This window comes from Streptomyces sp. NPDC055013, from assembly GCF_053608645.1.
In genome coordinates this window covers 570,068-623,588 of the sequence record NZ_JBSGVW010000001.1, presented here as the reverse complement: position 1 = coordinate 623,588, position 53,521 = coordinate 570,068, and the positions used below count along the sequence as shown (strand labels likewise).

The 53,521-nt window shown below is 70.7% G+C and carries 46 protein-coding genes and 1 pseudogene; 15 read left to right on the top strand and 32 right to left on the bottom strand.

The features are described 5' to 3' along the window. Nucleotides 1–50: 50 nt before the first annotated feature. The 8 genes from ACWGDB_RS02710 to ACWGDB_RS02675 all read right to left on the bottom strand — a co-directional run bounded on the left by ACWGDB_RS02710 (nt 51) and on the right by ACWGDB_RS02675 (nt 8,038). Nucleotides 51–833, bottom strand: a complete 783-nt coding sequence (locus ACWGDB_RS02710; RefSeq protein ID WP_453820725.1) for an SDR family oxidoreductase — start codon at nt 831–833, stop codon at nt 51–53. A gap of 1 nt (nt 834) precedes the next feature. Beyond that, nucleotides 835–2,064, bottom strand: coding sequence for an acyl-CoA dehydrogenase family protein (locus tag ACWGDB_RS02705; protein WP_451173990.1), 1,230 nt, complete (start codon nt 2,062–2,064; stop codon nt 835–837). After that, nucleotides 2,051–2,863, bottom strand: coding sequence for an enoyl-CoA hydratase-related protein (locus ACWGDB_RS02700; protein ID WP_453820724.1), 813 nt, complete (start codon nt 2,861–2,863; stop codon nt 2,051–2,053). The genes ACWGDB_RS02705 and ACWGDB_RS02700 overlap by 14 nt, the downstream gene beginning before the upstream one ends. After that, nucleotides 2,860–3,678: an SDR family oxidoreductase gene (locus ACWGDB_RS02695; protein WP_453820723.1), complete on the bottom strand. Its 819-nt coding sequence runs from the start codon at nt 3,676–3,678 to the stop codon at nt 2,860–2,862. The genes ACWGDB_RS02700 and ACWGDB_RS02695 overlap by 4 nt, the downstream gene beginning before the upstream one ends. Before the next feature lie 225 nt (nt 3,679–3,903). Then, nucleotides 3,904–4,596 carry a TetR/AcrR family transcriptional regulator gene (locus ACWGDB_RS02690; RefSeq protein ID WP_427845679.1) on the bottom strand — a complete coding sequence of 231 codons (693 nt, stop codon included), beginning with the start codon at nt 4,594–4,596 and terminating at the stop codon, nt 3,904–3,906. A gap of 56 nt (nt 4,597–4,652) precedes the next feature. Beyond that, on the bottom strand, nt 4,653–6,176 hold the full coding sequence (locus tag ACWGDB_RS02685; protein WP_453820722.1) for a class I adenylate-forming enzyme family protein: 1,524 nt from the start codon (nt 6,174–6,176) through the stop codon (nt 4,653–4,655). A gap of 22 nt (nt 6,177–6,198) precedes the next feature. Beyond that, on the bottom strand, nt 6,199–6,828 hold the full coding sequence (locus ACWGDB_RS02680; RefSeq protein WP_453820721.1) for an HAD family hydrolase: 630 nt from the start codon (nt 6,826–6,828) through the stop codon (nt 6,199–6,201). Nucleotides 6,829–6,838: 10 nt separating this feature from the next. Further along, on the bottom strand, nt 6,839–8,038 hold the full coding sequence (locus ACWGDB_RS02675) for an acetyl-CoA C-acyltransferase (RefSeq protein WP_453820720.1): 1,200 nt from the start codon (nt 8,036–8,038) through the stop codon (nt 6,839–6,841). 227 nt (nt 8,039–8,265) lie between these two features. Between ACWGDB_RS02675 and ACWGDB_RS02670 the strand changes: the two genes are divergently transcribed. Continuing rightward, nucleotides 8,266–9,105 carry an alpha/beta fold hydrolase gene (locus ACWGDB_RS02670; RefSeq protein ID WP_453820719.1) on the top strand — a complete coding sequence of 280 codons (840 nt, stop codon included), beginning with the start codon at nt 8,266–8,268 and terminating at the stop codon, nt 9,103–9,105. A gap of 45 nt (nt 9,106–9,150) precedes the next feature. Next, nucleotides 9,151–9,972, top strand: coding sequence for an SCO6745 family protein (locus ACWGDB_RS02665; RefSeq protein WP_453820718.1), 822 nt, complete (start codon nt 9,151–9,153; stop codon nt 9,970–9,972). Nucleotides 9,973–10,042: 70 nt separating this feature from the next. Here the strand turns inward: ACWGDB_RS02665 and ACWGDB_RS02660 are convergent, their stop codons facing one another. Next, a complete protein-coding gene (locus tag ACWGDB_RS02660; RefSeq protein WP_453820717.1) occupies nt 10,043–10,813 on the bottom strand; it encodes a hypothetical protein in 771 nt (256 codons plus the stop codon). Between the two features lie 75 nt (nt 10,814–10,888). Next, entirely contained in the window at nt 10,889–11,290 is a 402-nt protein-coding gene (locus ACWGDB_RS02655) for a hypothetical protein (protein ID WP_453820716.1), read from the bottom strand. Between the two features lie 628 nt (nt 11,291–11,918). On the opposite strand from ACWGDB_RS02655, the gene ACWGDB_RS02650 reads away from it, so the two are divergent. Continuing rightward, entirely contained in the window at nt 11,919–12,878 is a 960-nt protein-coding gene (locus ACWGDB_RS02650) for an SDR family oxidoreductase (protein WP_453820715.1), read from the top strand. A gap of 2 nt (nt 12,879–12,880) precedes the next feature. Here ACWGDB_RS02650 and ACWGDB_RS02645 read toward each other — a convergent pair whose 3' ends face one another. Beyond that, nucleotides 12,881–14,092, bottom strand: coding sequence for an erythromycin esterase family protein (locus ACWGDB_RS02645; protein WP_453820714.1), 1,212 nt, complete (start codon nt 14,090–14,092; stop codon nt 12,881–12,883). 58 nt (nt 14,093–14,150) lie between these two features. Here ACWGDB_RS02645 and ACWGDB_RS02640 point away from each other — a divergent pair, with 58 nt between their 5' ends. Further along, on the top strand, nt 14,151–14,900 hold the full coding sequence (locus tag ACWGDB_RS02640) for a TioE family transcriptional regulator (RefSeq protein ID WP_453820713.1): 750 nt from the start codon (nt 14,151–14,153) through the stop codon (nt 14,898–14,900). Nucleotides 14,901–14,922: 22 nt separating this feature from the next. Here the strand turns inward: ACWGDB_RS02640 and ACWGDB_RS02635 are convergent, their stop codons facing one another. From ACWGDB_RS02635 to ACWGDB_RS02625, 3 genes are all read right to left on the bottom strand, one after another. Beyond that, nucleotides 14,923–15,531 carry a transcriptional regulator gene (locus tag ACWGDB_RS02635; RefSeq protein ID WP_453820712.1) on the bottom strand — a complete coding sequence of 203 codons (609 nt, stop codon included), beginning with the start codon at nt 15,529–15,531 and terminating at the stop codon, nt 14,923–14,925. Nucleotides 15,532–15,658: 127 nt separating this feature from the next. Beyond that, nucleotides 15,659–15,925: a tyrosine-protein phosphatase gene (locus tag ACWGDB_RS02630; protein WP_453820711.1), complete on the bottom strand. Its 267-nt coding sequence runs from the start codon at nt 15,923–15,925 to the stop codon at nt 15,659–15,661. A gap of 69 nt (nt 15,926–15,994) precedes the next feature. Then, nucleotides 15,995–16,453: an SRPBCC family protein gene (locus ACWGDB_RS02625; protein ID WP_453820710.1), complete on the bottom strand. Its 459-nt coding sequence runs from the start codon at nt 16,451–16,453 to the stop codon at nt 15,995–15,997. Between the two features lie 188 nt (nt 16,454–16,641). On the opposite strand from ACWGDB_RS02625, the gene ACWGDB_RS02620 reads away from it, so the two are divergent. Continuing rightward, the gene (locus tag ACWGDB_RS02620; RefSeq protein ID WP_453820709.1) at nt 16,642–17,133 is read left to right on the top strand and encodes a flavin reductase family protein; all 492 of its coding nucleotides are present in this window, start codon (nt 16,642–16,644) and stop codon (nt 17,131–17,133) included. Between the two features lie 19 nt (nt 17,134–17,152). Here the strand turns inward: ACWGDB_RS02620 and ACWGDB_RS02615 are convergent, their stop codons facing one another. Beyond that, entirely contained in the window at nt 17,153–17,785 is a 633-nt protein-coding gene (locus tag ACWGDB_RS02615; protein WP_453820708.1) for a TetR/AcrR family transcriptional regulator, read from the bottom strand. Nucleotides 17,786–17,979: 194 nt separating this feature from the next. Between ACWGDB_RS02615 and ACWGDB_RS02610 the strand changes: the two genes are divergently transcribed. Next, entirely contained in the window at nt 17,980–19,386 is a 1,407-nt protein-coding gene (locus ACWGDB_RS02610; RefSeq protein ID WP_453820707.1) for an MFS transporter, read from the top strand. After that, nucleotides 19,383–20,630, top strand: coding sequence for an FAD-dependent monooxygenase (locus ACWGDB_RS02605; RefSeq protein WP_453820706.1), 1,248 nt, complete (start codon nt 19,383–19,385; stop codon nt 20,628–20,630). The genes ACWGDB_RS02610 and ACWGDB_RS02605 overlap by 4 nt, the downstream gene beginning before the upstream one ends. A gap of 217 nt (nt 20,631–20,847) precedes the next feature. Here the strand turns inward: ACWGDB_RS02605 and ACWGDB_RS02600 are convergent, their stop codons facing one another. Both ACWGDB_RS02600 and ACWGDB_RS02595 read right to left on the bottom strand, forming a co-directional pair. Then, nucleotides 20,848–21,069, bottom strand: coding sequence for a ferredoxin (locus ACWGDB_RS02600; RefSeq protein WP_383627774.1), 222 nt, complete (start codon nt 21,067–21,069; stop codon nt 20,848–20,850). Continuing rightward, complete coding sequence (locus ACWGDB_RS02595) at nt 21,066–22,268, bottom strand: cytochrome P450 (RefSeq protein WP_453820705.1); 1,203 nt, start codon at nt 22,266–22,268, stop codon at nt 21,066–21,068. Before ACWGDB_RS02595 ends, ACWGDB_RS02600 begins: the two co-directional genes overlap by 4 nt. Before the next feature lie 558 nt (nt 22,269–22,826). Between ACWGDB_RS02595 and ACWGDB_RS02590 the strand changes: the two genes are divergently transcribed. Continuing rightward, nucleotides 22,827–23,567, top strand: a complete 741-nt coding sequence (locus ACWGDB_RS02590; protein ID WP_453820704.1) for a serine hydrolase — start codon at nt 22,827–22,829, stop codon at nt 23,565–23,567. Between the two features lie 397 nt (nt 23,568–23,964). Further along, on the top strand, nt 23,965–24,297 hold the full coding sequence (locus ACWGDB_RS02585; protein WP_453820703.1) for a hypothetical protein: 333 nt from the start codon (nt 23,965–23,967) through the stop codon (nt 24,295–24,297). Between the two features lie 595 nt (nt 24,298–24,892). Here the strand turns inward: ACWGDB_RS02585 and ACWGDB_RS02580 are convergent. The 3 genes from ACWGDB_RS02580 to ACWGDB_RS02570 all read right to left on the bottom strand — a co-directional run bounded on the left by ACWGDB_RS02580 (nt 24,893) and on the right by ACWGDB_RS02570 (nt 26,540). Further along, nucleotides 24,893–25,054: a hypothetical protein gene (locus ACWGDB_RS02580; protein ID WP_453820702.1), complete on the bottom strand. Its 162-nt coding sequence runs from the start codon at nt 25,052–25,054 to the stop codon at nt 24,893–24,895. Between the two features lie 84 nt (nt 25,055–25,138). Next, nucleotides 25,139–25,384: a DUF5133 domain-containing protein gene (locus tag ACWGDB_RS02575; protein ID WP_453820701.1), complete on the bottom strand. Its 246-nt coding sequence runs from the start codon at nt 25,382–25,384 to the stop codon at nt 25,139–25,141. A gap of 190 nt (nt 25,385–25,574) precedes the next feature. Then, on the bottom strand, nt 25,575–26,540 hold the full coding sequence (locus tag ACWGDB_RS02570) for a YihY/virulence factor BrkB family protein (RefSeq protein WP_453820700.1): 966 nt from the start codon (nt 26,538–26,540) through the stop codon (nt 25,575–25,577). Nucleotides 26,541–26,756: 216 nt separating this feature from the next. On the opposite strand from ACWGDB_RS02570, the gene ACWGDB_RS02565 reads away from it, so the two are divergent. The 4 genes and pseudogenes from ACWGDB_RS02565 to ACWGDB_RS02550 form a co-directional block, all read left to right on the top strand. Further along, the gene (locus ACWGDB_RS02565; RefSeq protein WP_453820699.1) at nt 26,757–27,764 is read left to right on the top strand and encodes an NADP-dependent oxidoreductase; all 1,008 of its coding nucleotides are present in this window, start codon (nt 26,757–26,759) and stop codon (nt 27,762–27,764) included. Between the two features lie 24 nt (nt 27,765–27,788). Continuing rightward, nucleotides 27,789–28,841, top strand: coding sequence for an alcohol dehydrogenase catalytic domain-containing protein (locus tag ACWGDB_RS02560; protein WP_453820698.1), 1,053 nt, complete (start codon nt 27,789–27,791; stop codon nt 28,839–28,841). 135 nt (nt 28,842–28,976) lie between these two features. Continuing rightward, nucleotides 28,977–31,949, top strand: a complete 2,973-nt coding sequence (locus ACWGDB_RS02555; RefSeq protein WP_453820697.1) for a hypothetical protein — start codon at nt 28,977–28,979, stop codon at nt 31,947–31,949. Nucleotides 31,950–32,190: 241 nt separating this feature from the next. Then, nucleotides 32,191–32,694, top strand: a pseudogene (locus ACWGDB_RS02550) (GNAT family N-acetyltransferase); the annotation flags it as partial. Between the two features lie 141 nt (nt 32,695–32,835). On the opposite strand, the gene ACWGDB_RS02545 reads toward ACWGDB_RS02550, so the two are convergent. The 8 genes from ACWGDB_RS02545 to ACWGDB_RS02510 form a co-directional block, all read right to left on the bottom strand. Next, nucleotides 32,836–33,498: a spherulation-specific family 4 protein gene (locus ACWGDB_RS02545; RefSeq protein ID WP_453820696.1), complete on the bottom strand. Its 663-nt coding sequence runs from the start codon at nt 33,496–33,498 to the stop codon at nt 32,836–32,838. Continuing rightward, complete coding sequence (locus tag ACWGDB_RS02540) at nt 33,495–34,421, bottom strand: NAD-dependent epimerase/dehydratase family protein (protein WP_453820695.1); 927 nt, start codon at nt 34,419–34,421, stop codon at nt 33,495–33,497. The genes ACWGDB_RS02545 and ACWGDB_RS02540 overlap by 4 nt, the downstream gene beginning before the upstream one ends. A 6-nt stretch (nt 34,422–34,427) precedes the next feature. Then, nucleotides 34,428–35,141 carry a nucleotidyltransferase family protein gene (locus ACWGDB_RS02535; protein ID WP_383602317.1) on the bottom strand — a complete coding sequence of 238 codons (714 nt, stop codon included), beginning with the start codon at nt 35,139–35,141 and terminating at the stop codon, nt 34,428–34,430. A 32-nt stretch (nt 35,142–35,173) separates the two neighbouring features. Then, nucleotides 35,174–36,175: a GDP-mannose 4,6-dehydratase gene (locus ACWGDB_RS02530; protein WP_453820694.1), complete on the bottom strand. Its 1,002-nt coding sequence runs from the start codon at nt 36,173–36,175 to the stop codon at nt 35,174–35,176. Between the two features lie 88 nt (nt 36,176–36,263). Continuing rightward, the gene (locus ACWGDB_RS02525; protein WP_453820693.1) at nt 36,264–37,676 is read right to left on the bottom strand and encodes a hypothetical protein; all 1,413 of its coding nucleotides are present in this window, start codon (nt 37,674–37,676) and stop codon (nt 36,264–36,266) included. Further along, complete coding sequence (pelF, locus tag ACWGDB_RS02520) at nt 37,673–39,184, bottom strand: GT4 family glycosyltransferase PelF (RefSeq protein ID WP_453820692.1); 1,512 nt, start codon at nt 39,182–39,184, stop codon at nt 37,673–37,675. Before pelF ends, ACWGDB_RS02525 begins: the two co-directional genes overlap by 4 nt. Nucleotides 39,185–39,270: 86 nt before the next feature. Continuing rightward, nucleotides 39,271–41,397, bottom strand: a complete 2,127-nt coding sequence (locus ACWGDB_RS02515) for a hypothetical protein (RefSeq protein ID WP_453820691.1) — start codon at nt 41,395–41,397, stop codon at nt 39,271–39,273. A 382-nt stretch (nt 41,398–41,779) separates the two neighbouring features. Continuing rightward, entirely contained in the window at nt 41,780–42,316 is a 537-nt protein-coding gene (locus ACWGDB_RS02510; RefSeq protein WP_453820690.1) for a hypothetical protein, read from the bottom strand. A 246-nt stretch (nt 42,317–42,562) separates the two neighbouring features. Between ACWGDB_RS02510 and ACWGDB_RS02505 the strand changes: the two genes are divergently transcribed. Beyond that, the gene (locus ACWGDB_RS02505) at nt 42,563–43,030 is read left to right on the top strand and encodes a hypothetical protein (protein ID WP_453820689.1); all 468 of its coding nucleotides are present in this window, start codon (nt 42,563–42,565) and stop codon (nt 43,028–43,030) included. 115 nt (nt 43,031–43,145) lie between these two features. Further along, entirely contained in the window at nt 43,146–51,200 is an 8,055-nt protein-coding gene (locus ACWGDB_RS02500) for an SDR family NAD(P)-dependent oxidoreductase (protein ID WP_453820688.1), read from the top strand. Between the two features lie 25 nt (nt 51,201–51,225). Here ACWGDB_RS02500 and ACWGDB_RS02495 read toward each other — a convergent pair whose 3' ends face one another. The 4 genes from ACWGDB_RS02495 to ACWGDB_RS02480 all read right to left on the bottom strand — a co-directional run bounded on the left by ACWGDB_RS02495 (nt 51,226) and on the right by ACWGDB_RS02480 (nt 53,466). Continuing rightward, complete coding sequence (locus ACWGDB_RS02495) at nt 51,226–51,768, bottom strand: AAA family ATPase (RefSeq protein WP_453820757.1); 543 nt, start codon at nt 51,766–51,768, stop codon at nt 51,226–51,228. Between the two features lie 48 nt (nt 51,769–51,816). After that, nucleotides 51,817–52,290 carry an Imm49 family immunity protein gene (locus tag ACWGDB_RS02490; RefSeq protein ID WP_453820687.1) on the bottom strand — a complete coding sequence of 158 codons (474 nt, stop codon included), beginning with the start codon at nt 52,288–52,290 and terminating at the stop codon, nt 51,817–51,819. Next, nucleotides 52,272–52,577 carry a hypothetical protein gene (locus ACWGDB_RS02485; RefSeq protein WP_453820686.1) on the bottom strand — a complete coding sequence of 102 codons (306 nt, stop codon included), beginning with the start codon at nt 52,575–52,577 and terminating at the stop codon, nt 52,272–52,274. The genes ACWGDB_RS02490 and ACWGDB_RS02485 overlap by 19 nt, the downstream gene beginning before the upstream one ends. Before the next feature lie 79 nt (nt 52,578–52,656). Beyond that, nucleotides 52,657–53,466 carry an alpha/beta fold hydrolase gene (locus ACWGDB_RS02480; protein ID WP_453820685.1) on the bottom strand — a complete coding sequence of 270 codons (810 nt, stop codon included), beginning with the start codon at nt 53,464–53,466 and terminating at the stop codon, nt 52,657–52,659. Nucleotides 53,467–53,521 lie beyond the last annotated feature (55 nt).

Below are 53,521 nucleotides of genomic sequence, written 5' to 3'. Positions count from 1 at the left end.
GCGGTGAGCCTCAGCTCACCGCCCCGGCGTCGAGTCCGCCGCTGTCCGCGCTAGACACCGATGCCGGCGCCTTGTCTGAACGGCCGTGCGTCACCGAGCAGTTGACCCCCGTCGATCACCATGGTCTCGCCGGTGATCCAACTCGCGGCGTCCGAGACGAGGAAGGCGACCGCGGAGGCGATGTCGGCAGGCTCCCCTATGCGGCCCAGCGCCACCGAGGCGGACACCTCCTGCTCGTGCTCCTTCCACAGGGCCTCGGCCAGCTTCGTGCGCACCACACCCGGTGCCACCGCGTTGACGCGGACCTTCGGCGAGAGCTCCAGGGCCAGTTGCCCGGTGAGATGGATCAGTGCGGCCTTCGACGCGTTGTACAACCCGATGTTCGCCTCGGAGGCCATGCCGCCCACCGACGCGGTGTTGACGACCGCCCCGCCGTGCTCGCCCATCCAGGCCCGCGTGGCCAGTCCCGTCCACAGAACGGGCGCCCACAGGTTCACGTCGAAGGTCTTCGCGAACCGACCGTGGTCCTGGTCGATGACCGGTCCGAAGGCCGGGTTGGTTCCGGCGTTGTTGACGAGGATGTCCAGGCTGCCGAAGCGCTCGAGCGTCAGATCCACACAGCGCTGGGCCGCCTCTTCGTCGACCGCATGCGCTCCTACGCCGACCGCCGTGCCCTTGACCTGGGCAGCGGCGGCGTCCGCCGCCTCCTGGGACCGGGAGGTGAGGACGACGTTCGCGCCGGCCTCGGCGATGGCCTGGGCGATCGCCAGCCCGATACCGCGCGAAGCCCCGGTGACGACGGCGGTGCGACCGGTGAGGTCGAGTCCTGCCATCTCAGTTCGCCGCCGTCGTCGCCGCGTCGCGGTACTGCCGCAGTTCCTGCTTGGCGATGGCCCGCTTGTGCACCTCGTCGGGACCGTCCGCAAGCCGCAGCGTCCGCAGACTCGCGTACATCATCGCCAAGGGGAAGTCGTCGGTCACCCCCGCTCCCCCGTGCACCTGAATCGCGCGGTCGACGATCTTCAACGCGATGTTGGGGGCCGCCACCTTGATGGCCGCGATCTCGGTGCGCGCCTCCTTGTTCCCGACCGTGTCCATGAGATGCGCGGCCTTGAACGTGAGCAGCCGGATCATCTCGATGTCGATACGCGCTTCCGCGATCCAGTCCTGGATGTTGGACCGTTCGGCAACTGGGCTGCCGAAGGTCACCCGTGACTGTGCGCGCCGGCACATGAGTTCCAGCGCCCGCTCGGCCGCGCCGATGGCACGCATGCAGTGGTGTATGCGGCCGGGCCCGAGCCGGGCCTGGCTGATCGCGAAACCCTCGCCCTCGCCCTTGAGTACGTCCTTGGCCGGCACCCGGACATTCTCGAAGATGATCTCCGCGTGGCCCTCGCGATCCGCGTACCCGAACACCGGCAGATTGCGGACCACGGTGACCCCGGGGGCGTCGATCGGGACGACCATCATCGACTGCTGGCGATGTGGGGCCGCCGTGGGGTCGGTCTTGCCCATCACGATGAGCACCTTGCAGTTCTTGTGCATCGCGTTCGAGGCGAACCACTTGCGGCCGTTGAGCACGTACTCGTCGCCGTCGCGCTCCATCCGCAGCTCGATGTTGGTGGCGTCGGAGCTGGCGACACGCGGCTCGGTCATCGCAAAGGCCGACGCCATCGTTCCGTCGAGCAGGGGCTTGAGGTACTTCTCCTTGTGCTCGTCGCTGCCGAACAGCGTGAGCACCTCCATGTTGCCGGTGTCGGGCGCGTTGCAGTTGCACGCCTCGGAGGCGATGTGGCTGCGGCCCATGATCTCCGCCAGCGGCGCGTACTCGAGGTTGGTCAGACCCGGGCCCCAGTCCGGGTGCGGGTGGAACAGATTCCACAGTCCACGCCTGCGCGCCTCGGCCTTGAGCTCCTCGAGGATCGGCGGGTGGAAGTGCGGGTCACCCGACGCGTGCATCTGCTCGTGGTACACCGCCTCGGCCGGGTAGACGCGTGCATCCATGAACGCGAGCAGATCCGCCCGGTACTTCTTGGCGCGGTCCGACATCTCAAACAGGGACATCCGAACTCCTGACGGGTAGGGAGGGGAAGTTGGGCGGGCGCTTGTCCAGATGGCTGGCCACGCCTTCGACGACGTCGGACCCGCGGAAGGCCCGGAGCATGAGGCCTTCCGCCCGGCTCACCGAATCGGCGTAGGTACCGTCGGCGTCGTCGCTCAGTTGGCTCTTGATGACGGCCATGGATGCCGGGGAGCAGCGCCTCGCCAGATCGGCGGCGTACGCGACAGCGGCATCCACCACGTCGGCGGTGGGGACCAGGTGGTCGAGGAGTCCGACACGGAATGCCTCCTCGGCATCCACCATGCGGCTCGACAGCAACAGGTCCGCTGCCCGGCTGTGCCCCACCAGCCGGGGCAACAGCCAGGAGATCCCGTACTCGGCGATCAGCCCGCGTTGCGCGAACGCCGTGGTGAACCGGGCCGAGGGCGAGCCGAAGCGGATGTCGCAGTAGAGCGCCTCCACCATGCCCAGGCCGGCGGCCACCCCGTTGATCGCTCCGATCAGGGGTTTGCGCAGGGTCCGTGGCATGTCCCGCGGACGGCGCCGTGCCCTGTCCGCCTCGGCGACCTCGCCGACCGCCTGCAGCAGGTGCAGGTCGGCTCCGGCGCAGAATCCGCGTCCCGCGCCGGTGACCACGACGGCACGTACGTCCGGGTCGTCCTCGGCGGCGTCGAGCAGGGCGAAATAGCGGTCCTCGAGTTCGTCGGTCCAGGCGTTCAGCTTGGCGGGCCGGTTGAAGGTGAGCACCAGCACCGGCCCTCGGTGTTCGGCGAGGACGAGCTCGCCCGGCGCGCCGGTCATCCTTGCGCCAGCAGGGCGCTCTGGTACCGACGCATGCCGCGCAGCCACCGGTCGTAGTCCGAGCCCTTGTGCCGGTACATCTCGAGTACCTCTTCGTGGGGCAGGACCAGGAAGCGCTCGTCCTCGATGGCGGCCAGGACGGCGTCGGCCACTTCGGCCGGCTCCAGGACGTCACCGGCGGAGGTGACGGCCCGCGTCGCGGCTCTTCCCAGCGCGTCCCCGGAGTCCTCCCCGGAGGACAGCAGCTTGGTGTTCACCCCCATGGGGCACAGGCAGCTGACACGGACCCCGCGATCGCCGTAGGTGACACTCAGCCATTCGGCGAAGGCGACGGCAGCGTGCTTGGTGACGGCGTACGTGGCGGAGCCGATCTGGGTGAGCAATCCGGCCGCCGAGGCGGTGCTGATGAAGTAGCCCTCACCGCGCTCGAGCCACTGAGGTACCAGCAGCCTTGCCGCACGGATGTGGGCTCGCAGGTTCACGTCGATCGAGTGGTCCCAGTCGTGCTCGCTCGCGTCGAGGCCCGGCGCCCCGGCGATGCCCGCGTTCGCGAAGTAGAGGTCGACCGGACCGAAGGTGCTCTCCGCCAGGTCGGCCAACTGCTGGATCTGCTCGGTGTCCGACACGTCCGCGCCGGCGCTGACGGTGCTTCCCGGATGGTCGGCGTTGACCCGCTCCGACACCACCCGCGCGCCGTCCGCGTCGAGGTCCGCGACGACGACCCGGGCGCCCGCGCGGGCGAGCCGTGCGACCAGCGCACCGCCGATGCCTGCGCCACCACCGGTGACGACGGCGACTCTTTGTGCAACGTTCACAGCGAACCCTCTCGGTGGCTGGGCGGGCGAGGCCGGGCATGGCCCGGAGATCGTGGGCCGTGCTCTGCCGAAATGTATAGTTGAATCCGACGTCAAGTTCAATAGCAGGATGCGGAGTGCCACGCGAGGAAGAACCATCCGGCCGGCCCCTGCACAAGGAGGCGGGAAAAGAAGAAGCACCCGGCGGTGCCGGGTGCTTCTGAGGCAGGCGGTCCAGCCGCCGGATCAGCGGTGGTCGGGGAAGCGGAGGGCGTTCGCCCAGAGCCGGGTGACCGTGGACACGAGCTCCTCGAAGTCCGACGGCGTACCTTCTTCTTGGCGTCCGCCGAGTACGAAGGCGTTGTAGGCCATGACGCTGACCATGCCCGACAGCGCACGGGAAGCCATCATCGGATCGACCTCACGGTCTGCCACGCCGCGTGCCTGCAGGTCGGCGATGCCGCGAGCGTTGCGCCGGATGAACGCGTCGCCCCGCCGGCTTCGGAACTCACGGAACTCCGGCTCCACTTGGGCGACCTGTTCGAGCAGGCCCATCAGCTTCGCGTTCCGTTTGTATGCCTCGAGGTACGCGCGATTGCTCGCCTCGAGCACCGCGTAGGGATCGTCGGTGTCCTGCACCCGGCGCATGCCGGGGTGCATCATGTCCTCCTGTGCCTCCAGGAGGACGGCGGCGAGCACCTCTTCCTTGTTGGCGAAGTAGGTGTAGAAGGATCCCGCCGCGCACTGAGCTTCTTTGGTGATGTCGGTCAGGCGGGTGTCGAGGTAGCCGTCCCGCTCGAACACCTTCCGTGCGGCTTTCACCAGTGCGGCCCGTGTCCGAGCTCCGCGCTTCGTCGTAGGCGGCTCGCGAAGGTGCGAGAGGGGCGCCATGGGGGGCGCCTCGTCGCCGTCGATCTCCTCGGGAGCGGTGGTGTCCATCCCGGAAACTGTACTTGAATCCGACACCATGCTCACAATCCGTAAGGTGGGGACACTCAGTGGCGGTCGGCGGCAACGTCGACGCTCGGTGTGTCACGGGCCAGAGCGCTACGGTCGATGGACCGCTTGTGGATCTTCCCGGTCGGGCCCTTGGGCAGCGCGTCGACGAACCGGACGATGCGGGGGATCTTGTACGCGGACAGCCTCTCCCTCGCCCAGCCCGACACCTCGGCGGCACCGAGCTCGGAACCGGGCCGGGCTGCGATGAGCGCGGCCACCTCCTCGCCGTAGTGCTCGTCGGGAACGCCGATCACGGCCGCCTCGACGATGTCCGGATGCTCGTAGAGAACTTCCTCGACCTCACCGGGGTAGACGTTGTAACCACCGCGGATGATCAGGTCCTTGAGACGGTCGACGATGCGCAGGTCCCCGTCCGTGTCGGTTTCACCGAGGTCGCCCGTCCGGAACCAGCCGTCGGACGAGAGGGCCGCGGCGGTGTCCGCGGGGCGGTTCCAGTAGCCGCGCATCACCGTGGGCCCCTTGATGTGCACCTCGCCGACGTCGCCGGGCGGGCACTCGTTGTCGTCGTCGTCACGCACCTGGACCTGCATCCGCGGCACTGCCCTGCCGGTGTACCCCGTCTTGCCGCCGCGGTCGAGGTCGTTGAAGGTGCCGAACGCAGTGGTCTCGGTGAGCCCATACCCTTCGAGGATCGTGCAGCCGAAGCGGGCCTCGAAAGCCCGGGCGATCTCCCCGGGAAGCGACGCCCCGCCGGAGACGGCGACACGGAGCCCGGCGAAGTCCGCCGGGTTCGCGTCACCCGCCGCGTGCAGCAGCGCGTTCCACATGGTCGGCACGCCGGCCATGATGGTGAGGCGGTCGCGGCGCAGCATGTCCAGCATCGACGCCGGGTCGAAGCGGGCCAGCAACGACATCGAGCCGCCCACGGTCAGGGTCGCCATCATGACCGATGCCTGGCCGAACACATGGAACAGCGGGAGTCCGGTGCCGGTGCGGTCGGCGCTCGATGCCCGGCTGCACTCGGCGCCGATCTCCCCGGCGGACAGCAGGTTCCCGACGCTGAGTTGGGCCCCCTTCGGCCGGCCCGTGGTTCCCGAGGTGTACAGAATGGCCGCGGTCTCGTCGCGATGCCGGTCGACGACGCCGACAGGCGCAGCGGCGACCGACGCGCCCGGGGACAGCGTCCAAGCGGGCACCGAGAGCGCGGCGGCCGCCTCCGCGACAGCGGGGCCGAGGGCGTGCCATGCGATCGCCGTTGAGCATCCGGCGTCGGCGAGAACGTACTCGACCTCGGCCCGGGTGGACATCGTGTTGACCGGCACCACGACACCGCCCGCGGCCTGAATCCCGAGGTAGGCCACCACGAACTCGGGCACCGACGGCGCCGCGAGCAGCACCCGGTCCCCCGGGGAAAGTCCCGCGGCGACCAGGGCACCCGCGTACCGCAGACTCGCGTCACGCAGCTGAAGGTAGGTCCACTGATCCGTGGCGCCGCGCAGTGCGATGTTGTCGGGGGTGGCGGCCGCGTGGCGGCACACAGGATCGAAGACGCTGGTCATGAGCGTGCCTTCCGATGGATCGTCAGGTGGTGATCCCGAAGCGTTCGGCGAGTTGGCGACGGGTGTCGGCGGCGCTGGTGTGCAGCACGCCCTCGATTCCGATCCGCGCCGCTCCGTCGAGGTTCTGCTGCAGATCGTCGATCATGACCGCCTCCTCGGGGTCGATGCCGAGGCGTTCACATGCGATCGCGTAGATCCGCCGGGAGGGTTTGCGGATCCCGACCTCGGCGGAGATGACGATCACATCGGCGACAGCGGCGAGTTCGACCCCGTCATAGGTTCCAGTGCCGAAGGAATTCGACACGAGCGCAACGGGACGGCCGGCGGCCCGGAGATCACCGAGCAGCGCGAGCATGTCCTGGTCGATCGACATTGCCGCCTGCATGCGGGCGGTGAGCCCCTCGGCCACCACGTCGGCGCCGTGTGCACGGAGCCGTTCGGCGAATCCTCGCTCGAATGCCTCGGCGTCGATACGGCCGCACTCGTGGTCGACGAGGAGGGTGCGTGATGCCTCGTCCCGGCGGAGGAGGTCGAGCGGCAGGCGTGGGTCGCCGCCGAGCGAGGCGCCGAAGTCGGTGAAAGCCTGCAGCACACTGGAGGTGATGACCCCACCGAAGTCCGCGAGGACCGCGGTTCGTGCCTTCTCCGTCACGGTCGGCACCTCAGGCAACCTCGAACAGTCCGGCTGCGCCCATTCCGCCGCCGATGCACATCGAGATCACCACGTACCGGACGCCCCGGCGCTTGCCCTCGATGAGGGCATGCCCCACGAGTCGGGCACCGGTCATTCCGTACGGATGGCCGACCGAGATGGCGCCGCCATTGACGTTGAACCGCTCGGGGTCGATGTGCAGTTCGTCCCGGCAGTACAACGCCTGGGAAGCGAACGCCTCATTGAGTTCCCACAGGCCGATGTCGTCCATGGTGAGGTCGTGCTGCTTCAGCAGCTTCGGAATGGCGAACACCGGCCCGATGCCCATCTCGTCCGGCCCGCATCCGGCAACGGTCATACCCCGGTAGACGCCCAGCGGTTCCAGTCCGCGGCGCTCGGCCTCCTTCGACTCCATCAGCACCGACGCCGAGGCCCCGTCCGACAACTGCGAGGAGTTGCCCGCCGTGACGCCGGAATGCTCGCTCACCTGACCGTCCGGCAGCACCGGCGCCAGCCCGGCCAGGCCCTCGAGCGTCGTCGACGCGCGGTTGCCCTCGTCCCGGGTCAGGGTCACAGCCTCGTCCCGCACCTCCCCGGACTGCTTGTCGAGGACCTTCTTGACGCTGTCGAGCGCGACGATCTCACGGTCGAATCGGCCGGCGTCCTGCGCGGCGGCGGTGCGCTGCTGCGACACCAGCGCGAACTCGTCCTGCCGTTCCCGGCTCACGCCGTAGCGCTCGGCGACGATCTCCGCCGTGTGCAGCATCGGCAGATAGATGTCCGGCTTGTGCTCGACGAGCCAGGGATCCGCCATGCGGTGGGTGTTCATGTGGTCGTTCTGGACCAAGGAGATCGACTCGACGCCGCCGCCGACAGCGACCTGCATTCCGTCCGCGACTATCTGCTTGGCGGCAGTCGCAATGGCCATCAGACCCGACGAGCACTGCCGGTCGATCGTCATCCCCGACACGATGTCCGGAAGCCCGGCGCGCAGAGCGGCCTGACGCGCGACATTGAAACCCGAGGACCCCTGCTGCACAGCGCAGCCGAAGATCACATCCTCGACCTCACCTCCCTCGAGCCCGGCGCGCTGCACGGCGTGCGAAAGGGCATGGGCGGCAAGTTCCTGCGCCGGGGTGTCGTTGAACGCACCTCGGTAAGCCTTTCCGATCGGCGTCCGTGCCGTCGAAACGATGACTGCTTCCCTCATGTCGCCTCACTGTTTTCTGTTGGTCCGGTTCGCCCGGGACCGTCGGGGCCGGAGCTCCGAACGCCGCAAGCCGGCTCGATTGCGCATGTCATGGCTGCAGGGGCGGCAGGAGTCGGCCTGGCCACTCGTTATAGTTGAATTCGACGTCAGATTCAATCAACCTGGAGTCTTGACAGTCCACCTCCTTCCCGGGAGGGTACCGACCAGTCGGTACAATGAGGTGGATCGTGACTCAGCTGAGCATCTCCACGGGTGCGGGCGCGTTCGACGCGATCGTGGCGGGCCCGCCCGGAGGCCGCCCGGTGCTGCTGCTGCACGGCTTCCCGCAGACGGGGCTGGTGTGGCGACGGCAGATCGAGGCGTTGGCCGCGCACGGCTACCGGGTGGTGGCACCCGACCAGCGTGGGTACTCCCCCGGTGCCCGCCCCCAGCGGCCCGAGGACTATCGCATCGGCCTTCTCGTCGATGACGTGATCGCGATCAGTGAGGAACTGGGCTGGCCTGCCTTCGACCTGGTCGGCCATGACTGGGGAGGCGCGGTGGCCTGGTGGACCGCGCACACCCACCCCGGCCGCGTACGCACCCTGACGGTTGTCTCGACCCCGCACCCCGGCGCACTGGCCACCGCCCTGCGCACCGACCAGGATCAGCGCAAACGCTCCCAGTACATGCTCGACTGGCGCGACACACCCGCGACCGAGGTGCGCATGCTCGCCCACGATGCCCAGGAGCTTCGCGGCTTCTACGACGGAGGGGTCCCGCAGGACAGTGCGGACGCCTATGTGCGCCACCTGTGCCAGCCGGGCGCCCTCACCGCGGCACTGAACTGGTACCGGGCCGGCCGCCCCGACGGCGCGATCGACGTCATCGACGTGCCCACGCTGTATGTCTGGAGCACGGAGGACATCGCGTTCGGCCCGGCAGCCGCGCAGGAGACCGAGCGATGGGTCAACGGGCCGTACCGGTTCGAGACCCTCGAGGGCGTCGGCCACTGGATCCCCGAGGAGGCGCCCGAGACACTGAGCCGCCTGCTGCTGGAACACCTGCGCGCGCACGGCGAGAACTGACCCCGCAGCGAATATCCCGTTCGTCGACTCCGCAGAGGTGACCCCATGGAGACTGCGCGTGCGGCCTGGCGCCGCCTCGAGCCCGTCCACGCAATGATCTACTTCGTCCCCGAGGGAAGGCGACGGTACGCGGACCTGGGCCTGAGCCGTCGCGCCGGGTACTTCACCTCCAGGAGCGCCGCGTTCGGCCGCTCATCCGCCGAACTGGTCATCTCGACCTTCTACAACTTCAACCCCGATGTCGTACGGCAGGCGGTGGACGGAGCCTGGGACGCAACTACACCGCAGCAGGTGTTGGACGCGCGGTACGCAGCAGCGGGGGAAGCCCTGAAACGGGCGGGAATCCATGGGTTGCCCGACTTCGACGAGGTGCTGGCACTGACCCGCCGGGCCGCCGAGGCGGCCTGCGAACACGCCCAGGGCCGCCCGCTGTTCGCCGCGCATGCCGCACTGCCGTGGCCGGAGGAACCGGTACTGCAACTGTGGCACGCACAGACACTGCTCCGGGAGTTCCGTGGAGACGGCCATGTCGCGTGTCTGCTGAGCGAGGGCGTCGGAGGATTGGAGGCCCTGGTGCTGCACGCCGCGACCGGTGAGGTCCCCGTCGACTTCCTCAAGGCGAGCCGTGCATGGCCCGAGGAGGAGTGGGCCGACACCCAGGAGCGCCTACGCACGCGAGGTCTCCTCGACGGCGACTCCCTCAGCCCGGAAGGCGTGCACCTGCGCCGCCACATCGAGGACCGCACCGACCGCCTGGCCCTCCCCGCCTACGCCGTCCTGGGGGACGCCGACTGTGAACGTCTCGCCGAACTCGCCGGCCCCTTCGGCCGCGCCGTCGTCGAAGCCGGCCTTCTCAGTCTCGGCTGACCGGATCTTCGTCCACTCGCCTGGACGTGAAGACACCTGTGTCAGGAACTCTCAGAGGGCGAAGGGGCGTTCAGTCGACCTCGCCGGTCTCACGCAGGATGTCGAGGTCCGCCTCCGGAGCCATCAGCGGGCCGGTCGTACGCGTGACCGGGACGCACGCTTCTCCGGCATCCTCCAACAGCTTCTCCAGGTCCTCGACGCGGAGATAGCAGTCACCGTCGACACCCCAGTCACGCCCCCATGAGTTGCGCAGCCGCACAACGGGCATCGTGCCGTTGTGTCCGTTGAGACGCGCCTTGAACGAGACACCGCGGACGAGGATCGCATGGCCACCGGAGCCACCCTCAGACACCTCGAGCAGTCCGTTCGGGGCCGGCTCCATCATCGAGTCGTACCACTTGACACCGATGACGACGGGGCCGAAGTAGCCGAGCGTGCGCAGTACGTCGTCGACACCGAACGCCCAGCGGTACTCCTCCATGTATCCACGGGCAACGACCGCCTTGGCGCCCGCCAACACCGAAGTACCCTCGTAGTCCTCACCGGGCCATTCATCGAGCCGCTGTGCTTCCCGGTACACCTTGCGCGCGAATCCGTCGTCCACGCCGGGTACCTGCACGGGGGTGGCGATGAGCTCATGGGACCAGGCGAAGCCGACGCAGGCACCCTCGCGGCCCTGATCGAGCCAGCTCGGACAGGCCCATCCGGCCGAGCGCAACGGTGCACGCTCGGCAACCAGCGCCCGAATCGGGAAGTCCCTGCTGCGCTCGTCGAACTGCGGGACCCGGTCAAGGCGCGGATCGATGGTCGTGTAGCCGTTCTTCAAAGGCAGGGCACTCATGTGGCTCCTCGTTTCGCTGCGACGGTCACCAGTTGACCGGAGCCCGCACCGGAGTGCACCCGGAGTGCCTGGTCCTTACGCCAAGCGAGGCGGGTGATTGTCGAGAACCTGGCGTAGGACGAGCGGGAAACGCCCCCTGCGCGTCACGCGGGGCGGCACCGCCGATGACACCTCGGCCAGGAGGCGTTCCACCTCGGCGCCCCAGCACGAGGCGATCACCAGGTCGCGCGCCCGGTCCACCCACAGCAGGTGGCTGCCGCCATTGCCGCGGGCGCAGCGGCCCGTACACGGGGCCCCGGGCCACACCGTGCCCTCGTCGTTGAGCCACCACGACAGGCCGTACTCGGGCTTGACCCGGCAGGGAGTCCACAGCTCCTCGATCCAGCGACGCGACAGGACCTGACGCTCCGCCCATCTCCCGCCGCGCAGACACAGCATGCCGATACGGACCAGGTCCAGGGCACCCGAGTTCGGCACGGCCCACGGGCGTGCGATCACCTGGCGCGCGCAGAGCACCCGCGAGGGCACGGAATCGGCGGGCGGTGCGCCCGGCGCGGGCTGGGCCTACAACGACGTGCGGGTGAACCTGACGGCTCTGGTGCTCACGGTCCTGTTCGGCCGTGCCCTGCCGGACCGGCTGCGCGAGCGGGTCATGACGCCGGTCGGCGCCTCCGACGGCTGGTCCTGCCCGCCACCGCCCGCCCCGCCTGGGCCCGCACGGCCTGTGCGAGTGCTGCCGCGTCCACTCCCCCCAGGGGTCGCCGGCCCGGTCCCGCTCCAGCAGCACCTCATCGCCGTACAGCGATGTCACCGCGTCCACGCCGCCACACACCTCCGTCGTTCGTCAGCGCACATGTCATCCGCCCGGCCACTCGCCGATGTCCCCAACGCCTACCATCAACGGAGCGCGTCCTGAAGGCCGCTCGTGCACGCCCGGGCCCTACTGGGCCTGCGGTCAACGGAGTTGTCGCAGTACGCCCTGGTAGACTTCCCGGCCTCGATCCGCAGCCGTGAGGCCCTGCGGCCATGGACGCGGCAGAGGCCGTCCGGTGGCCGGGGCCGGTCCCGGTGCAAGATCTCCGCTCACGCGTTGGAAGGTCTTGCTGTGGACAGGTTCGAGCAGAGTGAGAAGAAGCCGGTCACCGAAGGCATCTGCCTGCTGACCGTCGTCAGCCCGCGCAGGGACGAAGGCAACAGCCCGACCGGGATCGTCGGCCGGTGCCTGGCCCGACGACTGCTTGCCGTGGGTCGGCACGTGCGGGTGATCGCGGAGCCGGGCCAGTGCGATGGCTGGCCCGACACCGTCGACGTCGTGGAAGGGTCCATCACCCGGCCGCTGGAGTGTGCCCGGGCCTTCGACGGTGTCGAGGCGGTGTTCCTCGCCGGTGCCCAGCCGACGACGGTCCAGGACGCCCTCGCCCTGGCGCGAAACGCCCGCGCCGCCAAAGTCGTCGTGTTGTCGTCGCATGGACCCGAGTACGAGGCGGCCAATCCGCCCCAGACCTGGTTCTGGCTGGCGATCGAGAAGGCGGTGGAGCGCTCGGGCATCGCCTGGACGCACATCCGGCCGTCGGCTGTGATGGGCGCCGTGCTTGAAGGCACCTACCCGGCAACAGGGTCGGACTGGTCCGACACCGTCCGCGCCGACGGGGTGATCCGGGAGGCTTTCCTCGATCAGGGCCACTACCCCTTCATCCACGAGGAGGACCTCGCCGCCGTCGCGGCCGCAGCCCTGATCAGCAACGACTACACCGGGAATGTGGTCGAGGCTGTGGGCCCACCGTTGAGCACACGTTCACGGATACGGAGCATCGCGACCGCTCTCGGCCGCGACATCGGCACGGTCGATCTGACGGCGGACGAGAGTCGGGAGATCTGGCGACGCCGTGGCTGGCCGGACGGTGCGATCGACGTGACCTTGTACGCACTTGAAGAGTACGGCGCCCGCTTCGACGAACTCGTTCAGTGGACGGTCGACCAGCGGCCGTCCGTGCAGGACATCATCGGCCGCCCGATGCGGACTTACGACGACTGGGTGAGCGAGAACATCGACTCATTGCGCTGACCTCAGCCGTGCGGGACGTCCGGGACGTCCTTCACGAACACGATGCCGTCGGTGTCCGCCAAGTGGGCCGGGTCGAACGGGGCGTAGCCGAACCAGGAGGATTCGCGGAGCGCGGGCGGCGTGTCGCCGAGGGCGATGGCCAGGCGCGGGGCGTCGATGACGTAGCGGTCGTCCGGGAGCGCGTACAGGAGCCCTTCGAAGGTGTCGGGGGGCGGGGTGTCCACTCCTCGGTGTCGGATCGTGCCGAGGGTCGTGGCCACGAAGGCGTATTCGGCACCGAGTTGGGCGCTCACCAGTGCACCGGCACTCCACCATTGCACCGGCCCCTCCCACATCTGCATCGTGCTCTTCTCCCGCTGGAGATGGGAGTTGTGGGCGTGGATGAATGCCGGGCCGCGAGTGGCAACGGCGAGGAGGTTGTGGGACATCATCAGATCCCGCTGTGCGCACAGCCGGGTCATGCGCGCCGGTGAGGTGTCGGCCATCCAGTGGTGGTAGCGCAGCAGGCCGGTCGCGGTACGCCCGTACAGGCGTGCCCGGTCCCAGTCGTCCCGCGAGGTCGCCGTGAGCAGGTGAGGGGTCTGGGCGTCGAGTAGCGCGACCAGATCGTCGGCGAGCAGCCGCAGTTGACCGGCGTCGGCGGACCGGCCCACGGACTGGGCCGGGTCCATCATCGCGGCGGGCTCGGTCCACCGATCGTCGGCACCGAGCAGGCGGTCCAGTGTCTCCGCGGTGCAGGGGAGCAGATCCACGTCCACTCGGGCCGCGAGGTAGCCGTGGAGTGCGCTGAGGGCCTGTCGGGGGCTCGCGGCGCCGGTGATCTCCAGCGGGCCGTCGAAACCCGCGAAGCGGAGTTGCTCGGACGCGGGCCGGCCGTCGTTGTGGGCGCGCATCCAGCGCACGAGCTCGCGGTTGCCCGTGTGGGCGCCCCAGCCGTGGCTGAACCCGTGCTCCATGACCTCATCGACAGACCCCCTGCCGGAGGTGACGTAGTCGTCCACGACCAGGCCCATCATGCAGTCGCTCTCGATCGCGATCGTCCGGTAGCCCTCCTGCTCGACGAGTTGCCGGAACAACTCGTTGCGCAGTGCGAGCAGCGTGTCCTCCCCGTGGGTGGGCTCGCCCAGGGCGAGCAGCCGGGGCCGGGCGGGCAGCAGCCTCATGAGTGCCGCAGCCTGGAAGGGTTGGACGGCATCCTTGATGTGAGTGGGCATGCCTTCAACGGTATCGTTGAACCTTCGGTTGAAAGTTTCACGCGATATCGGCAGGAGCATGGGGCAAAACCTTCAAACCGGGGAACGGCTCAGGCCGGTTGATCTGGCGCGCGGGCACGGTCTGTCCACGCAGGCGGTCAGGAACTACGAGGAGGCCGGCATCCTTCCGGCCGCCGGCCGCACACCCCACGGCCACCGCACCTACACCACGCTGCACGCGGGGGCCCTGCGCGCCTTTCTCGCGCTGGTGTCCGGGCACGGCCACCGGACGGCGACGTCGATCATGCGGGCCGTGAATCGGGGCGCGGACGACGAGGCGTTCCGTCTCATCGACGAGAGCCACGCCCAGCTCCTCGACGACCGGCGGACCGTCCAGGCAGTGGAACGCGCCCTGCACGACCTGGCGCCCACTACAGCGGCCGAGCCCGGTAGGGAGTCCGGGCCGGTCGCGGTGTCCGGGCCCGGCGGCACGTTCATCGGGCCGCTGGCGGAGGAACTGGGAATCCGGCCCGCGACGCTGCGCAAGTGGGAGCGCGTCGGGCTGGTGACGCCTCGCCGTGACCCGCGGACCGGGTACCGCCGCTACGACGAGACCGACGTGCGGGACGCCCGGCTGGCCCATCAACTCAGGCGGGGCGGCTACCTGCTGGAGCAGATCGCCCCGCTGATCCGCCAGGTGCGGACGGCCGGCGGTCCGGAACCCCTGGAGGCCGCGCTGTGTGACTGGCGCGGCCGACTGTCCGCCCGCGGGCGGGCGATGCTGACCGGGGCCGCGGAGCTGGAGGCGTACCTCCGTCAGCGCGGATGAGAGTTCGGTCGCCCATGCGGGATCAGGCGGCGAAGCCGATGGTGGTGACGTATTCGTACTGGCCCCATTCGGAGCCGAGGTCGACCACCGCGTCGCTGGTCCATGCATCGTCCAGGGCCTGCTCGTCATCGCGGGTCCAGGCCTCGATGACGCGGTCCCAGTGGCGGACGTTGAGGGTTCGGAACTGTACGACGCGCTGGCGGGGGCGGTCGACCTGGGACTGGTTGAGCGGGTGGAACTCGACCCGGGTACCGCGGCCTTCGCGGTTGAGGCGGGCCAGCAGGTAGCGGGAGACATTGTGGCGGCGCACCACGCGGTAGGCGGTCTCGATGCGCGCCAGGTTTGCCCTCGATGGGCTTCGTCTGCCGTCCAGCCAGGCCTTGAGGGTGCGGTCGGTGACCGTGAGGCCGGCCTCACGGGCTGCGGTTCGGGCGTGGTCGGTGCGGGTGAGGTAGTGCAGGCGGGCGAGCAGGCCCCGGCGGGCGGTCACGGGGGTGGTGATGAAACCGGTGAGTGAATCGAGTTGGCGGGCGACTGCCTCGTGGCCTTTGATGCCGCGAGCCCCGTACTTCCCGAATTCGATGTTCTCTCCGGCATCCGGCCCTGCCTCCCGCACCTGACGTAAGCTCACCTACTTCACTTCCGCCATAATACCGCAATTCCCGTTCCTGCGTTACGAGTTCCGGCATCAAGCTCAGCGAATTCTGAAGCAATTCCGCTAGGGCTTCCCTTCCGAATTCACTATCTGCCGAACACTTTCAAGTGGCCCGGGGATTGCGGGCACGCAATGCGCGACCGTCCATGCCGAGGCCCTCGCGGAGGGAGGTGTTGAAGGAGCCGAACTCGTTGCGCACCTCCTGCAACCCGGAGTTGAGGTACTCGGGGCGGACGTCGAGGAGGGGCTTGTAGATCTTGGCCTGTTCGGCGCGGAGGACGCGCTGAGCCGCCGCCGCGCTCGGCAACGAGGTCGAACCACGGCCGGTCGGCGGCAGCCGGACCCCGCACCATGACATCACCCCGTGCACGACCCTATGGATGGCCGGCAGATTCCGCCGTGACGGCAGCCTGTGCCGCTGGCGTCCGCCTGAAAGACGTCAGAGCTGCGCGATCGCCGCTTCAGCCGCTGCCTTGATCCGGGCACCGAAGGCGTCGGCATCCTTGCGGGCGGCGGTGAGCGCAAGGCCTACCAGGAGCTTGCCGACGCCGTGGCCCTCCAGGACGTTGTAAATGCGGACCCGAGTCCTGCCCCCGGTCAGTGACTCCAGGTCGTAGCCGCCTTCGCGGGCCGTGACGATGTTCTTCGACACCTCCGCCCACCGGATTCGCACCGGGGCTTGGAGGTCGGTGACGCGGAACTCCCTGGCGGTCTTCATGCCGGCGTCCTTGACCGTGCTGCGGAAGACCGTGCCGACGGCGGTCGGGGCGTCCGGAACCCGCTCGATCCCGAGCACTCGGGGGCTGAACTGCGGATCGTTGCGTCCGTCGGCGAGGTACTCGAACACCGCCTCGACGGGTCGATCGACCTCGACCGTCGCTTCAAACTGTCCTGACATCAGCGCTCCTCGTATCGGCACCGTGACCCTATGGGACCACCGAGCATCTCGCGAGGCGAGGAGCGCAGCAACGAGGGCGGCCAACTGGGCAGCACGGCAGCGTGCGCCACCAGGCCGAACGGGTCGGGCCGCGACGGGTCCCGACCGTGCCGGTTCATGCGCCGGCGGGAGCGGGCGGATAGGCGAACATGGTGGGCATGGACGCGTTCACCGGCAGGCTCGACCCCGACATGTACGTCGTCACGGCCACGGCCGGGGACGAGCGGGCGGGCTGTCTCGTGGGGTTCGCCTCGCAGTGCTCCATCCGGCCGGTGCGGTTCGTGGTGTGGCTGTCGAAGGTGAACCGCACATATGAGGTGGCCTGTGCGGCCGACTTCCTCGCCGTACATCTGCTGACCCGGGAGCAGCAGGAACTCGCCGCCTTGTTCGGTGGCGAGACCGGTCACCAGGTGGACAAGTTCGCGCGTGCGGCTTGGGCCCGGGGGCACAGTGGGGCCGCCGTGCTGCAGGACGCGTGCGCGTGGTTCGTCGGCAGCGTCGAGCAGAGAATCGACGCCGGCGACCACGTCGGCTTCGTCCTGGATCCCGTGCAGGGCAGCGAGGGCGGGAAGGCCGACGGCCCGGCGCTACTGCGGCTCTCCGATGCCCTTTCCATTGAGCCCGGGCATCCGGTGGACTGAAGGGTCCACGCCCCCAGCCCTACCTGGTTCGGTACGCCCGGAGAAACGTCCGCACTCCCTCGACGACGAGCGGCCGGACACGGGCATCCTCCGTGGCGTTCGCCGAACCGAGCCTGTCCAGCGCGACACCGAACGTCAGCGCGATGAACTGGTCGGCCGCGAGGCGAGGGTCGGGGACCTCGAGCAGCCCGGCCGCGGCGAGGGCGGCGAATCGCTCGGCAATCGCCTCGTCGGGGGTGTCGGCCATGGAGTTGTACCCCCGGTGCGGCAGGTGAGCGGATTCCGCCCGGACCAGACGTTGCAGGGTTGCGTACTCCGCCGAGCCGAGCATGTCGGTCGCGATGCGCATCGAGAACGTGACTAGGGCGTCCTCGAGTTCGGCGTCCTCGGTGAGACCGGTGAGGGTGTCGTCGAGAGTGCGCCGGATCGTGGCGACCAGTGACTGGCCGACGGCGTCGACGACCGCTTTCAGCAGCGTCTGCTTGTCGCCGAAGTAGTCGTAGACCGTCCGCTTGGACACCTCGGCCCGGGCGGCGACCGCGTCGACGCTGGACCGGTCGAAGCCGTCGGCGAGGAACAGTTCCTGGGCCGCCGAGAGGATGGCGGCCCGCTTCGGCGTGGACCCCTCGCGCAGTGTCTTCGTGGTCGGCATGGGTACATCGTAACCGTCCTACACTGCACGGTGTAGTGTAATCTCGAGCTCGTGGCACGGGCCGCACTCGTACATCCGCTCCGCCCGGCGAGCCGTTCATGCGCCAACTCGGCTGCCACTGCCCCGGGTTGCACCGGCAGCACAACGCGTGCGGCCGACCCCTCACTCGCCCGGCAATGACGGAAAGGACGTCCATGACCGCAACGCTCGCTCCCCCGGTCCGCATCGGGAGGGCCGCTGTCGGGGCCCTCGGCATGCTGGCAGTCGCCACCGGTGCCTTGGAGTCGGTGGTGACGCCGACGCTCCCGCTTCTGCAACGGGAGCTGGACATGAGTCCCGCCGAGGGGGCGTTACTCAGCATCGTGCTCCTCATCACCGGCGCGCTCATCACACCGGTCGCAGGCAAGTTAGGCGACCGCTATGGCGGAAAACGGGTCCTGATACGGCTGATGGCGGTGGTCTCGGCCGGTGGCCTGGTGTCCGCCCTGGCACCGAACTTGCCCGTGCTGCTGCTCGGCCAGGTACTGCAGGGTGCGATGGTGGGCGCGCTGCCTCTGTCGTTCATCCTGGTGCGCGAACACCTCCCCGCGGGCGAGTCGAAGGTGGCCATCGGGGTGGTCAGCGGGTTGTTCGTGGGCGGCGGGATGGCGGGAACGCTGTCGGCCGGGCCCGTGGCGGAAGGGCTCTCCCGGCACTGGATGTTCGCGCTGCCGACGATCGCGGTCATCGGGGCCACCCTGCTGGTGAACAGGCTGATGCCGCATGATCTGCCGGGCCGGTCCGGCCGGTCGGGCGGCGCCGGGGTCGACTGGCCCGGCCTGGTTCTGCTGAGCGGGACGCTGGTCACACTCATGCTCGTGCTCGCACTGGCACCCGACATCGCCTCGCAGCCACTCGTGCTCGGCGCCCTCATCGTGGTTCTGGCCGCGTTCGTGACCGGATGGATCGCCGTTGAGCGTCGTGCGGCCGAGCCGATGGTCGATCTGCGCATGCTGGCGCGGCCCGCGGTGTGGAGGTCATGCGTGCTGACGTTCGTGATCTGCGTCGGCACCGCCGTGCCGGTCTACCTTGTCCCGCAGCTGTTCGCGGTGTCCTCCGACGAGTACGGCTTCGGGGCAGGCGCCACCGAGATCGGCTTCTATCTGCTGCCCGGCGCCGTGGCCGCGTCGCTGGCCGGGCCGCTGGGCGGGATCGGGGCGCGGCGTTTCGGCTCGCGTGCCGTGGTCACCGCCGGGATCGTCATCATGGCCGCCGGGCTCACCGCCCTGGCAGCCGTGCACACCGAGGTCTGGCATCTCGTCATCGGCAAGATGATGATCGCGCTTGCCAACGGCCTGTGCGTCACAGCGCTCGTGACCAGCACCGCCACAACCGTCGAGCAGAGCGACACCGGCATCGCCACCAGCCTGGTTCTGGTGACTCGCGTGCTCGGCTACGCCGTGGGTGTGCAGGTCAGTGGCGCCATCCTCACCGCCGGGACCCCCTCCGGGTCGGATGTCCCGGCCGAATCGGCCTTCGTCACCGGCTTCGTCCTAGCCGGCGCCGTCACGGTGCTGTGCCTGCTTGTCGTCCGGACCATGAGCAAAGGAGTCAAGGAATGAGGCGCACGGACCTGCCGAGGGAGTCGACGGGGTCGCGGGAGTCGAGGGATGTCCGTACGACGCCGAGGCGCAAGGTCCTGATATCCGGGGCCAGCATCGCGGGGCCCGCCCTCGCGTTCTGGCTCAACCGCTACGGATTCGCCGTGACGGTGGTCGAGAAGGCAGGCGCACTTCGTGGCGGTGGGTACCCCATCGACGTACGCGGCACCGCACTTGAAGTCGTCCGGAGGATGGGAATCCTGCCCCGACTGCGGGACGCGCACATCGACCTGCGCCGGCTGACCTTCCTCGACAGGGACGGCAGCGAGGTGGCCTCGGTCAGCCCGCACGCCGTCACCGGCGGTGTCGTGGGACGGGACCTGGAGGTGCGGCGCGGGGATCTGACCGACGCTCTCCATGCGGCGGTCCGTGACGACGTGGAGTTCTTGTTCAACGACTCCATCGACACCCTCGAACAGTCCGGCCACGGGGTCGACGTCACCTTCCGCGGGGGCAGCAGGCGTACGTTCGACATGGTCTTCGGTGCGGACGGTCTGCACTCACGTACCCGCGAGTTCCTGTTCGGCCCCGAAGAGCAGTTCCACCGATACCTCGGCTACTGCTTCGCCGGGTTCACCATGCGCAACACCTTCGGGCTCTCCCACGAGGCCGTGCTGTGGAACACCCCGGGCAGGGCAGCGGTGCTTTACGCCGTGGGGGGCAACGACGAAGTGCACGGCTTCCTGAACTTCTCCCAGCCGGAGCCGCCGTTCGACGCATTCCGGAATCCGGAAGCCCAACGGGACCTGGTGGCCTCGGTCTTCGCCGACGCCGGATGGGAGGTACCGGGCATGCTTGCCGCCATGCGCGATGCGGATGACCTGTTCTTCGACGGGGTCAGCCAGATCCGCCTGCCCCGCTGGTCCAGCGGCAGGGTCGCGCTGGTGGGTGACGCCGCGTACGCGCCCTCGTTCCTCACGGGACAGGGGTCCAGTCTCGCGCTCGTCGGCGCGTACATGCTCGCCGGGTCCTTGGCCGCCCGGGACCACGCCGCGGGCTTCGCCGCCTACGAGCACAACACCCGTGACTTCGTGACCGCGAACCAGGATTTGGTCAGCGACGGGAACGCAGCACTCTTCCCGACCACGGCTCGGGCTTTGGAGCGGCGCAACGACATGCTGCGCAACCTCAGCGCGATGCCCCCCGCGGAGGGACGACCGGCCCATTCGGCCCTCACCCTGCCGGACTTCACGCCCGTGAGGTGAGCACTGGTATGCGGGCCGATCGGGCGTCGTCGGCGGTGGGCCTGGAGGCCGGCGGAGACTCCCCCGGCAGCGTTCGCAGCGGCTCCGCACGCGCTCCCGTCGGCCGTCGGTCGCCACGACGGGCATCCGCCCGTCCCCACACCCACCGCTCGACACTCACAGGAGCAACGGAACCCATGCGTCCGCAGCGATCCGTTCTCGGCGCGGTCGGCACGTGTCAGGGACTGCCGGATTCCGGCTCGCGGAGGGTGATCGCCCCGGAAGGGCACACTCCGGCGGCCATCTGTGCTGCCGCGCGATGGGCGGTGGGTGGCTCGGTGTGCAGCAGGAGCACGCGGCCGTCGTCGGGATCCTGGTCGAAGACCTCGGGGGCGGTCAGGGCGCACATCCCGGCGCCGATGCAGCGCTCGCGGTCGACGTGCAGGTGCGTCGTTTTCATGACTCCGCCTTGTCCCACGTGACGGGGAGGCTCTTCACTCCGTAGATGTCGGCGGTCTCCGGGCGCAGGCCGACCTCTTCAGCCGGTACGGCCAGACGCAGCGTGGGGAATCGGTCGATCAGCGCGCGGAAGGCGACCCGCATCTCGACGCGGGCCAGTTGCTGGCCCAGGCACTGATGGATGCCGTGGCTGAAGGCCAGGTGCCCGGCCGTGTCCGGCCGTTGGAGGTCGAGCGCGTGGGGGTCGGCGAAGCGTTCGGGGTCGCGGTTGGCGGTGTTGTAGGACAGGACGACGGTGGTGCCGGCCTTGATGGTTCGGCCGCCCACTTCGACGTCCTCGAGGGCCGTCCTCATGAACGTCTTGGCGACGCTCAGGTACCGCAGCAGTTCCTCCACGGCCCGGTCGGTGAGCGCGGGGTCGGCGCGCAGCGCGGCCAGTTGTGCCGGGTTCTGAAGGAGCGCGAAGGTGCCGAGGGACAGCATGTTCGCGGTGGTGTCGAATCCGGCGGCCAGCAGGATCAGGCTGATCCCCTTCAACTCCTCGTCGGTGAGATCGCTGTCGGTGAGTTCGCTGAGGACGTCGTCGGTGGGGTTCGCGCGCTTGGCGGCCACCAGTTGGGCGAGGTACTCCTGCGTTGCGGTGTAGGCCGCAATCAGTTCCTCGTCGCTCGTCTCGCCTCCCATGAACGTGTCGATCTGCTCCTGGAACGAGCCCCGGTCCTGGTACGGCACGCCCAGCAGCTCGCAGATGACGATGGTCGGGATGGGCTTGGCGAACGCGCTCACCAGGTCGGTCGGCGGCCCGGCCTTCTCCATGGCATCCAGGCGGTCGGCGGTGATCTGCTCGATGCGCTCGGTGAGAAGTCGCATCCGCCGCACGGTGAACTTTCCCACCAGTGGCTTGCGGTAGCGCCCGTGCTGCGGCTCGTCCATGAGGAGGAACTCGCCGGGCGGTGCCGGAGGAACCTCGAAGTCGCCCACGTTCAGGAGCTCCTTGCGCGAGCTGAACCGCGGGTCGGCCAGGACCGACCTGACCAGGTCGTATCCGGTGATCAGCCAGCCGGGTTTTCCGCCTTCGTGGGTGAAGCGGCTGATGGGCCCGTGCCGACGGGCATCGAGCAACTCTGCCGGCGGATCGAAGGGACAGCCCGACTGACGAGCCGTCGGCAGCGTCGTGACGGTGTGGAGGGACTCGCTCATCGTCATTCCTCATCTCGCGATACGACGTGTTTTACGTTGCTCGAAAGCTACGTTGCATTCACAATCGCGTCAATCTGCTTGAGTGCGTAATACCAGGTGAGCGACGCCAAATTGAAGCAATGACTCTGCCGACAAACGCAACGGCTCGTTGCAATGAATGAAGCCGAAGGCAATGGCCGACGCGCGCGACCCGACGCGGGACCCGCCGGCGACCGACGAGCGACACGACGCGCCGACCCCGACGCCAATCATCACCATCGCATCCGATTTGTCATATTTTCTGATTGTTCTCCGCCGCCCAACAGGAACACCGAGGCCTGCCCTGCCATGCACGACGGACAGCCCAACCGGATGCACCCAACTCACCACCTCCTCTCGCACACCCTGAGGGTCTGCGCCGCCTGCGCCGCCACCGCAGTCGCGGTGTCGCTCGCGGCCTGCTCCGCCCCTGGCACGCCTCACGCGCACGAGGCGCAAACGCCCTCCGTGCGGGCGGGCGCACCCGCCCCCGGACGCGCGGCGCCGCCGCGAGAGAACCTGCGTGCCACTCTCGCGCGAGTGCTCCGGCCGGTCCTGCCGGACGGCGACACGCGGTTGGCGGTGGCGGTGCTCGACCTGGACAGCGCCAACCAGCGGATCACCTCGTCCGGCGAGGACACGACCTTCGTCACGGCGAGCATCAGCAAGGTGAACATCCTCGCGACGCTGCTGCTCCAGGCACAGGACGAGGGCCGCGAGCTGACGTACCCGGAGCGCATGTACGCCGAGGAGATGATCCGGACGAGCGACAACGCAGCGGCTGACGCCCTCTGGCGGTCGATCGGCAAGGCCGAAGGACTCGCTGCGGCGAACGAGCGGCTGGGGCTCTCCTCGACACAGGCCGGCCCCGGCAGCTGGGGTCTCACCCGGACCACCGCAACGGACCAGGTCAAGCTGTTGCGGGCGGTCTTCGCCGAGGGCCTGTCGGCGCCGCCCGCTCCCAGAGGTCTGACCCGGTCGTCCCGCGCCGCCATCGGGAACCTGATGGGCGGCATCACGGACGACCAGGACTGGGGCGTGTCCGCCGCCCGCTCCCCCGGCTCCCGATGGGCCCTCAAGAACGGCTGGCTGCAGCGCAACACGACCGGCCTGTGGGTCATCAACAGTGTCGGCCAGGTCAGGGTCCACGGTCACCGGTATCTCGTCTCGGTCCTCAGCGACGGCAATCCGACGATGGAGAGCGGGATCTCACTCGTCGAACGAGCGGCGAGAGCGGCGATCGGCGCGGCCAGCACACACGCACGGCCTTGGCCGGAGTGAGGGTCCTCGGTTGTCCCGCTCGCGCTCACGGCAGCCCGCAATCGCCCGGGGTTCAGCGCCGCGCTCCGCTCGTATCGCCGCCTACGTCGTAAGAGGTATCGCTGCACCGGCGAGCTCATCCACACGGCGGAAGACGTCGCGACCGGTGACTGACGTGTGCAGGACGGATGTTGAGGAGGGTCGGTCGTGGCGGAGCAAGGGTCGTTCACTCGCTCCGGCGCTGCGTCCCACGACCCCGAATGGAGTTCCGTGATGTCCCGATTCAAGTCGCCCGGCCGCGCCGTACCCCGATGCCGGTCACGACATCCAGGTCACCGTCGACGCCCACGCCATCTTCAAGGGCGTCGGCTGGACCAAGCCCGACAAAGCATGGGGCAGCTTTCGCATCTACCACCGGATGCCTGCCGCCAACGGCGAGCCCGCGAAGGTCAATTGGGGTGACTTCGAGGTCGACTGCCTGACCAGTGGCGGCCCCACCGCCACGGCGACCGGACGCATCGTGCGCACCGGGGGCAACGTCGGTGCCTGGGACGACTATCTGAAACGCCATGTCCGCATGGGGATCAGCTTCTACGTGGGAGACGGCTCGGGCAGCGGTCCCAGCCGCATCGGGCTCTCCGGAGGCACTGCGGACGGCGCGCCTCTGCTGAGCAAATGCATGGCGCCGGCCGCCGACTCCAAGGTGATCAAGGGTGGATACGACCTCACGGACAGAGCCCCTGCCCGGTAGGACTGCTCGTTGAACGGCCGGGGCCCCCGACCCTGATCCGCCTGCCGTCGCGCTCGCCGAACAGCGTCCGCACGTTTCTCCGGGCCGCAGCGCCAACTCCCAAGCAGTTGTGGGTTCTTCGGAGACGATGATGCGCGCTCCGAGGAAATCCTTCATGTGCAGCGGTGGCTCGGCCGTCCTCCTCCCGGACCTGCGCCGTCCCGTCTCGCTGAGGAGTTCCTCCAGTGCGTCCCGCAGGTCGACCTCTTCGGCGAGGCCGCCGGTCACCAGGGCCGTCGCCCACGCCCAGTCACCGAAGGCCGAGGGCGTCACCCGGCGCTCCTCGTCCGGAACATCGGCCAGGGTGTGCAGCGAGCTGCCCAGGGCGCCTTTGGGTTGGGAGAACTTCCCGCCCGTGCCGTCCGGGTGGAGGTCGCTGAGAACGCGCCCCACGTCGTCCGCGAGCTCCTTCATCGTCTCGGTGGCGTAGCGCCACTGTGCGATGTGGCGGCAGAAGAACCGGCCGGGTTCCAGGCGGCGCAGGTCGAACTCATGAAGCGGCGGCTCTGCTCGTCGTACACCCACACGCCGGCATGGTCGTGCGCCCATGCGATGTTCAGCACGGCGATCGGCTGCGGGCGCCCGCACTCGCGCAGTACCAGCCGGCGTACTGCCCGCCCGTGGCGTCCCGGCTCGCGGCGAGCCTCCGGCTGACGGGGCCGAGGACCGTACGGGAGGCGGAGTCCCAGCCCTCCCCCTGCGCCACGTCAATGATCACGTTGGTCTCCGCGTCGGAGAGGGCGGACTCGTCACTTCACATGCCGTGCCGCGGAGCCGCCGCCCGTCACGCGGGTTCGGCCTCCTACGCGGCCAGCGTCTTGTCCTCTCGCGTGGGGCCCTCACGGTCGGCGCAGTACCTCTGCAGCAGTGCATCCGCTGCGAACAGGGCGTCGGCGGCGGTGCGCGCGTCGGTGATCACGCAGAGCGTGTACGTGGCGTCTTCGAGAGCGCGGCTGGTGCGACCGGTGGGGAGCACGTCGTGGGCGATGCGCGCCTCGGCGAACCGGGCCAGCGCGGCACGCAGTTCCTTCTCAGCCGGAAGGAGCATGGCGATTCCTCTCTCAAAGCACAGCTCGCTCGGCGGCCGACGCCGCCGCGAGGCACAGGCTGCATCCATGGCTCACGCCCGTGATCGACACAGAGCAGCGCGAGCAGAACTCCAAGTGCCCCGCCTGGAAAGGTCTATGCCTATAGACCGCCTGGATCCCCCGCTCGGGGGAACGACTGCCCGGCCGGCCTCACCTGCCCGGTCCGGGGTCCGGCCCGACCGGTGATGCGATGCCGGCGCGAGCGGCTTCCAGCTGGGCGGCGAACGCGATGCCGAGGAAGAGCGCGACGGCGGTGAGGTTGGCCCACAGCAGCAGGGCGATGAAGGCGGTGAGAGGGCCGTACAGGGCACCGAAGGCGCCGCTCTCCTTGACGTACAGCGCGAGCAGCCAGGTGGCCGACACCCACAGCAACAGGTGCACGGCCGAGCCGAAGGCCAGCCACGTGTAGCCGGGCTGGACGCGCCGCGGCGACCAGCGGAAGATCACGGCGGAGGCCACCCAGGCCAGCGCGAGCCCCAGCGGGATGTCGAGCACACTCCACCACTGCGGCACGCTGTCCGCCCAGCCGGCGGTGTCCGCCACCGCGTCGCCCACGGCCTCGCCTGCGACGAGCACCACGAACCCCAGTACCAGGGGCAGACCGGCCGCGACCGCGAGAATTGTCGCCCGCGCGTATTTGCGCGGGAAGGGACGGTCACGCTCAATGCCGTAGATACGGTTGGCGCCGCGCTCGATCTGGCCCATGGCGGAGGCGAGGTTCAGCAGGGCGAAGCCCAGACCGAGCCACAGGGCGAGTGTGCTCCAGACATCGCCGTGCGCGGTGCGCCGCGTCCCGTCGAAGGCATCCTCGACGATCTCCGCGCTCGCGCCCGGCACAATCCGGCCGAGCGTGAGCTCGACGACCCGGCCCACGCCCTCAGTGTGCACCGATGTCGCCAGGCCGACCAGCGCCACGGTGCACGGAACCAGCCCGAGCACCACCTGGAAGGCCAGCGCCCGGGAGTTGGTGAACCCGTCCGCGTACCGGAACCGTGCGAAGGAGTCGGTCAGCAGCCGCAGCCCCCCGTAGTGGCGCAGAGCGGCGAACGCCTCGTCTCCGGAGAGCTCCTCCCCGATCATGTCCCGGGTCTGCGGCACGTGGACGGCGGTACCCATGGCCTCGCCCCTCCTGTCGTACGACTGCTCCCTGACCGAATGCCCACCGAACCCGTTCGTCCGACCTCGGATTTCGGGCTTGCCCTGAAGCCGGGTCCACGTCTCGAGCCCGGCATCCCTTGCCTCGCGCGCATCGGCACCGTACGCTCACGGGCCATACCGACCGGATGGTATGCCCGTCGACAGGTCACCGCGAGGACTGAGGAGTCGCCGAAGATGAGCCGAACCAACCACCAGGTGCGCCTGGCCGCGCGTCCCGTGGGCGAGCCGCGGTCCACCGACTGGGAGCACGTGGAGGAGCCGGTCGGACAACCGGGCGACGGGGAGTTCCTGGTGCAGGTGCTCTGTCTGTCGATCGATCCGGCGATGCGCGGGTGGATGAACGCGGGCAGGTCCTACATCCGCCCGGTGGAGATCGGTGAGGTCATGCGCGCCGGTGCGGTGGGACGCGTGATCGACTCACGGCACTCCGGATTCGCGGTCGGCGACCATGTGTCGGGGTCGTTCGGCGTGCAGGAGTACTGCGTGTCGGACGGGCGAGATGTGATCAAGGTCGATCCGGCGGCGGCCCCGTTGCCGACGTACCTCGGCACCCTCGGCATGTCGGGGCTGACGGCCTACTTCGGCCTGATCGACATCGGGCGTCCCGAGCCGGGCCAGACGGTCGTCGTCTCCGGTGCGGCGGGAGCGGTCGGCAGCGTCGTCGGACAGATCGCCAAGATCATGGGCTGCCGGGTCATCGGCATCGCCGGTGGCGAGGCCAAGTGCCGGATGCTGGTCGACGAGTTCGGGTTCGACGCCGCGATCGACTACCAGAACGAGGACATCCGCAAGGCGCTGCGCACCCACGCCCCCGACGGCGTCGACGTGTACTTCGACAACGTCGGCGGTGACGTCCTGGACGCCGTACTGCTGCGGCTCGCACGCGGCGCCCGCGTCGTCGTCTGCGGCGCGATCTCCCAGTACAACAGCGTCAAGCCGCAAGGACCCGCCAACTACCTGTCGCTGCTGGTCAACCGGGCCACCATGACGGGCATGGTGGTCTTCGACTACGCCGACCGGTACGCCGAGGGAATCACCCGGATGGCCACGTGGCGGCAGGAAGGCAGGCTGAAGTCACTCGAGGACGTGGTGTCCGGTGGCGTGGCGGCGTTCCCCGACACCCTCATGCGCCTGTTCCGCGGTGAGAACCGGGGCAAGCTCGTGCTGAAGATCGCGGACTGACCCGGCAGGGGGAGGAGCGATCCGATGAAGGCACTCACCTACCACGGCCGTCACGACATCCGTTACACGGACGTCCCCGATCCGGCCGTCACCAGCCCCACCCACGCGGTCGTCCAGGTGACCACGGCCGGTATCTGCGGCAGTGACCTGCACATTTACCAGGGCACACCGTTCAGTTCGGAACTCGGCTACACGCCGGGACACGAGTGTGTCGGCGTGGTCGTCGACGTCGGTGACCAGGTCACCCGCTTCAAGCCCGGCGACCGGGTCCTGGTTCCGGCCTCGGCCGGCTGCACCCGGTGCAAGACCTGCGCGGCCGGGTTCACCGCCCGGTGCGAGTACGCCAAGTCCAGCATGGAGCTCTGCTACGGCGTGAGCCCACAGCTCCCCGGCAGCCAGGCCGAGGCGCTCGCGGTGCCCCATGCCGACATCAATCTGGTGCACCTGCCCGAGGGCATCTCCGACGAAGCCGCCGTCGTCCTGACGGACAACGCTCCGACGGCCTGGTACGGCTGCCGTCGCGCCCGGATCCAGCCCGGCGAGACCGTGCTGGTGATCGGTCTGGGTCCCGTCGGCCTGATGGCCGCGCAGTCCGCCTTCGCGATGGGCGCCGCGCGTGTGCTCGGTGCGGACCTGGTCGCGGAGCGGCGCGCGTTCGCCGCGTCCCTGGGCGTCGAACCGGTCGAGGGCGAGGACACGAAGGCCGCCGTACGGGAGATGACCGGTGGACGTGGCCCGGACGCGGTGGTGGAGGCCGTGGGCTCGGACGCCACCATCGAGCTGGCCCTCAAGGCGGTCCGGCAGGCCGGCCGGGTCAGTGTCGTCGGAGTCAGCCACAGCAAGGCGTTCCCCTTCCACATGGGACTGGCGCAGATCAAGGAACTCGAGTTCGCCATCGGTCTGTGCTCGATCCACTACGAGCTTCCGACCCTGATCGCGCTGGCCCAGGCGAGCCGGATCAAGCCGGAGGTCGTGGTGTCGCACCGTTTCCCCCTCTCGCAGGGCCCTGCCGCGTACGAACTCTTCGCCGACCGCTCGGACGGGGTCCGCAAGATCCTCCTCGATCCCACCGGCTGACCTTGATCGGCCCACACCCGGCTCGTGACAACTCGCGAGAAACGCAACGCCCGTACGGTGCAGGGTGTTTGGGTGTGGGTATCTCCATCTGATCCGGGAGGGCCGGGTCGGGCGGATGCGACGGGGGCGGAGCGAGTGGGCAGAGAGGTGTGGAGCGGCAGCGCCGGGATCGAGGCGGCCGACGCCGTGTTCGAGTTGATGAGGCGACTCATCGACAACTTCCGGGACAACCCGCCGGTGACACCGCTGGTGGTGCTCCAGGCCACCGAGGAGGACGACAGCGGCGCCCTCGACCGGCGGGTGGAACAGGTCGTGGACTTCGTCCGCCAGGGCCATCAGCCGCGGGGGCTGATCGCCAAGCGGCTGGACGGCGGAGGCGGCGTGGACGCCTATTCCTCCGCGATCGACATGGTGCGCCAGCTGTGCGAGCACCCATGGGACAACCAGAACCAGTCGCAGTACAAGCCGTTCGCCTTTCCGCGCTCGCGGCTGCTGCGGGCCGTCGAGCAGGCCGCGCCGGAGGTCGGCGGTGAGGTCAGCACGGTGTGGTCCGCGGCCCAGCGCCGCGAACGGCTGATGCGACGGCTGGCCGAGCTGCGCTGGCGTCCGGGGCGCGACCCGGACGGCGCCGACGAGGAGAACCGTGCCTCGGCGCTGACGGACACCGTCGGCGCCGTGGTGAACCCGTCCGGTTTCGTGGGGGCGATGTTCATCGCCTGCCTGAGCGTGCTGTTGGGCGAGGGCGGTTGGCAGACGGCCGTGTGGGGCGGTGCCCTGGCCTTGGCGGCGTTCGGCGTGGCGCATCTGCTGGCGCGCAGCGCGCCGCCGCTGCTGTGGCTGCGCCGGGCCAGCCGATGGTTCGCGACCACGACGTTCCTGGCGCCGTCGAGCGACCGGCCGGCCGCCGCCGAGTGGTCGCGGTGGCGGCCGACGAAGTCCTGGGAGACCATCCGCGGCCGGGCCTTCGCCGCGGCCCAGCAGATCGTCGCCGCCGAGAGCGGTGATGTGACGGCACGTCAGTTTCATTTGGAGCTGCGGGTGCTGGCGTTGCTGGAGGACCTTCGCGAGAACTTCCGGCCGCGGACGCTGGACCTGCGGCGGCGTAAGCGCACGGTCCCGCCCGTGGTGTATCTGCCGTGCGCCACCGAGGACGACGGCGGCCTGCTGTTGCTGCGCGCGATCAGCAACGTACGCAGCCGTCGCAGCGAAGTGGACCCGCTGCTGGTGCTGGCCGCGCTCCCGGCGGCCGAGCGGTTGCGTCCGCCCGGATCCGAGGAGCCCGGGCTGCCCACAAGGGAGCCCGGCCTGCCCGCCGCACCGTCTCCGGACGGGTCGGCGGGGCAGGATCCGGAGCGCGCCTACGGAGCGGACGCCAGGTACCAGGAGTGGGTGACCGGTCTCAACGTCGGCCAGTCCCCCGGGCGCGCGGCCGCGCTGCCGTGGATCCTGCGGATACCGCTGTCCGCCGACGAGTTGGTCCGCCGGCACTCCACGCAGCACTCCACCACCAGGATCCGCCGTACGCCGGCCTGGCTGCTGTGGTCCAGGCCCTGCCTGGCGGTGGTCCTCGCCATCGCCCTCGCCCTCGGCTTCCTGGGCAACCGGTGGATGGCCCAGCGCTACTGCGAGGGCCGGCTGGTCGGCTCCAACACGGACTCCGTTCTGGTCGGCGGCGAGTGCGTGGGGGTCGGGACCGGGGACGTACGGCTGGCCGCGGGCAACGCGCTGGAGCTGTACGGCGCGGGCAAGGGCGTCACCTTCGACGCCGTCGAGCAGGCGATCCGGGCCGAGAACGCGAAGATCGGCCCGCAGGACAAGTACGTGACGATCGTCTACGCCGGCCCGGTCACCGCTGCGGACGAGTCCGGCACCCGCAAGGGACTCGAGGAGATCACGGGCGTCTACCTCTACCAGAGGTACGCCAACGTCAGCACCCACCAGCCGACGAAGATAAGAGTCCTGCTGGCCAACGCGGGCGAGAACATGCTCCAGGTGCTGCCCATGGCCCGGCACATAGCCGAGCTGGCCCGGCGCGACCGGTCGGTCGTCGGCGTCGTCGGCCTGGGACGGGACACCACGGAGAGCGATGACGCCGTGGAGATCCTCAAGGGCGCGGGCCTGCCCGTGGTGAGCACCACCAACTCCGGCAGCCATCTGGCGCGCAAGCTGTCCAACTGGTTCGGTCTGGCAGCCACCGACGAGGAGGAGGCGAACGCACTGCTCGTCGTCGCCGAACAGCTCGCCGAACGCGAGGGCGGCGGCCGGGGCGTGGTGCTGGCCCGCAAGGTCGGCAGCGAGAAGGACTTCTACACGACCGAGCAGGCCAGAGTGGGCAAGGGCATGCTGGACCGGGCCGGCTTCACCCTGCTGCCCTCCCGGTCCTACCGGCTCAGCCCCAACGGCGAACCGGAACTCACCGACCCGGTCGAAGCCATCTGCGCCAGTGACCCCGTGCCCCGGGCCCTGTACTTCGCGGGCCGGGTGGAGGACGTGCCCAACCTGATGTCCCAACTCGGCTCCACGCCCGGCTGCTCCGGCCGGCACATGACCGTGTTCACCGGCGACGACCTGACCAAGAGCAACTACGACGAGGGTGAGAGTCTGCGCATCCCACCGGAGGTCACCCTCTACCACTTCGCGCTGGCACCGATGGACCTCGTCGGCGCGACCGGCTTCTACCAGGACTCCCACCGCGTGCTGAGCGAGCTGCTCCCCGAGGGCACGTCGGCGACCGCGCTCGCCGACCCTGCCCGGCCGTGGAACGACGCGCTGTTCTCCAGCGGTCAGTCGGTCCTGGCCTACAGCGCCACCGCGGTGCTGTACCGGGCCTCGAAGAACGGCGACGCCCCGCAGACCGCTCCGGAGACCTGGGCCGACCTGCGCTGGCGCCCCAACCCGAACCTGCCGGTCGGCACGGTCAGTTTCGCGGGCAGCCAGCCGTACGCCGACCAGCAGGGGCACGGCTACAAGATCGTGCGGGTCACCTACCGCGACAGCAAGGTGCGCTCGGCGACCGTGTGCGGGCGGCCGGCGGGCAGCGACCAGCCGCTCTCCGCACCGCCGGGCCGCAAGGGGGCCGACCCTCGTACGGTGTGCCGGGAGGAGTGACCCCGACGGCACCCCACCTCACGCAGGCGCCCTGTGTATGCTGACGGCTGTTCGTGTCAACAGGTGATCGGTGAAACAGGGAGGTGGGGTTGATGACCGCGCTCGCGGCCACCGTGCGCAGTGTCCGGGTCTCCCTCACGTCCCGGGCCGTGGCCTGACGTCACCCTGTCCGCCCTCGCTGGGAGCGTGAGCTCGCGGGGCGCCTGCACGAACATCACCTCGAAACGGATCATCATCCATCATGCGCAACTGGATCACGCGCGCTGAGACCAGCGCCGACATCCCCGCCGTCCGCGACATCAACCTGGCCGCGTTCGAGACTCCCTTGGAGGCCGACCTCGTCGACGCACTGCGCGCCGACCCCGCGTGGATCGACGGCCTGTCCCTGGTCGCCACGGACGACGACGGCCGCCCCGTCGGCTACGCCCTGCTGACCCGCTGCCACATCGGCGAGGTCCCGGCCCTGTGCCTGGCCCCGTGCGCCGTGCGGCCGGAGCAGCAGAGCAGCGGCGCCGGCTCCGCGGTCATCCGCGCCGCCCTCGCGGCGGCCAAGGAGAGGGGCGAGCACTACGTCGTCGTCCTCGGGCACCCGACGTACTACCCCCGGTTCGGCTTCAACCGGGCCTCCGCCCACGGCATCGGCCTGACCATCGACGTCCCCGACGAGGCCTTGATGGCCCTCACGTTGGACGCCACCCACCCGCTGCCCGGCGGAACCGTCCGCTACGCCGCACCGTTCGGTATCTGGCCAACCCGCGGTGCGAGGCCACGGCGTTCGGCCTCGCACCGCGGCATCGGCCGGCTCACGGCCGACGTGGCATGGCGAGGGACGCGGTCGGATCAACCAGGGTCGGCAAGGTGGCCGCGACGGCCGAGACGTTCCGCCTCACCCGTCCGCCTCGGTCAGCGCCGGGGTCAGCCCGGACCAGGGGTTCGGTGGTTCTCCCGTCACCGGGCCGCACACGCCCGCGCCCCGCTCCTGCGCGGTCCTCATGGCGAGCGGCACGAGCGGTTCGGGTACGCCGTAGACCAGGTGGCACAGCCGGTCGGCGGGTAGCCGCTCGGTCCACGCGGGGCGGCTGAAGTCCGACACGTACCTCGACCAGGGGCCCTCGAAGGTGACCGTCAGGTCGGCGAGCCGGGCGTAGCCGGGCGCGGGATGGACGCCGGGGTTGAGGACGACGGTCGAGGCCCCGAGCCGGCGGGCGGAGCGGACCAGGCGGCGGCAGTCCGGCAGTGCGTCCGGGGCTGCCGGTACCTGGTCCAGGAAGCAGCCGTCGACGGCGTACCACTCCTGATGCCGGCGCAGATCCGCGGTGATCTCGGCGGGTTCACGGGCTCCGTAGTCCGTGTCGAGGTAGCCGAGCAGGCGGGCTCCCGCCGCGCGCAAGGCCTCGGCGGCCTTGACGAACGCCGGATCCGGGGCCCGGCCGGGGCCGTTCGCCGGGTTCAGTACGACGGCGTAGGTGCGCGCGGCGCGCGTGATGAGCCGGTGCCAGGCGCCCGGGTCCTCGGCCGGATGCACGTACAGCGGAATCAGCAGGCTCACCGTGCCGGTGCCCCCTCGGCGCTGCGGGCCCGTGGGCGGACGGCCGCCCACAGTGCCGCCAGGGACGCGTCGAGGGTGTGGGAGGGCGACCAGCCCAGGGCGTCGCGGGCGGCGGTGATGTCCGAGCACTGCCACGACACCTGCGCGGAGCGGGCGGATCCGCCGGACTGCGCCTCGTCGATCCGGCCGCGGAAACCGGCCGCGTCCGCCAGCCCCCGCACCAGGTCCCGCACCGGGCGGGCGTCACCGCCGCCGATGTTGAGCACCGGCGGCAGTGGTCCCGTGGCGGTGACCGCCAGGTGGGCCGCCCGTGCCACATCCCGTACGTCCACGAAGTCGCGGTACGCGGAGAGGTCACCGAGCCGCAGCGTCGCCGCCGGGTCGTCCCCGGCGCCCGCGAGCAGAGCGGCGACCCGGCCGGGCAGCCCGGTGGGCGGGGCCCCCGGGCCCACCGGGTTCCCCACCCGTAGCACCACCGCGTCCAGCCCGGACGCGGTCACCGCCACCGTGCCGGCCAGCTTGGTCGCGCCGTACGGGCCGGCCGGCCGGGTCGCCGCCGACTCCGTCACCCGCGCTCCGGACCCGGTGGGTCCGTACTCGGCTGCCGAGCCCAGATGGACCAGGCGGGCCCCGGGCGCCGCGTCCCGCAGTGCCGCGCACAGCACGGCCGGGCCGCGGGCGTTCACCTCCGCGAGGGTGACGGTGTCGCCCCCGATCGCGCCCGCGCAGTTGACGACGGCGTCGGGCGCGATGTCGGCCAGAGCTGCCGCCAGTTCCTGCGGACGGTCGGCGGCCAGGTCCACCCTGACGTCGGCGGCAGGCGAGCGGCCGCCGACGAGGACCCGCGCGGCGGGCAGGGTGCGCAGGTGCTCGGCGACGTGCGTGCCCAGGTAGCCGGTGGCGCCGAGTACGAGGATGTGCATGGCTCCTCAGGCCCCCTTGAGCAGCAGCGACTTGCGGCTGGTGAACTCCGCGTTGGCCCGGTCGTAGTCGTCGGGGCGGCCGATGTCCAGCCAGTAGCCGTCGAACTCGTAGGCGTGCGGCGGGCGTTCGGCCGCGAGCAGGTCCATCACCAGCTCGTCGAAGCCGAGCGGCAGCCCGGGCGTGTAGCCGTCGAGGGTGGCCCGGGAGACGCCGTAGACGCCCATGGACACCCGGTAGTCGATGCTGGGCTTCTCGGTGAAGGCGACCACCCGGCTGTCGTCGGTGGTCAGCACCCCGAAGTCGATGTGCACCTTGCGGGCGTAGGTGGCGATGGTCAGGGGCGTGCCGGACGCCTCGTGCCTGCGCAGGACGTCGGCGTAGTCGAGGTCGGTGAGCACATCGCCGTTCATGACGAGGAAGTTCTCGGGCAGGCGGTCGCGCAGGGTGAGCAGGGGGCCCATGGTGCCGAGCGGGCTCTCCTCGGTGGCGTAGTCGACGCTCAGGCCCCACTGGGTGCCGTCGCCGACGTAGGCGCGGATGATCTCGCCCAGGTGACCGATCGCGATGGTGCAGCGGGTGAAGCCGGCCGTGGACAGCTGGCGCAGCACGATCTCCAGGATGGCGTGCTGGTCGCCGATGGGGACGAGTGGCTTGGGCAGCGCGGTGGTGTACGGCCGCAGCCGGACGCCCTTTCCTCCGGCCAGGATGACTGCGTGCATGGCATACCTCCTGCGGGTACGTGCCGGTCGGGTCAGATGTTGTAGATGCCGGTCTTGTAGCGGGCCAGGTTGGCCGGATCGACGAACCACCGGGCGGTTCGCGCGAGCCCTTCCTCCAGCGTGTGGCCGGGCCGCCAGCCGGTCGCGGCGGTCAGCCGGCTCGCGTCGGCGACGAGCCGCATCACCTCGGAGGCCGCGGGCCGCAGGCGTTCGGCGTCCTCGCGGACGTCGAGGGGGGCGTCCATGACCTTGCCGATCAGCGCGACGAGGTCACCGACGGAGATCTCGCCGCCGGTCCCGGCGTTGAAGGTGCGGCCGACGACCTGCTCGGCCGGGGCGGTGCCCACCGTGAGGAACGCCCGCGCGGTGTCCTCGACGAAGGTGAAGTCCCGGGTGGGACGCAGGTCGCCGAGCGTGATGGTGCGCTGCCCGGCCGCCACCTGTCCGATGACCGTGGGGATCACGGCGCGCATCGACTGGCGCGGGCCGAAGGTGTTGAAGGGCCGCAGCGTCACCACGGGGGTGCCGAAACTGGCGTGGTAGCTGTCGGCCAGCCGGTCACCGCCCGCCTTCGAAGCGGCGTACGGGGACTGCGTGTTGATGGGGTGGTCCTCGGTGATCGGCACGGTCTGGGCGGTGCCGTACGTCTCACTGGTCGAGGTGTGCACCAGGCGCGGGGTCTGCAGGGTGCGCACCGCCTCCAGCACGTTGAGGGTGCCGGTGACATTGGTGTCCACGTAGCTGTGCGGGGCCTGGTAGGAGTACGGGATCGCGATGAGCGCGGCCAAGTGGTAGGCGCAGTCGGCGCCGTCGAGCAGGCCGCGTACCGAGCCGGGATCTCGTACGTCGCCGAGGACGATCTCCACCTGGTCGAGGACGTCGGAGGGCAGGGTCTCCAACCAGCCGTAGGAGGAGAAGGAGTTGTACTGGGCCATGGCCCTCACACGGTGGCCGGAGGCGACGAGCGCCTCGGTGAGATGCGAGCCGATGAACCCTTCGGCCCCGGTGACGGCGGCGAGCGGTGCGGAGGTCAACTCTTTTTCCCTTCGTAGTGGTCGTCGGACGGGAGACCCGGCGTGGACGGACTGCGGGTCTGTGGTCTGCCAGGGGTGGTGCGCGTGGTCAGGCGTGCGGGGAGGGCCGGCCGAGCAGGCGTATCGCGCAGGCCGCGAGACAGACGGCGGCCACACCGCAGGCGGACGGCAGCACGGCCGGTCCGGGTGGCAGGTGCAGCAGGGTCACCGCTCCGGCCGCTCCGGCGGCGGCCAGGCAGAGAACGGCGGGTGGCCAGGCCACCCCGAACGCCTGCAGGAGCAGGGCGGTCCACAGGGCCGCCGCGAGCAGGAGGAGAGAGGCCTCGGTGTCGGTGAGCAGGGCCGCGGGCAGCAGCAACAGCAGATAGCCGGACAGGCACAGGCCGAGTACGGCGGCCGAGCGCAGCAGGAACGTGCCGGGGGTCGCACTGACCCGTAACGCGGCGACCGACCAGCCGCGGTAGCGGTACAGCAGCCACTCGGCGGGGCCCATGCTGAGGGTCAGCGCGATCACCGCATACGGCTGCCGTCGGCCCTCCAGCATGACGAGCACGGCCGCGGCGAGTCCGAACAGGCCGTACGGCACGGATGCGCGAAGTGGCGGCCGCCCGGCGTCGGAGGCGGCCGGGCCGGCGCGCCCCGCCCACAGGACCCGGCCCGCGGCCACCGAGGTGGCCAGCAGGGCCAGGAGGGGCAGCCCGACCCGTAGCAGCGGTCCGGGCTCCCACCACGGGAGCGCCGCGGCGCCGGCGATGAGCGGGCTGAGCGCGGCCAGGAGCAGTCGCTCGCGGCCCAGGACGAGCAGCACGCTCGCTGCGGCCAGGTACAGCGACTGGGCCGCCGCCACTGCGATGGCCAACGGGCCGTCGGCAGGGAGTGCCGCGAGGGTCGTTGCCACCGCGGCGCCGAGCGCGGACCCGGTCAGCAACGTGCGTGACGCCTCCCGGCGTCCGGTCACCAGCCGCAGGTGCGCGCGATGGCCCAGTGCCTGTCCCCACGCCCACGAGGCGATGCCCGCGACGATCAGTACGGGGGCGTGCCGGTCGATGGGCCACAGCGGCGCGATGAGCAGGTAGGCCAGCGCGGGCAGCGCGAAGAGCACGCCGCGCAGCAGGCAGCGCAGGGTGTCGGGTCGCCACGGGTCGGTCGCGGGTGGCGGCTCGGGGAACGTCCGGGGCACCCGCTCGTACAACGCGGTCGCCAGCGAGAAGAGGTTGGGGTGGCCGTACCGCTCCTTGATCAGCGAGGCGGACAGGCCCTCCGCCTCCAGCAGCGCCGCGACCTCGTAGGGATGGACGGCGGGCCCTATGGCGTCGGCGAGTTCGGCGGCGAGCGTACTCACCGCCTCCTCGTCGGGACCGTGGCCGGGCAGCCGTATGGCGAGTGTGGCGTCGTCCAGGGCCCAGCGTGGGCGGCGGCGCGGCGGGCGGGGTGCGGCCAGCCGCAGGGCTAGAGTGTCCTGCCCTGCGTCGCCGGGTTCGAGGGATATCGGCCCGCTCATCCGGTGAGGCTCCTCGTGCCGGTGACCGCGGGGGCGGGCAGCACGACTCTGGCGGGCAACTCCGCTTTCTCTGCCGCCAGTTCGTGGTAGATGGCGCGGAACGTGTCGATGGTCTGCCGCAGGGTGAACTGCTCGATCACCCGCAGCCGCGCCGCCTCGCCCATCGCCCGCCGCCGGACGGGATCGTCCAGCAGCTCCAGCGCGGCGGCGGCCATGGCGGCCGGGTCGCGGGGCGGCACCACGAGGCCGGTGTCGCCGACGGCTTCGCGCACGCCTCCGACGTCGGTGGAGACGGTCGCCCGGCCGCACGACATGGCCTCGATCAGCGTGAACGGGAAGCCCTCGCTGATGCTGGACAGCATCACGACGTTCCCGGCCGCGTAGGCGTCCTTGATGTCGTCGACGCGGCCCTCGAAGGTCACCGCGTCGCCGTGTCCCAGCTCGGCGGCCAGGGCCTCGCAGCGCTCGCGGTATGCCTCTCCGCCCCGGGGCGTGCCCCCGAACAGCCGCAGGCGGGTGTCCGGCAGTCGGTCCCGGACGAGGGCGAAGGCCCGGATCAGGGTCTCCAGGTCCTTGATCGGGTCGACCCGCCCGGCCCAGCTCAGGGTGAGGGCCTCCGGCTCCGGACCGGCCGGCGGGAACGCGGCGGGATCGACGCCGTTGTAGACGGTGCGGATCGACTCCGGGTCGGCGCCGCCCTGCTCCTCCCACAGCCGGTTGTAGCGATTGCCGGGGGTGATCAGGGCCGCCTGGCGGTAACTCTCCTCCGCCAGCAGCCGGAAGAAACCGAGGATCACCGCCTTGACGGGCCAGCGGTACGGCGCGGTGCGGTATCCGAGGTAGCGCTCGCGCAGGTAGACCCCGTGCTCGGTGAGCAGCAGCGGGACCCCGTGCCGCTCGCGGGCGGCGAGCCCCGGCAGGACGGCGACGCCTCCGCTGACGGCGTGCGCGACGCCGTCCTGCGGGGACGGCGCGGCCAGCGGGCGCAGCGCGTGTTCGAGCAGGGCGGTGGCGGTGAGCGCGTCGTGCAGGGTCGGGCGCGCCTCGCGCACGGCCAGCCCGGGGCGCGTCCATACGGCGGTCAGGATCGTGATCGCCGTGTCGCCCCGCAGGAAAGGGCTGAGCTCGCCGCTCGCGGCCGCCCTCGCCATGGCGTGCAGGGCGGGTGCGAAGCCGCCCTCGGCGCCGGGGTCGACGAGCGCGGTCAGGAACCGCTCGTACGCGTCGGTGAGCCGCCTGCGGGACCGGCCGCGCGGTGGGCGGCCCTCCGGCGCGGTGCCCCACATGGGAACGGAAAGTACACCGCGGACATGGTCGGGGAGGTCCCACACGATCGGCTCCCGTCCGGTGCCGGTGACGGCGATGACGTCGAACTCGATGTCGGGCATGCCGGTGACGAGTTGGTCGCACCAGACGCTCACACCGCCGTGACTGTGCGGGTAGGTGCCTTCGGTGAGCAGGGTGACGCGCGCGGCGTCGTTGCGTCGCGCGCCGTGGTGAACGTGCATTGATGTGCTCCACGGCCGAGGTGTGGGGAGGGGTGCCGGTCCCGGCCTGCCGACGGGCGGCCGGGACCTCGCTGCCGGTGCGCCGGTCAGTTCCCCGCGGGAAGGACCGGCTCGGCCACGCCCTCGGGCACGCGGGCGTCCGGTGCCGGGTCGGTGGCCAGCGCGGAGCCGCCCGTGCCGGGGGCCGTGGAGGAGGCCGCGGAATGCGGCAGGGTGAGGGTGAGCGGCTCGGCGGCCGGGGTCGTCCACCCGGACCTTTCGCCCGCGTACGCCTCGCCGAAGGCCGAGCCGGCCCGGGTGGTGCCCTCGGGCATGGTGGCGGGGACGGTCACGCCGTCCGGGCTCTCGACGGTGACGGTGTCGCCGATCCGGTAGGCGGTGACCTGCCCGTCGCCCACCGCGGTCCGCCAGGAGGCGCGCTGCTTCAGCTCGTTGCCGATGTCCTTCATCCGCAGGTTGACCAGCGGCGTGTTCTGGGCGAACAGCGTGTCGTAGGTGTCGAGCACGCCGTCCAGGACCGGGTAGGCGATCCGGTCCTCGGCCAGGTTGGACTGGTGGATGAAGTGCGGCTTGGGGTCGTTGCCGAGGACATGGCCGAGGGCGATCTGCCGCTCCAGGGGCACGATGTGCTGCGCGTAGCCGGTGGCCGTGTCGAGCGGCGCGGGCAGGCAGGTCGTGGTGTCCGGGTTGTCCTCGCAGATGCCGCTGCCGCCCTGTGCGCGGCTGGTGTAGATCCAGTTGTACTCGTCGACCTGCTCGGCCGCCCGGCCCGCGTTGTAGAAGATGTTCATCGGGTAGCGCGGGACCGTCGTCGCGGGACCGACCTGCCGCTGGCCGGGCTCGCGGGAGTTGTCCGAGGCCAGCCAGCCGATGCCGGTGTCGGCGAGGGCGAGCGCCAGGTTGGGATTGTCGGCGGACTGCTGCGGCAGCACCCGCAGCCCGGAGTGCTCACCGGTCACCAACTCGGCGTTGTCCAGCGGCAGCTGGGCCTGCTGCCCCCACACCTGGTTGTGGGCGATCTCGTCGGCGACGTCGGCGCGGCTGACCCACTTGGTGCTGCCGTCGGCGTTGGTGGCGCACCGCCACGGCACGACCGAGGTGTCCTGTTCGCAGCCGAGGAAGGCGTGGGTGTAGGTGTGGTTGATCCAGCGGAACTCGGCACGCTCGGCGACGAGTCGGTCGGCCAGCGGGTCGGAGCCGTTGTTGTCCTCGCGGTGGTCGACGCTGCCGGCGCCGTTGTAGGCGAGGTCGAGGGTGAAGTCCCGCTCGCGCTGCCAGGCGACGGCGTGGTCGACGTCGGCAGGCGACATCCTGATCGGGTCGGGTGTGGCGTCGGGGTCGGTGCAGTCCACGTCGCCCGGTGTGCAGTTGAGCGTGGAGTTCCAGCGGTCGTCGGCGGCGAACACGTCGTCGACGTGTACGGCGAAGTAGTTGCGGGAGGCGCCCAGGTGCACTCCGCCGGTCATCCACTCGACGATGCCGCGGGCCAGCAGCCGGAACTGCTGCTGGTACTGGTTGTAGACGAAGGTGACGACGAGTTCACGCCGCCCGTCGTGCCGGTACTCCCCCACCAGCGAGCCCTGCTTGCTCGTGCCCGGGATCGTCGCCTGCACGTACGGGGTGAAGTCGGCACCGGTCATCGGCGTGGACAGGAAGGCGTAACTCTCGCCGACGGTGGGCGAGTTGTCCTCGAACGGGACCGGCCCGTCGAGGTAGTCGAACGGACCCGCCCGCCCGGCGTCCGTCACCTGGGCCTGCACGCCGTCGACGCTGCCCGAGTAGCCGCCGTACACCGGGTACTGGAGTCCGGCCTCGGGGCGGGCGTAGGTGTACGCGTCGACCTGCGGGATGTCGTAGGCCTTCTCGTAGGCCACCAGTGCGGCCATCTCGGGAGAGTTTGCCGGGAACGGGTTGTCGTTGGGCAGGACGACAGCCTGGAACTTGGCGCGATCCCGGCCGTCCACGGTGTCCGCGAGATATCCGGCGTCGATCACCGGGCGGCCGGACTGCGTGAGGTCGATCTCCGTGTACGGCGTTCCCGCGGTGTCCAGTTCGGCGGCGATGGCGTCGGTGGCCGGGCCGCCGTCACTGACTACGAGCACCCGCAGGTCGATGCGGGGCGGCGGCGGGTCCGCGGCATGTGCGGCCGGTACACCGAAGGCGGCTATGAGCGCGCCCGTCGTGAGCAGAGTGGTGCTTAAGGTCCGCTTCATGCGGTGCTGTCCCCTCCCAGGGCAGGGGCGAGCACGGCTCCGCTGAGCGAACGCACCCCCGCGCGTGACGCCGGCTTCCCCCTCAGAGACCGGTCGTCGACGCATCCGTCGCGTCAAATAGTGAGGTATCTGTGGAGCTTTCGTGGTCTTGCTGCGCAACCTGACGGAAAAACGCAGGTGCGTCGCGAACGGCCCCTCCGGGCCGACGGCGTCCTCGATGGTGGATCACGGAAGACGGCGGCGGGGGGCTTTGGGATCTGCGGCGCAGGTGAGAGGGGGGAATACGGCATCGGCGGGCTGCTCGGGGCCGCCGGTTCGACCGCCACTGGTATGGACCGGTGGGCGGGGGTGGCTGCGGGCCGGTTTCAGGTCATCCTCTGCGTCAGTCCATGTTCGAGCTGGACAGAGCTTCGGTGATCATGCGGGTGGCGAAGTCGCGGTCGTCGGTGATCCGGTTGATGTGCTCCGCGAGCAGGAAGGCCGTGGCTTCCAGGGGGTTCATCTCGTCCCCGGTCCAGTCTCCGAACTGCTTGCGCCACAGGCTGGGGCTCAGTCCGGTACCGGCCGCGACGACCAGACCGGCCATGGTGGGGATGGACTCCGGCGGGATGCTCTTGGGCATCATGCGCAGCGAGCCCACGAAGCTGGGCACCACGCACTCGATGACGTCCCTGTCGTGGTCCTCGTAGGTCATCCGCAGCCACTGCATGAACATGTAGATGAGCGTGCACGCGCCGTCCACCAGGTCATCGACTTCCTCGGGGCCCAGCGACTCGATGAACTGGTCGACCAACTGCTGCTGTTCGGGGTCGGTCTCGGCCTTGCCCGCGTAGATGGTTCTGAGCCGGGAGTCGATCATCATGAGCGCTGCACCTACATCGCCGACCGGAGCGTACTGAGGGTCGCAGGGCGATGACACAGGATTCCTCCTCGGACGACCGTGAACAACGCAAACGCAAACGCCACGCAACACAGCGCGTCCGTACCGTAGCCCGCCGACGAGACGACGTCCTGACGAATCCGGATGAGGTTCTCCTGGTCTACGCCCAGCTGAACCAATCCCCAGTAGGAGGGCAGTACAACCCCTGACCGCGGTGACGTGTCTTCACCACTGACCGGAACGCCTCCGAGCGTTTCTTCCCAACTCGTTCCAACGGGGGAACACATGAGCTTGGTACGCACCCGCATCCGATCCCGCCGCGGCACGGCCGTGGCCCTCACCATGCTGATGGCGGCCGCGCTCGGCGCCGCCGGTGCCGGATCCTCGACGGTCGGCACCGCAGCGGCAGCCGCAGCGCCGCAGACACGGCAGATCGCGTCGTCCGTCCTCGGCGGTGACTACAAGATCACACTGACCGCGCTCCGATCGACGCAGGACGAGTACGCCGCCTCCGTACGCCTGCAGGTCTACACGCAGTCCGGCGGCGCCTGGAAGGAGTCCGACCGCGTCACCGTGGGCGATGTGGACGGCTGGTTCTGGTTCCCCCTCACCGGTGCGCACGCCGTCTGTCAGCTCTCCACCGCAAGCACCGAACCCGCCCCGCTGACGGTGAGCCTGCTCCTCACTCCGTCCCTCGGCTGCTCCGAACCAACCCACTTCGTCATCAAGGACGGCCGGGTTCACTCCGCCTGACCAACGCCCCCCTCCCTGGCCCCCGGCGGAATCACAAGCCCTCACCACCACGCATCAGTTCCCGCGCCGTAGGCTGATCGACAAATCGACGCGGTTCGTACGAGGGGGATGCCTGGTGGGTGTGGCGGACGTGTTCGAGGTGCGGTCTGTCCCGGAGCTGCTCGTCGGGAACTCCTTACGCCATGGCGACAAGGTCGCGTTCGCCGACGACCGGCGCGCGGTGAGCTGGGCCGAACTGGAGTGTCGGACCGCTCGGTTGGCCGTGCGGCTGGCGGTCGGCCGGGGTGCCAGGGTGGCGTTCTGTCTGGACAACTGCGTGGAGGTGGTCGAGGGCCTCCTCGCCACCGTGCGGGCCGCGGCGGTCGGTGTGCCGTTGAGTTCCCGCGCCACCGACGCTGAGCTCGCGGCGTTGCTGGCCGACTGTGATCCGACCGCGCTGGTCACCGACCGGCGGAATCTGCCGCGGATCGCCCGCCTGACGGCAGGTCGGGCGCTGCAGCTGGTGGTGACCGGCGAAGGCCCGGCGCCGGACGGTGCCTCGCGGTTCGAGGACCTCGTCGCCGAAGCCTCGGCCCCGCCCCCTGACGATCTCGGTCTGGACGAGCCGGCGTGGCTGTTCTACACATCCGGCACCAGCGGCACGCCCCGGGCCGCGGTGTCCAGCCAGCGCTCGGCACTGTGGTCCTCCGTCGCCTGTTACGTCCCCCGGCTCGGGCTGTCGGCGACGGACCGGGTGCTGTGGCCGTTGCCGCTGTCGCACACCTACGCCCACTCGCTTTGCGTACTGGGCACCACCGTGGCCGGCGCGAGCGCGCGGATCACCACGGCACCGGAGCCGGGCGAACTGGTCCGGCTGGTCGAGAAGTACGCGCCGACCGTCCTCGGTGGAGTCCCCCTCACGTACCGCCAGCTACTCGATGCCGGTCTCGGGGAGGTGCCCTCGCTGCGGTTCTGCGTCACCGCCGGCGCGCCCAGCGAGCCGGATCTGCGGGAGCAGGTCGGGACGCGGTTCGGTGCCCCGCTCCTCGACGGCTACGGCAGCACCGAGACCTGCGGCAAGATCGCCGTGGAGCTGCCCGACGGGACGTCCGTACGCGGTAGCAGCGGGCCGCCGTTGCCCGGTACGGACGTGCGGCTGGTCGATCCCGAGAGCGGACGGGCGGTCACCGGCGGCGCGGAGGGCGAGATCTGGGTCCGGGGCCCCGGCGTCATGCTCGGCTACCACAACCGGCCCGAGGAGACCGCCGCTGCCGTGCGCGACGGCTGGTACCGGACAGGTGACCTGGGCCGGCTCGACGAGGACGGCAGCCTGACCGTCACCGGCCGGGTCAGCGACCGGATCGTGCGCGGCGGCGAGAACGTCGACCCTGCCGAGGTCGAGCAGGTGCTGCGCGGCCTGCCCGGGGTGCGGGACGCGGCCGTGGTGGCGCGGGCGCATCCGCTGCTCGGCGAGGTTCCGGTGGCGTTCGTGGTTCCCGCACGGTCCACCCTCGACACGGCAGGCCTGCTGCGGGCCTGCGCCGCGGTGCTCTCCGCGCACAAGGTCCCGGACGAGGTCCTGTTCACGCCGGCCGTTCCGCGCACCGCTGCGGGCAAGCCACGCCGGGCACTGCTGCGCGAGGCCCTCGCCGAGCGGACGGCCGAGCCGACGCTCGGACTGGCGGCCGATCGCACGCCCGGCGAGCGGCGGGCCGCGCTGACCGACCTGGTGTGTGCGGAGGCGTCTGCCATCCGCGGGTCGGCCGCCGATCCCGGCACCGCGTTCGCCGATCTCGGCCTGACCTCCATGGACGCGATGTCCCTGTGGCACCGGCTCAGCCTGCGCACGGGACTGCGCCTGCCGGCGACGCTGGTCTGGGACCACTCCGACCCCGCCGCGGTCGCCGCCTATCTGGACGCCTGTCTGCACGGGACTGCCGCGCCCGGGACCACGTACCCGACGACGCGCACGCCCGCGGTTCCGCAGCGCGGTCCGCATGCCGAGCCGGTGGCGATCGTGGCCCTCGGCTGCCGATACCCGGGCGGCGTGGAGTCGCCCGAGGACCTCTGGCGCCTGGCGGCCGACGGAGTGGACGCCACGGGTGAGTTCCCGACCGACCGGGGCTGGGACATCGACTCCCTGCACCATCCCGACCCCGACCGGATCGGCACCACGTACACCCGCCGCGGCGGCTTCCTCGACAACGTGGCGGACTTCGACCCGCTGTTCTTCGGTATGTCGCCGCGCGAGGCTATGGCCACCGATCCCCAGCACCGCCTGCTGCTGGAGGTCGCGTGGGAGACGCTGGAACGCGCCGGCATCCCCGCGCCGGAGATGCGCGGCACCGACACGGGCGTGTTCGTCGGACTGATGCACGTCGGCTACGGCCACGGCATCGCGCCGCACGAGTTGGAGTCGCACATCGGCATCGGGTCGTCGGGCAGTGTCGCCTCCGGCCGTATCGCCTACGTCCTGGGGCTGCGCGGCCCGGTCATGACCCTGGACACGGCCTGCTCGTCCTCGCTGGTCGCGCTGGACCTGGCCGCCAAGTCGCTGCGCGCCGGGGAGTGCACACTCGCGCTGGCCGGCGGTGTGACGGTGCTGTCGAGCCCGCAGCCGTTCGTCGCGTTCAGCCGCCAGCGCGCCCTGTCGCCGGACGGCCGTTGCCGGCCGTTCGCCGCGGGCGCGGACGGCACCGCCTGGGGCGAGGGCGTCGGTCTGGTGCTGCTGGAGAAGCTGTCGGACGCCCGGCGCAACGGCCATCCGGTGCTGGCCGTGCTGCGCGGGTCCGCCGTGAATTCCGACGGTGCGTCCAACGGCCTGACCGCCCCCAACGGCGAAGCACAGCGGGAACTGATCCGGCTGACCCTGGCCGACGCGGGGCTGCGGGCGGCGGACGTGGACGCGGTGGAGGGACACGGCACGGGGACCGCGCTCGGTGACCCGATCGAGGCGGGCGCCCTGTTGGCCACCTACGGTCAGGACCGCGCCCCGGGCGACCCGGTGTGGTTGGGCTCGGTCAAGTCGAACCTCGGGCACACCCAGGCCGCGGCAGGTGTGGCGGGCGTGATCAAGATGATCGAGGCGATGCGTCACGGCGAACTGCCCGCCTCGCTGTACGCGGACCAGCCATCCCCGCACGTCGACTGGTCCGCAGGCGCGGTGCGGCTGCTCGACCGGCCGCGAGCGTGGCCGCCCGGGGACCGGCCGCGGCGTGCGGCTGTCTCGTCGTTCGGTATCGGCGGTACGAACGCTCACGTGATCATCGAGGAACCGGGGGCGGCCGATTCCGGCGGTGCTGCGGGAGGCGCCGGGTTAAGGTCCGATGCCGAAGCGGACGCCGGTTCCGGTGTGGGATGGGGCACGGAAGTTGGCGTCGGCTCCAGTGCGTCGTCGGACGCGGAAACAGCCGGCCCCGGTACGGCATCAGGCGCCGGGCTCAGGGACGGAGCAGGCACGGAGCCGCGCGCCGAGTCGGAGCGGGCACCCGGTGGCGACGTCCTCCCGACCCCGACCCCGACCATTCCGGCAACCCGACTGCCGATCACGCCCTGGCTGATCGGCGGCGGCGACGAGGCCGGCCTGCGCGCCCACGCCGCGAAGCTCGCCGCCGCGCTGGCCGACGTGACGGACGGGTCGGCAGCGCTGGACGTCGCGTACTCCCTGGCCACCACCAGGGCACCGCTGACCCGCAGGGCCGCCGTGCTGGCCCCCGATGCCGAGGCGCTGCTCGCCGGGCTGCGCGACCTGGCCGACGGTGCCGACACACCGGCGCTGCTGCGGGGCGCCGCACGTACCCGTCCGAAGGTGGCGCTGCTCTGCGCGGGCCAGGGCGCCCAACGGTCCGGTATGGGCCGCGAACTGCGCGCCGCCTTCCCGGTCTTCGACGCGGCGTTCACCGAGTGGTGCGAGGAGTTCACGCCGTGGCTCGACCGGCCGCTGCTGGAAGTCGTCGATTCCCCCGATGACGGCCTGCTGAACCGCACCGACTACGCGCAGCCCGCGCTGTTCGCCTTCGCGATCGCCCTGCACACGCTGCTCGCCGACTGGGGGGTACGGCCGGACCACCTGGTCGGTCACTCGATCGGTGAGCTGGCCGCCGCCCACATCGCCGGTGTGTTCTCCCGCGCCGACGCGGTCCGGCTGGTCGCCGCCCGCGGCCGGTTGATGGCGGCCCTGCCCACCGGCGGCGCGATGATCGCGGTGCGGGCGCCGTTGGCCGAGGTGACGCGCCATCTCGGCGAGGGCTCCGGCCGGGTGGCGGTCGCGGCGGTCAACGGACCGACGTCGGTCGTGCTGTCCGGCGACGAGGACGCCGTGACGGCGCTCGCCGCCACCATCGGACGCCCGTCCCGCCGGCTACGGGTCAGCCACGCCTTCCACTCACCGCTGCTGGACCCGATGCTGGCCGAGTACCGGGCGGTCGCCGAGACGGTGACCTACCACCGGCCGACCGTCCCGGTGGTGTCCACGCTGACCGGCCGTCCGGAGCAGGACGCACTCGCCGACGCCGAGCACTGGGTACGGCAGGCACGTGAGACGGTTCGGTTCGCCGACGCTGTGCGGTGGTCGGCCGACGACGGCGTGACGGCGTTCGTCGAGGCCGCGCCCTCCGCCTCGCTCGCGGTGGCGGCCGAGGGCTGTGTCGCGCCGGACGCGGACGCGGTGTTCACGTCGTGCCCCGATCCGCGTACGGCACTGGATGCGCTGGCCGCGCTGCATGTGCACGGGGTGCCGGTGGACTGGCGGCAGGTGTACGCGGGCAGCGGTGCCCGTCGGCGTCCGCTGCCCACCTATCCCTTCCAGCGGCAGCGCTATTGGCTGAACGCCGTGCGGCACCGCACCCCGTCCGGCCACCCCCTGATGGGGCAGCCGCAGCACGATGCCGATGGGCCCGGGATCCGGCACACAGCCGTACTGTCCACCACGGACCACCCCTGGCTGGCCGATCACGCGATCGGCGACCGGGTGGTGGTGCCCGCCACCCTCTTCGCCGAACTGGCCTGCCGAGCCACCGGCGCCCCCGGCGCCGTCCGGCTGGCCGAACTCGCCTTCCACGAGCCGCTCGTGCTGTCCCCGACTGACGGAATGCAGGTGCAGGTGGTCGCCGGGGCACCGAACGCAGCGGGCGGGCGGCCGGTCACGGTCTGGGCCCGCGCGGTCGGCGCCACGGGGCCGTGGACCCGGCATGCCACCGCGACGGCTGCCCCGGCCCAGGATCCACCCACCGATCCGAGCGGGGCGTGGCCGCCCGCGGGCGCCGAGCGGATACCCGTCGACTATCCGCGCCTCGCGGCGTCCGGCCATCACTACGGGCCCGCCTTCCGGGCGGTGAGCGCGCTGTGGCGCCGGGACGACGAAGTCTTCGCCGAACTGGCGCTGTCGCCCGGGGAAGCGGCGACGGCGGACTCGTACACCCTGCACCCCGCCCTGTTCGACGCGGCGCTGCACGCCGCGCTGCTGGCCGAGGAGCCGAGTGAGCGACCGCGTGAGCCGCGGGCCCCGCTCGCCTGCACGGGCCTGACGGTGTACGCCACCGGCGCCTCGGCGGCGCGGGCCGTCGTACGGCGCCTCGGCGAGGAAGAGTTCCGGGTCACCCTCACCGACCCCGCAGGCCGGCCGCTGGCCGCCGTGGAGTCCATGGTCACCCGCGCGATCCCGACGGCGGCCACGGCACGTGCCGAGACATACCGCCTCACCTGGCGGCCCGCGGCGCCGGTCCACGACGCGAGCCCGGAGCACGAGTTGCTGGACGTGGCCCAACTCGCCGCGGCCCTGCCCGAGGACGTCACGCCGCCCGAACGCGTCCGCGAGCTCCTCACCGCCGTGCTGGAGGCCGTACGCGAATGGACCTCGGATGCGCGGCCGGGCCGTCTGGTGGTCCTCACCCACAACGCCACCGGCGACGACCCGGACCTCGCCGAGGCCGCGGTCGCAGGGCTGGTGCGCAGTGCCCAGTCCGAGCACCCGGACCGGATCGTGCTGGTCGACCGGGGTGGAGTCCCGGCCTCACCAGGGGACTTGGCGGGAGCACCGGGAGACCTGGAGACAGCGCTGCGCTCCGGCGAGCCGCAGCTCTGCCTCCGTGACGGTCTCGTCCTGGTGCCCCGGCTGGTCCTCACGGATCCGCCCACCGCCGAGCCACCGGCGCTGGACCCCGAGGGGACGGTGCTGATCACCGGTGGCACGGGCGCGCTCGGAGAGAGCCTCGCCCGGTATCTGGTCGCCCAACGCGGCGTACGGCACCTGCTGTTGACCGGCCGCGGCGGCCGCGTCCCGGACTGGGCGGGCGGCCTGCCCGCGAAGGTGCGCGTGGTGGCGTGCGACGTGAGCGACCGTGCTGCCGTCGACGCCCTGGTCGCGTCCTGCCGACCGGTGCCGACGGCCGTCTTCCACCTTGCCGGGGTGGTGGACGACGGCGTGGTGGACGCCATGACCCCCGACCGGCTCGCCACGGTCCTCGCGCCGAAGGCGGACGGTGCCTGGCATCTGCACGAGGCGACGAAGGACCTCGGCCTGTCCGCGTTCGTGCTGTACTCCTCGGCGGCCGGAGTCCTGGGTCGGCCGGGCCAGTCGAACTACGCCGCTGCGAACGGCTTCCTCGACGCGCTCGCCCGGCACCGCGTGGCCCACAAGCTGCCCGCCCAGGCCCTGGCCTGGGGTCCGTGGGCCACCGCGGACGAGGAAGGGATGGCGGCCCGCGTCGCGCCCGCACGTCTCGGTGAGGGCGGCGTCCTGTCCGTCACGGAAGGAGAGGGCGTGCGTCTCCTCGACACGGCCATGCGCCTTGCGGAACCGGTACTGGTGCCGATCCCGTTGGACCTCGACGCTGCGGGCGGCCCGGGCGCGCCGTCCGTCCTCGCGGACCTGGTGGCGCAGCGTGCGGCTCGGTCCGAAGAGTACGTCACTGACGTACCGCCCCCTGGGACTGCTGGGGCTGAGGAGATCGTCAGGTCCACTGCGCAGGCGCCCGGCGCGTGGCACGAGCGGCTCGCCACCGTCGCCGTGCCCGAACGCGAGACGGTGCTGGCAGAGCTGATCCGCGTCGAGGTCGCCGCGGTCCTGGGCTTCGCCGACCCGGCCGCACTCCCCGCCGAGCGAGCCTTCACCGAGCTCGGCTTCGACTCCCTGACCGCCGTACAGCTCCGCAACCGCCTCAGCGCGTTCACGCGCGTGCGACTGGCTCCGACCGTCGTGATGGAGTTCCCCACGCTGCCGGAGTTGGCGGCGCACGTCCATGCCGCTCTGATCGAAGGGGGCGCGCTGCCGCAGGACGGAGCCGGAACACCGACTCCCGCAGCCGCCACGGCGGGCAGTAGTGCGGAAGCACTGAACGGACGGGACACCCCCGACCCCCAGTCCTCGTCCTCCTCCCCCTTCCGGTTCAGCACCCTTTACCACCGAGTGCTGCGCGAACAGGGGCCGTCGGAGGCGATGGCGCTGCGCCATCTCGCGTCCTACGCCCTGCCGGCCTTCTCCGACGGGGAACGCACCGAGCATGCGGTCCCGCCGGTCCGGCTCGCCCACGGCGACGGCACTCCGCTGGCGTACATCCCGGACTACCTCTCACCGCTCTACCGCGAACCGGCGACTCTGGCCGAGCAGTTCGACGGCGAACGCGACCTGTTCCTGCTGGAGCATCCTGGATTCGGAACGCGGCGTGCCGTCCCCGACGGCGTGGCCACCCTGGTGCGGACGCACGCCGAGACCGTGCGCGCTCTGCCCACGGACCGGGCACCGGTCATCGTCGGCTACTGCGCCGGCGGCGCGATCGCGCACGCCGTGGCCCGTCATCTCGCCCGCGTGGGGCACCCTCCGGCCGGCGTGATTTTGATCGACTCCCATGCCGGAGTGCTGCGCCGCGACGACCCTCGCGGGCTGGCCCTGATGGCCGCCGGCGCCGCTCTGCCGGACGACGTGGTCGACGAGTTGGACGACTCGTTGCTGATCACCGGGGGCGGGTATGCGCGCGTGCTCGAGAACTGGCAGCCCGAACCGTCCGCGGTCCCGGCCCTGTTGCTCCGCGGCCGGCCCACGCCGCACATGCGGCAGACGGCGCCCGACGGTGACTGGCAGCCGCGCTGGCCGCTGCCCCACGACAGCGCGGACCTGCCCGGCGACCACTTCTCCGTGCTGAACCGCGATGCCGGCAGCACGGCAGCGGCGATCCGTGCGTGGCTGACGAGGTGACCTCGTCCACCACGTCGGCTCCTCCTCAGCGGTCGATCGCCGGCACCCGGTCCAGGCCCGTCTCGCGCATGATGCGGTCCACGGTGGCGTGCAAGGAGCTCCCGGCGTCGATGACGGTCTCGATCCGGTCGGGCAGCAGGTCCCGTTCGCGGTACCAGTCGCGCAGGTGCTGGTCGGTGACCTCGGCCAGCATGGCCGGGTCGGGCTTCGTCGCATGCCGTGCGAGGGTCTCCTGCAGCGGCACGTCCAGGTAGTAGCAGCGCGTGGTGCCGCGGTGGTCGTGGACCAGGTCCTCGAGCATCGAGCCGTACCGGTCGGCGTACAGGATGCCCTCGACGACCGTGTGGAACCCCGCGGACAGTGCGTAACGGGCCGTCATGTCGATCAACCCGATGTTGGCTGCGCCGGGCCGGTCGCGCTCGCGCAGCACGATGCGGCGCAGGTTGTCCTGGCCGACCAGGGCCAGATTGCGGCCGAACCGCTCGCGCAGGCCGGCCGCGACGGACGACTTTCCGGAGGCGCTGTTGCCGCGCAGGACGACCAGCCGGGTGTCATCCGTTCCCACCATCACGAACCGACACGCTACCGACGGACGGCTACTGCTGCGGGGCACATGTCAGGGATGCGGCGGGTAACCGGACCGTACGCCCAACTGCCGGCCGTGCGCGAGGGAGGCGAGCGCGGCCGGCGCTATGGCACCCACCGGCAGCAGGCTCCGTGGTGCCGGGTCGCTTCCGGTGTTCTCGTGGTGCGCCACAAGCCGCTCTTCCAGGGCGCGTTCGAAGTTGACCTGGTCGTCATCGAGCAGAACGCGCAGCAGGCGCTGATCCGGCGTCAGCGTCCCGCTCCCGGCGAGTTGCCCGGCTGCCCGCGCACGTGCCTCGGCGTCCGGCTTGTCCAGCGGGACCCGGCCGGGCAGCGCCCCGGGCACCGGCCCCCGCACGACGACCAGGCAGGCGCACAGCGCGTCCATCTCGGCGAGGTCGCTGGGCGCCGATACCGACTCCCGCTCCGAGTACGGGATTCCGTCACGGATGGCGGGCGCGAAGTCCTCGTGCAGCAGCGGGCCGATCACGCGCTCCGCTGCCATATCAAGCCGCTGACAACGCACATGGCGAATGCCTGGACCCAGGTCCGGGCCGTGGTCGCCGGGACGTCGGGCTGGCTGCGCTCCCGGTACCAGATGTCCTCGTTGCTGAGCGTCACGTCGACGAAGGGGAGGGCAATCTCGAAGTCGCCGTCAGGGAAGCAGCCCAACGTCAGCTCCCCCAGCGCGCACTCCGCCGCTGTGAGCAGGACAGCGCGGGATCGCGGCTCGTCGAGGGCGGGGTCCTGCAGGGTGCGGGCCGCGGCGAAGTCGAGCAGATCGCCGCCCATGTCGCACGGGGCCCGTACGTGTGGACCTTGAAGTTCCTCTTCAGCCCGAGTCAGCTGTCGTCGGTCGAGTCCGGCAGGATCAGATCCCGCCCTCGACCTCGCGCCAGAAGTCACCGACCCGTGCGTTGAACGCGTCCGGGGACTCCTGGAAGGGCTGATGGGCCTCCCCCGCCAGGATCTCGAAGCGGGCACCCGGGATGGCGTCGGCCACGATCCGCCCGAACCGCGGAGGCGTGGTGATGTCCAGCTCGCCGGCGATGACGAGGGTCGGTGCCGTGATGCCGGGCAGCCGGTCGAGGGTGTCGTGGGGCGTGAAGGCCTCCAGTTGACGCTGGAAGGCCTCGGCGGACTGCGCGTACGGGAAGGCGAGCGTCTCCTCGATGAACCGCTCGACCGTGCCGTCGGCGTGGGCGCGGGGCGTGTAGATCCATAGATAGAACGCCTCCAGCATGGCGCGCTCGTCCGGCGCCTGGGTCGCCAGCCACTGCCAGAAGCGGGTCATGCCGGTGAAGTAGGCATCCGCTCGTGCCCACGTACTCGTGAGGACGAGGCTGCGGACAGCTTCCGGGTGACGGAGCGCCAGCTCCTGTGCGATCGCACTGCCGCCCGAGAAGCTGACGACATGCGCCAGGTCGACCTGGAACGCACGGAGCAGGTCCGCGGCGTCGTCGGCCATCATCGCCACGGACATGGGCCCGTCGGGCAGCGGCGTCCGCCCCGCCCCCCGGTTGTCGAAGGCGATGACCTGGTACCGGTCCGACAGCCCGTCGAGCTGCGCCTGCCACGCCTCGGCGGGATCGCTCAGTCCTGCGATCAGCAGGACGCCGGGCCCTTGGCCACGGCTCTCGGTCCAGATCGTGGTTCCGTTGGCTTCCACGTACGCGCCCATGGGAAACACCTGCCCCAGGACACCGGCGTCGTCACCGCAGCGGCCCTGACCGACG

What these genes read in the sequence shown, in the direction of transcription:
- ACWGDB_RS02710 (WP_453820725.1), bottom strand. Translation starts at nt 833, where the DNA reads ATGGCAGGACTCGACCTCACCGGTCGCACCGCCGTCGTCACCGGGGCT.
- ACWGDB_RS02705 (WP_451173990.1), bottom strand. Translation starts at nt 2,064, where the DNA reads ATGTCCCTGTTTGAGATGTCGGACCGCGCCAAGAAGTACCGGGCGGAT.
- ACWGDB_RS02700 (WP_453820724.1), bottom strand. Translation starts at nt 2,863, where the DNA reads ATGACCGGCGCGCCGGGCGAGCTCGTCCTCGCCGAACACCGAGGGCCG.
- ACWGDB_RS02690 (WP_427845679.1), bottom strand. Translation starts at nt 4,596, where the DNA reads ATGGACACCACCGCTCCCGAGGAGATCGACGGCGACGAGGCGCCCCCC.
- ACWGDB_RS02685 (WP_453820722.1), bottom strand. Translation starts at nt 6,176, where the DNA reads ATGACCAGCGTCTTCGATCCTGTGTGCCGCCACGCGGCCGCCACCCCC.
- ACWGDB_RS02675 (WP_453820720.1), bottom strand. Translation starts at nt 8,038, where the DNA reads ATGAGGGAAGCAGTCATCGTTTCGACGGCACGGACGCCGATCGGAAAG.
- ACWGDB_RS02665 (WP_453820718.1), top strand. Translation starts at nt 9,151, where the DNA reads ATGGAGACTGCGCGTGCGGCCTGGCGCCGCCTCGAGCCCGTCCACGCA.
- ACWGDB_RS02660 (WP_453820717.1), bottom strand. Translation starts at nt 10,813, where the DNA reads ATGAGTGCCCTGCCTTTGAAGAACGGCTACACGACCATCGATCCGCGC.
- ACWGDB_RS02645 (WP_453820714.1), bottom strand. Translation starts at nt 14,092, where the DNA reads ATGCCCACTCACATCAAGGATGCCGTCCAACCCTTCCAGGCTGCGGCA.
- ACWGDB_RS02640 (WP_453820713.1), top strand. Translation starts at nt 14,151, where the DNA reads ATGGGGCAAAACCTTCAAACCGGGGAACGGCTCAGGCCGGTTGATCTG.
- ACWGDB_RS02625 (WP_453820710.1), bottom strand. Translation starts at nt 16,453, where the DNA reads ATGTCAGGACAGTTTGAAGCGACGGTCGAGGTCGATCGACCCGTCGAG.
- ACWGDB_RS02620 (WP_453820709.1), top strand. Translation starts at nt 16,642, where the DNA reads ATGGTGGGCATGGACGCGTTCACCGGCAGGCTCGACCCCGACATGTAC.
- ACWGDB_RS02615 (WP_453820708.1), bottom strand. Translation starts at nt 17,785, where the DNA reads ATGCCGACCACGAAGACACTGCGCGAGGGGTCCACGCCGAAGCGGGCC.
- ACWGDB_RS02610 (WP_453820707.1), top strand. Translation starts at nt 17,980, where the DNA reads ATGACCGCAACGCTCGCTCCCCCGGTCCGCATCGGGAGGGCCGCTGTC.
- ACWGDB_RS02605 (WP_453820706.1), top strand. Translation starts at nt 19,383, where the DNA reads ATGAGGCGCACGGACCTGCCGAGGGAGTCGACGGGGTCGCGGGAGTCG.
- ACWGDB_RS02600 (WP_383627774.1), bottom strand. Translation starts at nt 21,069, where the DNA reads ATGAAAACGACGCACCTGCACGTCGACCGCGAGCGCTGCATCGGCGCC.
- ACWGDB_RS02595 (WP_453820705.1), bottom strand. Translation starts at nt 22,268, where the DNA reads ATGAGCGAGTCCCTCCACACCGTCACGACGCTGCCGACGGCTCGTCAG.
- ACWGDB_RS02585 (WP_453820703.1), top strand. Translation starts at nt 23,965, where the DNA reads ATGCCTGCCGCCAACGGCGAGCCCGCGAAGGTCAATTGGGGTGACTTC.
- ACWGDB_RS02575 (WP_453820701.1), bottom strand. Translation starts at nt 25,384, where the DNA reads ATGCTCCTTCCGGCTGAGAAGGAACTGCGTGCCGCGCTGGCCCGGTTC.
- ACWGDB_RS02570 (WP_453820700.1), bottom strand. Translation starts at nt 26,540, where the DNA reads ATGGGTACCGCCGTCCACGTGCCGCAGACCCGGGACATGATCGGGGAG.
- ACWGDB_RS02565 (WP_453820699.1), top strand. Translation starts at nt 26,757, where the DNA reads ATGAGCCGAACCAACCACCAGGTGCGCCTGGCCGCGCGTCCCGTGGGC.
- ACWGDB_RS02560 (WP_453820698.1), top strand. Translation starts at nt 27,789, where the DNA reads ATGAAGGCACTCACCTACCACGGCCGTCACGACATCCGTTACACGGAC.
- ACWGDB_RS02540 (WP_453820695.1), bottom strand. Translation starts at nt 34,421, where the DNA reads ATGCACATCCTCGTACTCGGCGCCACCGGCTACCTGGGCACGCACGTC.
- ACWGDB_RS02535 (WP_383602317.1), bottom strand. Translation starts at nt 35,141, where the DNA reads ATGCACGCAGTCATCCTGGCCGGAGGAAAGGGCGTCCGGCTGCGGCCG.
- ACWGDB_RS02525 (WP_453820693.1), bottom strand. Translation starts at nt 37,676, where the DNA reads ATGAGCGGGCCGATATCCCTCGAACCCGGCGACGCAGGGCAGGACACT.
- pelF (WP_453820692.1), bottom strand. Translation starts at nt 39,184, where the DNA reads ATGCACGTTCACCACGGCGCGCGACGCAACGACGCCGCGCGCGTCACC.
- ACWGDB_RS02515 (WP_453820691.1), bottom strand. Translation starts at nt 41,397, where the DNA reads ATGAAGCGGACCTTAAGCACCACTCTGCTCACGACGGGCGCGCTCATA.
- ACWGDB_RS02505 (WP_453820689.1), top strand. Translation starts at nt 42,563, where the DNA reads ATGAGCTTGGTACGCACCCGCATCCGATCCCGCCGCGGCACGGCCGTG.
- ACWGDB_RS02495 (WP_453820757.1), bottom strand. Translation starts at nt 51,768, where the DNA reads ATGGTGGGAACGGATGACACCCGGCTGGTCGTCCTGCGCGGCAACAGC.
- ACWGDB_RS02490 (WP_453820687.1), bottom strand. Translation starts at nt 52,290, where the DNA reads ATGGCAGCGGAGCGCGTGATCGGCCCGCTGCTGCACGAGGACTTCGCG.
- ACWGDB_RS02485 (WP_453820686.1), bottom strand. Translation starts at nt 52,577, where the DNA reads ATGGGCGGCGATCTGCTCGACTTCGCCGCGGCCCGCACCCTGCAGGAC.
- ACWGDB_RS02480 (WP_453820685.1), bottom strand. Translation starts at nt 53,466, where the DNA reads ATGGGCGCGTACGTGGAAGCCAACGGAACCACGATCTGGACCGAGAGC.